This window comes from Mycobacterium sp. 852002-51961_SCH5331710 (genome assembly GCF_001665535.1).
Lineage (GTDB): Bacteria > Actinomycetota > Actinomycetes > Mycobacteriales > Mycobacteriaceae > Mycobacterium.
The window spans coordinates 1-53,561 of sequence record NZ_LZSQ01000054.1; the positions used below are offsets into that span (position 1 = coordinate 1).

Sequence of the window (53,561 nt, forward strand, 5' to 3'; positions counted from 1 at the left end):
TTACCCCGGCCGGAACCGGGCGCAACCACTCGTCGAGCACGAACAGCGCCGCGGTCGATACCGGCGCACCGATCGGCGCCGGCCCTGATCCCGGTGTCAGCGGCGCGCTCATCGACGCATACACCGTGATCTCAGTGGGGCCGTAGGCGTTGATCACCACCCGGCCCGGAGCCCACCGATCCACCACATCGCCGGGGCAGGCCTCACCGCCGAGCAGCAACGCCACCGACTCGAGCCCCTGCGGAGACAACGCCGCCACCGCCGAGGGGGTCTGGGTCAACACGCTGACCCGCTCGCGCACCAGCAGGGCGTGGAAATCCTCGGGCGAGGTGGTCACCGACTCGGGCACCACCACCAACCGCGCCCCACCCAGCAGCGCGGCCCAGATCTCCCACACCGAGAAATCGAAGGCATACGAATGGCATTGCGTCCACACCTGCTCGGCCGGCAAGTGCTCAGACGACGACTGCGCCAAGTGCGCCAGATTGCGGTGCGTGACGGCCACACCCTTCGGGGCTCCGGTGGTGCCCGAGGTGTAGATGAGATAAGCGATATCGTCGGGCGCCGGGGCGGGCAGCGCGGTGGCAGACCGCGCGCCGACCTCGAGATCATCGACATCGATCACCGCCAGGTCCAACCCGTCGAACCGGGCCACCAAATCCGCGCTGGTGACCGCGGCGACCGGCGCGGCATCACCCACCATGAACTCAATCCGCGCTCCCGGCACCGCCGGATCGATCGCCAGATACGCCGCCCCGGTCTTCAAAACCGCCACCATCGCCACGATCGCCTGCGCCGAACGCTCCAACAACAGCGCCACGCACTGCCCTGGGCCTGCACCCCGCCCGGCCAACGCGTGCGCCAACCGGTTGGCGGCCTCATCGAGTTCGCGATAGGTCAGCGACTGAGCACCCGAAGTCACCGCCACCGCCTCCGGGGCGCGAGCGACCTGCGCGGCCAACAACACCGGAACCGACGGCGCCATCTCCGGCTGGGTCAGCACCGCCCGATTACCCCACTCATCCAGACGGGCATGCTCACCAACGTCAAGCACATCCACCTGAGAGAGTCGCCGTCCCGGATCGGCGGCCATCGCCACCGCGACCGACACTCCGACCACGACCACCACCACCGAGGACGACGACACCACCACGTCGTCGACCCAGGCCGCCGACTCCGCCGCGGTGATCGGGGCCGACTGCTCCCCCGAGGGCGCCACCGCCCAGACCGCTGACGGCTCGACCGCCTACTGCTCGACGCTGCAGAGCACCGGCGCGACGATCTGGTCGCTGACCGAAGGCGACGTCCCGAGTCCGACCGTCACCACCGAGGCGACCGACCCACCGCTGCCGGTGGCCGAGGAGTCACCCGTTCGGGTGTGCATGGAGCAGACCGGGCAGACCCGCCGCGAATGTCGCAGGGACATCCGGGAAAGCAACGGCCTGCCCCCGCTGCCATGAGATTCGCCGTTGTCGCGCCCGTGGCAGCCGGCGTCACCGCAGACCCGGCCTTCATGGCCGCGTTCGCGCAGCACCTGGAGGCGTGCGGCTTCGAGTCGCTGGTGGTGGTCGAGCACACCGTGCTGATGACGCGATACACCAGCGTCTATCCGTACGACGCCTCGGGCCGCGTCGAACTGCCCGCCGACTGCGCCGTACCCGATCCACTCGACCTTCTCGCCTTCCTGGCCGGGCAGACCCGGCGGCTCGGGCTCGCCACCGGCGTGCTCGTGCTGCCCAACCACCACCCCGTCGTGCTGGCCAAGCGGGTGGCGACGGTCGACGCGCTCTCGGGCGGACGGCTGCGGCTCTGCGTGGGTGCGGGTTGGCTCAAAGAGGAAGTCGAGGCGTGCGGTGCGGACTTCGGCAGCCGCGGCAGGCGCGTCGATGAGCAGCTGGCCGTCCTGCGGCTGCTCTGGCAGCACCGTCCCGACGGGGCCGACTTCCACGGCGAGTTCTTCGACTTCGACAATGCGATGTGTTATCCGAAACCCCTGGCGCACATACCTATTCACATCGGTGGACACAGCCGGGCGGCGGCAAGGCGGGCGGGCAGGCTCGGCGACGGCTTCCAGCCCCTCGGCGTCGGCGGGGCCCAACTGGCCGAACTGGTCGCCGTGATGCGCGAGGAGGCCGAGCGGTGTGGGCGCGATCCCGACGCGCTGGAACTCTCGCTCGGACATCTCGTCACCAAGATCGACGGCGACCGGGCGGCCAAGCTCGAGGCGCTCGGCGCCGACCGGCTGATCCTGGCCATGCCCCCGACGGCCGATCTCGATGAGGCCCGCGACGCGCTGTCGGCATGCGCGCAGCGGCTGGGGCTGGCGTCGTGATGCTGAGCACCGCCGACCGGCTGGCGTTGGCCGACCTCGTGCACGTCTACGCCTCCGCGGTCGACGACCGTCGGTTCGACGACGTCGCCGAGCTGTTCACCGAAAACGCCGAACTGCGGCTACCGGAGCCTCCACGATCGCTGGAGCCCGTGCGCAGCCATCACGGGCGCGAGGGTGTCCGTGCGGCGATGGCTTCGCTGGCCGCCGTGACCAGGACCGAACACGCGATCGTCGGCGAGGTCTACGCCGCCGCCGACGAACGTGACTATGCGCTCGGCCGGATCACCTGCATCGCCCATCACTGGACGATCAGCGACGGTCAGGCCTCGGATCTCGTATGGCACCTGCGCTACGACGACGAATATCTGCGCACGCGGGTGGGTTGGCGGATCCACGGCCGCGCGCTGACGATCAATGCGATCGAGACTCGGCCAGTTCGTCGTCTGCGATTACCTCCATCAGACGGTCCACCAGGATCCGCTGACCCTTCAACAGCTTGGACCGAGCCTGTGCCGCGGAAAACCAACCGACCCGGTCGATTTCGGGAAACTCCTTGATCGTGCCGGAACCCTTCGGCCACTCCAGGGTGAACGTGTTGGAGAACGTGCCGTCGAGGTCGAGGTCGCCGCGCACCGCGAACGCGGTGATGACCTTGCCGCTGGGCTGCTTGACGGGCGCGAACTCGATGCGAGGACCGCTCGGCGGCGCCTTGCCAAGCTCCTCTTCGAATTCGCGGCACGCGACGGTCCACGGGTCATCGCCCTCGTCGTACTCGCCCTTGGGGATCGACCACGCCCCCTCGTCCTTGTGCGCCCAGAACGGCCCGCCGGGGTGGCCGATGAGAACCTCGACCACCCCACCGGTCACCCGGTAGAGCAACAGCCCCGCGCTGAGCTTCGGCACTCCCCCATCCTCTCCATCCGCGGGCGGTCGCCCGCGGAACGAGAAAACGTCAGTACTTGCGGTCACCCTCGCTGCTGTCGAAGAAGTCCCAGTCCCCGTCGTCGTTCTTGACCTCCATGCGCCACCCGAGCTCGGGCTCGGCTTTCTGGTCGACGAACCAGGCGTGGGCGTCGTCGGCGCTCTCGATGTCCTTGGAGTCGACGACCTCGCCCTTCGGATTCAACACGCGATACGTAGCCATTTCGCTACAGTTCCCCGGATCACCGGGTTTGAATCAGTCCGGTTTCGGCATCGGGATGCCTTCGCTCGCCGAGAACTGGGCGTCCTCCTGTGACGACAGGCCGAAGGAGACCACCGACCGGTCGAAGGCCAGGTCGGTCAGGTACGCCAGGGCCACCGCCCAGCGGTTGACGAAGCGCGGGATCGCGTACACGTGGTAGGCGCGGGTCACGACCTTGGCGGGGAAGCCCGACAGCTGGATGTTGAGGGGGTTCGCCACGGCGTTGCGCGGGCCGAGATCGACCACCAACCCCATGTTGCGGTGCTTGTACCGCTTCGCCTTGCCGATGCCGAGGCTCGCCGCGACGTTGCGCGCCAACACCTTTCCCTGCCGGGTGGCGTGCTGTGCGGTCGGCGGGGTGATCTTGCCAGGCTGGGTGACGTCGGGCACCGCGGCGGCGTCGCCCGCGGCGAACACGCCGGGCTGACCCGGGACCTCGAGCTCGGTGTTCACCTTCAGCCGGCCCCGCTCGGTCGGCAGCCCCAACTTCTCGATCAGCGGCGCACCCGTCACCCCGGCCACCCACGCCACGGTGTGGGTTCGGACCAGTGAATCATCGCTGAGCACAACGTGTTCGGGGTGTACCTCCTTGAGCGTGACCCCGAGCCGCACGTCGATGCCGCGGGACTTGAGCACACGCTGGGCGGCGGCACCCAGCTTCTCCCCGACCTCCGGCATCACCTGCTCGGCGAGGTCGAGCAGTAGAAATTTCACCTCGCGCGGGTCGAAGCCCATCTGCTTGGCCGCCGAATCGGCCAACGCCCGCAGCTGCACCGCCAGCTCGGTGCCCGAGTAGGACGCGCCGACCACCACGATCGTGCGCCGCGCCTGGCGCCGGCCGGGATCGTCGTCGACGTCGGCCAGCTCGAGCTGCTCGAGCAGGTGGTCGCGCAGGTACAACGCCTCGGCCGTCGACTTGAGGCCGCGGGCGTGCTCGGCGAGGCCGGGCACATCGAACAACCGGGTGACCGAGCCGGGCGTCAGCACCAGCCGGTCCCACGGCAGCGCCCGAGAGCGTTCCTCGGGGTCGGTGTAGGTGACGGTGCGCTGCGCGAAGTCGACCTCGTCGACGCGGCCGCGGATCGCCTGCACCCCGCGCAGCGCGTTGGCCAGCGGAATCGCGACGAATCGGGCATCGACCAGACCGCCCGCGACGTCCGGCAGCAGCGGGGTGTAGAGCATGTAATCGACGGGCGAGATGATCGAGATCTCAACGTCGGAGCCTTTTCTGCGGAACTTTCGGGCCAGTGTGCGCGCGCATTCGAATCCGGTGAAGCCGCTGCCGACGATTACCACGGAGGTCATGGGCCCGACTGTACGGAACCGGCCCAGACGGGAATGCTGGAGGCATGTCGCGCCCGGATCCCCTGCGCCGATTCGATCCCTTCCGGCCCATCGACATGCTGACGGCGTTGTGGTCGTCGGCGGCGGTGACGCCGGTCAGCACCGGGGCGGCCGCGGCATACCGCACGCTGTTCATGACGGTCCGCCGCCTCGTGGTCGGCAGGCGGCTCAACGTCAAGCTGGACGAGGGCGACCTGCGGTTGACGGTCACCGAGTTCGACTCACGCCTCGACGTCCGGGGCTTGTCGGTCGGCCAACTCAACGACGTGCGGCTGGCGGCCCGCGACATCCGGTGGAACGGAGCACGGTTCGACCACGCGACCGCGGTGCTGCACAACGTCCACATCCGGCCCACCGTTCCGCCGGTATTGGTCGCCGCGCCGGTCGGGCTGACGCTCGAGGTGCCGGCGCCGGTGCTCGACGACGTGTTCCGCTGGGCGGCGCCCAGACTCTCGGGCGCGGTCGGCGCCGACGGTGTCGCGCGCCTGAGGCTGGCGCGCCGTCCCGGTGCCGGCCACGTCGAGGTCGACGCCCGACTGGACGGGTCGACGCTCTGGCTCAAGCCGCGCTGCCTCACCTTCGGTCGCACGCGCTGTCCGCTGCCGGCCCGCACCCCCGCCTATCCGGTCCGCCTGCCCGAACTACCGCACGGCGTGCGACTCACCGAAATCAGTTTCGCGCCAGGGGTCGTCAGGCTGTCGGCGTCGGTTGCGGAGTGGCGAATGGACCTTCCCCTCACACGGCTCGAGGACATCCTCGGCCAGTTGAGCGCCGTGGGCCGCCCGCTGCAATTGAATCGGTTGGGCCGCTTGCTCTGACGTTCCGCTGCGAGCGAACATCGTTGTGCCGCTTAAAATCTGCCAAACAAGCGTAATTTCCTGCCAGGGAATTTAAGCGTCCGGACAATCGTTGCGCCGTATGAGCCGACGCGAATGCGACCGAAGCCGAAATGGTCTGCCGGGAACCGCATCAACCGGCTCGAAGACAGCAGAAAGAGGCACAGAATATGAGAAGGACACCTATCGCCGCCGTCGCAGGCGGATTGGCCGCCGCGTTGATCGGGCTGGCCGCACCGGTTGCCGCCGCACCGACGGGACCGTCGAACGCGCAGGACACCATCAACCAACTGAGGTCCGAGGGTTACACCGTCATCGTCACCCAGGTCGGCACCGCCCCGCTCAGCGAGGCCCAGGTGGTCGCGGTCCGCAAGGGCCCCAGCCACACCAAGATCGACGCGGGCTCGCCGGTGATCGGCAGCAGCCACAACTACACCACCTATGAGGAACGCACGGTGTACGTGGACGTGAAGTAGCCGGTCCTGGGACAGGCGCGAGAGGGGCACCCGCACCGGGTGCCCCTCTTCGCGTATGGGCACAATCCTCGCTGTGGCCGAACTCGCCCGGTATCAGGACGGGCCCACGTGCGTCGTCATCTCGTCGGAGGGCGCCGATCTGGTGTTCTCTACCGACCACCACGACGGCGGACGGTCGAACGTCACCGAATCGCGCATGCGGGTCGCGGACTTCGTCGCCCGCGGCGAAGGGCCGTGGCCCTGGTACGACCTCGGTGCGCGGCGCGACGGCGCACTGCAGGTGCTGGCCGCACTGGGCGTCGAACCACCCGCATGGACCGAGGCGTTGCGCCCGGACGTCCTGGACCTGTTCCGCCGGGCCCAGCGCGGCGACTCGGCGGTGATCGAACTACTCGCGATGGGCGCGGACCCCGATCCGGTGGACGCGTGCGGCGCGTCCCCGCTGTGGTACGCGGTGCGCTCGCCGGGGTCGGGTATCGCGGTGGCGCTGATCGACGCGGGCGCCGACGCGGGACGCCGTATCGACCTGTCGGCGCGCGGCGAGCGCTACACCACGATCCTGCACGAGATCGTGCGGGAGGGCCGCACCGTGGCGCTGAACCACGCGCTGGTCAACGGTGCCCCTCCGACGCTGACCGACTCCGACGGGGCGACACCGATGCACGTCGTCGGTGGCGACGGCGACAACGTCAACCCGGAGATCGTGCGCGCTCTCGCGCGAGCCGGCGCGGCGGTCGACGCCGCGATGCCCGACGGCTCCCAACCCGTCGACCGGGCCGCGCGCCTCTTGCTGCCACGCACCGTCGCGGCGCTCGTCGAGCTCGGCGCCGACCCCGCGCGCGGCCTGGACACCCTGCTGGCGTGGTGGGCCACGGCGGCGAGGTTCGACGCATACCGGGCCGGAGTCGTCGCCGAGGTCGCCGAGGTGTTGTGCGCCGGGGGCGCACGGGTGACCGAACGACACCGCGAACTCGCGGCGAGCGCCCGCGCCGAACAGGTGATCGCGGCCCTGCGTCATTAGAGTTCACAAGCGTGGTTCGCTACACCCGCTACGTCGCGATCGGCGACAGCCAGACCGAGGGGCTCTGGGACGTCGACGATTCCGGTGAACTCGTCGGATTCGCCGACCGCCTGGCCGCGATGCTCGACACCCACCACCCTGGCCTGGCGTACGCGAACCTCGCGGTGCGGGGACGGCGGATCCGCGACGTGCTCGACGAGCAGTTGCCGCAGGCGTTGGACATGCAGCCGGACCTCGTCACCGTGTGCATCGGGATGAACGACGTCACCCGCCCCGGGCGGCACTTTCCGCAGGCGCTCGCGGAGTTGGAGGTGCTGTACGACAGGCTCGCCGACTCGGGCGCCACCGTCGTGACGACCACCTTTCCGGACCTGGCCCGGATCCTGCCGATCGGGCGGGTGATCGCCGGGCGGGTCGAGCGGATCAACGCCGCGATCCGGGCGGCCACCGACCGGCACGGATTCCGGTTGGTCGACCTATTCGCGGCGCCGTCGATGACCGACGTGGACACCTGGAGCGACGACCGCGTGCACGGTTCGCCCAAGGGTCATGCTCTGTTCGCGGCGGCCGCGGCCGAGGCGCTGGGATTGCCCGGCAGCAACCGCGACTGGACGCTGCCGTCGGATTCTGCGCGCCGCCCGCCGCTGCGGTCGCAGGCCTACGCCCAGTTGTTGTGGACGCAGAACATGCTGCTGCCGTGGTTCTGGCGGCATCTACGGGGCCGCTCGACCGGAGACGGCCTCGGACCGAAACGCCCGCGGTTGCAGAGTGTGGCGGCCTAGATACCGAGGAACGGCAGCGGGATCGGTGACCGTCCGTCGGCGATCGAGGACACCATCGAGGGGCAGAACATCGAGATCGCGATGCCGGTGAACATGGTCGCCGGTCCCAGCGACATACCGCCCATGTCGGCGACCTTGGCAGCGACGTCGGCGGCGTTCTGGCCCGGGTCGGCCAACATCGGGCACACCTGCTGACCGACGGCGGCCGCGCTGCTCGGATCGCTCATGACGACGCCCGCTTCGGTCACCGCGTTGAGGAACGCGTCGTCGACGGGGTCTGCCTGAGCGGGTGCGGCGACGACGGCCGCCGCGGCGAGGAGTCCGGTGGTCAGCGCGAGCGCCGACACGGGTTTGCTAAGCACCCGGGAATCCTACGCTGCGGGTCCCTCAGACGCCCGTCCAGGCGGTGTCGATGGTGGACCCGACGTCGATCACCTTGGCCTTCTGAGAGGCCGGGCTGTCGATCTCCCCAGCGACGTGCGCGGCGATGAAGCGCCGGATCTCGGCGTCGATGCCGCCGAGGATGCGGACCAACTCGCCGCGCAGCGATTTCGACGTCACATGGATGGAGATGTCGGAGGCCCGCGGCTTCTCGACGTCGAGAATCAGCAGCAGCGGTTCGGCGGCCCGCGCGGTGGCGCGCAGGGCGATCTCGCCGAACACCATGAACTTCGGCTTGTCGATGCGCAGATCGACCATCATGTCGATCTCCAGCGGGATGCGGATGGCAAAGGTGATCATCGGCCCGACGTGGCGGGTCAGGCGCGGCTTCTGGATCCGGACCCTGGCGGTGACCTTCGCGATCTTGCCCGGGCCCTGAGCGATGGGCCCCATCTCGAACTCGTCACCCGCGATGTCGGCGATGGCATCACCGACGCGGTCCTCGGTCACGGCGACCTCGAAGAATCTGCGACCGAATTCCTCGTAGGTGATCTCGGTGATCTCGTCGTCGGCAGGCATGGTGCTCATACCGTCTCACGTGCCCACTGCGCGCCGCACGCGACGCGACTGCCGCGACCGAATCGAGACACCCCGTGCAAGCCTCTCGCGATGTTTCCGCGACCGTTCCGCGATCCCGTGTGCCGGCCGATCAGCGACCGTCGTTGCTGCGCGCCTCGGCCCCGCTCTCCTCCGCGTCGATCGCGTCGTCGGAGAACGTCTGGCCCACGTAGCTGCCGTCGTCGTCGCCGCCGTCCTTGCCGGCCCGGGAGGCCGCGACGTGGTCGTCGTCGGTGACGCCCTCTTCGCTGTCGTCGTCTTCACGCGGAGTCATGCGGCCGGGTTACCCGCGGCGGGTGTGGTCAAACGGGTGCTCGACGGTCGACGGCCCGGGACCAGCTTGAGCGCCAGCAGCCCGAGCAGCGCGACGACCAGGGCGGGCACCCCGTACAGCAACACCCCCATGGCCAGCGTCGACGCCGAGCCGCTCATCGCGGCGGCCACCACGAAGACCGAGAAGGCCCAGCTGACGATCATGGCGATGCCCATGACCACGACCGCGACGGCCACGCTGCGGGCCAGCCCGTAGTGCCGGTAGCCGGTGACGACCAGCACCGCGACGGTCGGTATCCCCAGGATCGCCGCGGCCGTCCATGTCCCGTCGAGTGTCGCGAGGTGGCCCATGGTGGGCAGGATCAGGCAGGACGCCAGGACCGCGGCCACCACCACACCCACGATTGCGATCTCGCGTGAATCAGTGTGTCGCATAGTTGCCGGGTTGCCCCGGCTCGTCGGGGCGAAACGTTTCGGTGGTTCAGCCCCGGGCCGCGGCGTAGTAGCGGATTCGCCTGATCGCGAACGGCTTCGCCGCCACATCGGCGATGAGCACATCGCGCGCGCCTGCGGCTTCGACGCCGCAGACCAGGCTGTGGCCGGCGGCGATCAGTTTGCGCGAACGGGCGCCGGTCAGCCGGGACAGCAGTTCGGTGCTGGCCATTGGGGCATGGTCACCTGCGGTGATCCGCGTGCCGCCACTCAACCAGCGGCGCACCCCGACCTCGTCACCGGTGTGGGCGGCGGCGAGGAACTCGTCGAAGCGTCGCTTGCCGGCCGGGCCGACCCCGCGGAAGCCGCCGAGGAAGCCGAGCGCACCGACCACCCCCTGGTTCATCAGCAGCCCCCGAGACAGTTGGAGCCCGGCGGGCACCGCGCGGACTCCACCCTTGAGAAACTGCCCGACCATCGTCGGAAGCTCCCAATAAGCCGACAGCTCAGCGATTTTCAACTCTCCCGCATCCTCCTCGAGGTGGTAGCGCAGATAGGTCGGGATCCGCAGGGTCAGCCCCGCCGCCATCTGCACTTCGAGCTCCAGGTCACGGATCACGGTGGCGCCCACGACGATGTCGATGTCACGGTGGAACGCGATGTCGCGCGGGCCGACGAACGTGTCGTAGAAGCGCGCGAGCGCGGTGGTGCCGCGGTGCGGTTGCGAACCGACCGGGTCTTCGACGACGCCGTCGAAGGTGAAGGCGCCCGCCCAGGCGTCGCGGTCGTGGACCGCGACGGCGGCCGGGGACCGCTCGACCGCGGCCAACGCGTCCGCCGGTGGAATGGCCATACAGGTTGCCTACCACCTCGCGATCGCTTCAGTCGACTACTTCCCCGCCGGCGGGCACACTGGGATTTACCGCCCCGCAGAGGTTCGCCGGGCGCCGAGGAGGAACACCATGAGCAGCAACGGCCCGTTCGGGTTCGACCCGGAGGAATTCGATCGCGTCGTGCGCGAGGCCGGTGAGGGGTTGCGCGAAGCGCTCGACGGCCTCGGCAGGTTCTTCAGCACCTCGGGTGAACGCGCCGGGTGGGCCAACCTGGTCGACGAGTTCACCCGCTCGTCGCGGCCGCGGCGCGAACCGGAGACCACGGGCGAGACCGGTGACGGGGTGTGGGCGATCTACACGGTGGACGCCGACGGCGGTGCCCACATCGAGCAGGTCTATCCGACCGAACTGGACGCGCTGCGCGCGAACAAGAACAACACCGACCCGTCCCGCAAGGTGCGGTTCCTGCCGTACGGCATCGCGGTCAGCGTGCTCGACGCCAACCACACGGATCCGGCTCCGGACTCCCCTGCGTCCGACGAGGGTTAGCTCTCGAACCGGCGCCGGATGCCCGCGAGCATCTCGCGATGCGCGCTCGTCGCCTCGCGGACGGTGAACGCCGCCAACGGGCGAGGGGCGTCGATCGTGATGTGTTCGGTCACTCGAGTGCCCGTGTCGATCGGAACGAACTCGACTCTCGTGTGCAGGCGCACGCCGGGGAATTGTCGCGCCTCCGCCGTCACGTCACCGGCAGCGGGAACGCTCAACCGCGCCCGGTACGCCGTGCGCATCGTGAACGGCCCCATCCGGATTCGGTCGACGATCCGGTAATCCTGTTGATAGCCATGCCTGTTCGGCGCGCGCCCTGTTGACCGCACCGACACGACGAGCGGGTGTAGCGCGGAGAGGTTGTCGAAGTCGACGTAGAAGGCGCGGACGTCGGCGGCCGGTGCGGATATGTCCTCGTGCAGGGTCCGGTGCGTGGAGGACATCAGCCAGGTGCGCCGATCACGCTGCACCGCTTCATCGTTCGTTGGCAGGCTGGGCCTCCAGAACGCGCTGGACATCGGGTTTCATCTGTAGTAGCTGCTGGCCCGCGTAACCCCAGCTGTGGATGCCTTCGGGGAAGTTGAAGACACCGTTGTTTCCGCCGGCGGCGATGTAGGCGTCGACGAAGGCCCGGTTGGAGTCGATCGCGAAACCCTCGAGGAAGCCCAGCCCGGCGATGGGTGCGTCGGGGCTGGCGAGCGCGGGGTCGGTGAGTGTGCCGTTGCCGCAGTAGATCCAGACGCGGGTGCCGTTGGCGGCGAGCCGGCCCGCCTGCACGGTGGGGTCGTTGCGGGCCCACGCAGGATCGCCGGTCGGTCCCCACATCGCGGTGGGGTCGAAGCCGCCGTTCCACATCTGGGCCACCCTGACCTGGCCCGGTCCGTTCGGTGCCGACAGGTTCAAAAAGCCCGACAACGATCCGGCGTAGCTGAACAGCTGCGGGTGATAGGCAGCCAGTATCAGCGCCGCCGACCCGCCCATCGAGAAGCCCACCACCGCGTTTCGCGTCGGCCGTACCCCCTTGTTGGCGGCCAGCCACGCGGGCAGCTCCTGGCTCAGGAAGGTCTCCCACTTGTAGGTGTAGGTCCCACCGTTGCCGACCGCCGGTGCATACCAGTCGGAGTAGAAGCTCGACTTACCGCCGACGGGCATCACCACGGAGATGCCCGAGCCGTTGTACCAGTCGAAGGCCTGGGTGTTGATGTCCCACCCGTTGTGGTCGTCGCCGGCCTCCATGCTGTCGAGCAGATAGAGCGCGGGTGAATCGGTACCGGCGGAGAGGAATTCGACGCGCACGGTGCGGTTCATCGCCGCCGACGGCACCTCCAGTTGTTCGATAGGCAGGTTGGGGCTCGAAAAGGCTTGTGCGACAGGGCTTGGACCTCCGGCGACCAGCGCGGGTAGCAGCGCGGCGGCCGCGGTGGCGGCGCTCCATCGGATCACCCGTCGCAACGACGGCCACTTGACACGCGACATCGGCGACCTCCCTCGTCCCTGACCGGACGATACGCCCCGAAACCGGCTCACCAGCGGTTTTCGCAACAATGAACCCAGCGGAGGTCAACGGGCGGCGGTTCTGCGGGCCGTGTCGAGGCTGCGGGCGTTCGATCACGCGCCCATTTCCGATGTCTTCTTTGTTATGTTTGCACTAATAGCGACCTTAGCGGGCACGCGGTGTCGCCATGACGTGGCTCGCGGGCCGATGCCGTTCGTCGACGAGGAGGCGCCGTCATGAGATCGCTGACGTACGAACGGCTTTTCATCGGTGGCCACTGGGAGTCGCCGGCCACCGAAGAACGTATCGCGGTCATCTCGCCGCATACCGAAGAGCAGATCGGCGAAACCCCCGGGGCCGCACCCGAGGACGTCGACCGCGCCGTTGCCGCCGCGCGAAAGGCATTCGACGAGGGCCCTTGGCCGCGGATGAGCGTCGAAGAGCGCATGGACAAGGTCGACAAGCTCGCGGCGGTCTACGCCGCCGAGACCGACGAGATGGCCGATCTCATCACCGCCGAAATGGGCTCGCCGCGCAGCTTCAGCAGGTTGGGGCAGGCGACCGGTGCGCTCGCCCAGATGCATCTGATCTCGGCCACCGCGCGCGACTTCCCTTGGATCGAGCGGCGGCCCGGCCTGTTCGGTGACGTCCAGATCCGGCGTGCCCCGGTCGGTGTCGTCGGCGCGATCGTGCCGTGGAACGTCCCCCAGTTCCTGATCATGCCGAAGATGATTCCCGCGCTCATCGCGGGCTGCACCGTCGTGGTCAAGCCGGCGCCCGAGACACCCATCGACGCGATGTGGCTGGCGGAGATGATCGAAGAGGTCGATCTGCCCGACGGCGTCGTTTCCGTCCTGCCCGGCGGCCGCGACACCGGTGAGCGACTGGTACGCCACCCGGGTGTGGACAAGATCTCCTTCACCGGCTCGTCGGCCACCGGACGGCACATCGCCGCCGTGTGCGGGGAGCAGCTCAAACGCGTCAGCCTCGAGTTGGGCGGTAAGTCGGCGGCGATCATCCTCGACGACGCCGACATCGAGCGCACCGTCGGGCATTTGAAGACCGCCAGCCTGATGAACAACGGACAGGCGTGCGTCGCGCAGACGCGGATCCTGGTGAGCGACCGCCGCCACGACGAGGTGGTGGACGCTCTGGCCGCGATGATGTCGGGCCTTCAGGTCGGCGATCCGGCCGACGACGCCACCGACATCGGCCCGCTGGTGGCGCAGCGCCAGCAACAGCGGGTGCAGGGCTACATCGAGGCCGGACTGGCCGACGGGGCGCGAAAGGTGCTGGGCGGCACGGACAAACCGTTCGACCGAGGATGGTATGTCCAGCCGACGCTGTTCACCGACGCGACCAACGAGATGCGCATCGCCCGCGAGGAGATCTTCGGGCCGGTGTTGACCGTGCTCAAATACTCCGACGAACGCGACGCGATCCGCATCGCCAACGACAGCGAGTACGGATTGGCGGGCTCGGTCTGGACGGCCGACGTGGCGCACGGTCTGGAGGTGGCCGCCGAGATCCGCACCGGCACCTACGGAATCAACATGTACACCCTCGACACGACGATGCCGTTCGGCGGGTTCAAGCAGTCCGGAATCGGTCGCGAGTTCGGTGCCGAGGGACTCTCCGAGTACGTCGAGTTGCAGACCACCGTCAGCGCGGACAAGCTGCCGGACCTAACCTGACAGGTCGAGCGTGACCTCGGCGGGGCAGCACAGCTCGCCGCGCTGATTCGACACCGTGACCGTCAGATCCACCAGGCGGCCGTCGCGCTTGGCCACGACACGGCCGCGGCCCACCATCGAATCGCCGGCGTAGATCGATCCGAGCAGGGTGATCTTGCGTCGCACCACGCGTGCGCACGGGCCGGCCCAGTCCGTGGCGACGCGGTCGACGAATCCGGCCACGTGCATGGTGTTGACGAAGATCGTCGGATGCCCGTGGTCGCGGGCGTAGCGCGGATCGTAGTGTGCCGGAAAGTAATCCCATGTGGCGCCGGCGTTCATCACGACGCGCTCGTAGTCGATGTCGTCCACCACCTCGGGCAGGTCCGTCAGCACCGCGATCTGCTCCCAATGCAGGCGCGGGCCCGCCCTCACCCTTGCTCCCCGGGAGTGAACCGGAACAGGGTGTTGCGGTTGACCGCGACCAGGGTTCCGTCGTCGCGGCGGAACTCGTCGCACGTCTCGACGAAGTGTCCGACCCCGAGGCGGGTGCGTTTCTGCGGGGAGACCGACACGACCTCCTCGACGGCGTTCAATCGGTCACCTTCGACGATGGCGCAGGGGAATTCGGCCTCATTGGCGGCGTTGACGAACGTGGTTCCGGGCAGCGGCACGCGCAACGCGATCGCTGCGACGGGCGGTTGACCGTTCGGCTGCCACGGCGGCGGGATCAGCCAACCCATCAGCAGTCCCGGAGGCGCTAGCAGTCCGCCCCACTGGCGTCGGGCGAAGTCCTCGTCCCAGTAGGACGGGTTCGCGTCGCGGACCATGGCGGCGAAGTGCCGGATGCGGGAAGCGCTCACCGCGGTGCCGGCGTATCTCGGCTCCGTGCGCATGCCCACCATCTGCAGCGCGTCGTCGTATGTGCCGTACGCGAGCTCGAAGCGGATGGGTACGGTCACCCCGGTAACGCGTTCTCACGAGGAACCGCATCCCAGGCCAGCCGGCGGGATGCGAAGTACCAACCCCCGCGCTCGTAGACGAGACGGTCCGTGTAGTTGCCCGTGGCCTCGAGTTGATTGTCGCGCAACAGGAGAGCGACGCAGTGCTGCGTCGCTTCGACGCCGTCGACGGCGATGTCGTGATCGACGGTGACCAATCGGCGCCCGTCGCCGCCGTGAAAAGCGTCGGCGAGATTGCTGAACGAGGTCTCGCCCTCGGTGTACGTCGCTCCGGAATGCCGGAACGTGGCCAGCCAACCGGCCAGGTCACCACTCGTGAACAGCCGGTTGTGCCTGGCGTCGAGGTTGAGGATCGCTGCCCGCCCGGCCAGCCCGTCGAGCACGTACTGCTCTTGGTAGCTCAAAGGCATCGTGACTCCTTCACCGACTCAGCAGGTAGCCGTTGGCTTCTCGATCCCACGCCGCAGGGCTCAGGCCCCGCGTGCGCAGGAGGTCTTTGCGAATCCGCCCGATGACGGTCTTCGGGATCTCGTCGAGCACCTCGAGATAGCGCGGCACACAGAAGTACGGCATGCGTGCGGCGCAGAAGTCGAGCAGCTCGCAGAAGTCGATCGTCGCACCGGGCCGCAGCGTCACCACGACGAGGATGTCGTCCTCACCCAACTCGCTGGGCATCGCGACCGCGGCGGCCTCGGCGACCGCCGGGTGTTGCGCGACGGTCTGCTCGACCTCCACCGAGGACACGTTCTCTCCGCGCCTGCGCAGCGAGTCCTTGGCGCGGTCGACGAAGGTCAGGTTCTGGTCGCCGTCGAGGAAACCCAGGTCTCCGGTCCGGAACCACTCGGGGTGGGGGTCGATCGGCAGCCCGCGGTGCCCGGGCGCGGACGACACATACCCCTCGCTCATAACATGCGCAGTCCGCGGCCGGCACGCGATCTCACCTGTCACACCAGCGGCCACGGGACGCCCGTCCCCGTCGACGATGCGCACCTCGAAGGCCGGGTTGACTTGTCCTGACGTACCCGGCACGCCGTCGTCCGAAACCGCCTTGTAGGCGATGGGGAACGCCTCGGTCAGTCCGTACATCGTCACCACGCGGCAGCGGTACCGCTCCTCGATCGCGCGGTACAGCTCGGCCGGGATGGGTGCGGCGGAGACGAACCGGATGCCGAGCTGCGCGTCGCTCGGGGTCGGAGGCAGGTTCCACAGCATCGACACCATCGCGCCGGCGCCGACGAACCCCGCTGCGCCGCAGGCACGTAACTCGTTCCACGCGTCGGCGGGGTGGAAAGCGCTCGCCAGCACGCTGGTGCCGCCGACGAGCATCGGCGCCAGCACCGTCGGCGCCGCGCTGAGGTGGAACAACGGCATCGCCGTCCAGATCACGTCGCCTTGGCCGTACTCCCACGCCGACGCGACGGTGGCCGCCGCGACGAACAAGTAGTGCCACGTCGTCGCCACCGCCTTCGACGGACCGGTGGTGCCGGAGGTGAAGAACAGCGCGCCGGCCTCGCCGGCGTCGGTATTCACCGACGGGACGGTGCGGGGATGCGCCGCGCTCAGCTCCGCGGCCACCGAATCATCGAGCAGGAGGGTCGGCGTCGGAGCGTCGAGCCGCTCGGTGACCTCGGCCAGCCGCTCGCGCCTCGCCTCGTCGGTCACCACGAGCTTGGCCCGCGACACGTTGAGCGCGCCGGCCAGGAAGTCGCCCTTGTTCGCCGCGTTGACCGCCGCGCTCACCGCGCCGAGGCGGGCTGCGCCGAGCCAGAAATACACCCACTGGGCGCACGTGCCCGCGAACAACGCCACCGTGTCGCCGCGGCCGATGCCGCGGTCGGCGAGCATCGCCGCGGCGGCGCAGGACCGGTCGCGCATCTGACCGAAGGTGATCGGCGTGCCGTCGATCGACAGCATCGTGCGGTCACCGAACTGTTCGGCACGTCGATCGAGAACCGACGCGACCGTGAAGCGCTCGACGCCGAATGTGGCCGGCTCGACGCGCCACGGTCGATCCTGCGGCATCAAGCGTCCGCGGCGGAGGGATCGGGCTCGCCGGCGGCGGTGTAGCCGAAGTCGGTCGGCGTCGGTTCGGCGCTCGGATAGAAGCGGTGTGCCCAGCGGCGCAGCGCGGCGTAGTCGCGGGCCTCCTCCGGCGCGAGGTTGGGCTTCTCCAGGTACTTCATGTTCTCCCAGGTGAAGAAGTCCTGCTTGATGACCTCCTGCTGTAACTGCAAGAACTTCGCTGCCCGGCCGGTCGGCTTGTCACCGCGGTCGCCGGGTTCGCGGCTCGACGCCTGGGTGTAGAAGTAGTCGGTGTAGTCCTCGTCGACCGGCGTCTGACCAGTCACCTGAACGGTGGCGACCAACTCCGAGGGGAAGCGCACCACGCCGAGGCCCAGCGAGTAGTTGTCGTAGATGATCTTTGCGTCGACGGGCCCGTTGGGGGTGAGCCACGTCTTCGCCCGTCCCCCACCGAAATTCGCGTTCACCGTCGCATGCAGGTGATAACCCGACACTTCGAACGACGCGGTGTTGGCCGGATTCGCGGCCTTGTGCACATACTGCACGTGGTACGGGTCCGCCGCGTTCTCGATGATCATCTGCGCGTGCACCTTGACCCGGTTGACCATCCGGGTGTGCGGGTGCAACGGGTAGTACTCGTCGGTCTCGAGTTCGGGTAGCACCGGCGGCTGCCAGTATGGAGCGCGCCCATGGCGTTCGTGCCAGACCAGGATGAAGCCGTACCACTCGGTGCTGGGATACCGCTTAATCCGGACATTCTGTTTGCAGCCGATCTTGCTGTACGGGATCAGCGCGTTGGTGCCGTCGCCGGTCCACTGCCAGCCGTGCCACGGGCAGACGATGTGCTCACCCTCGACGGTGCCCCCGACCCCCATGTTGGCGCCCAGGTGCTGACAGTAGGCGTCGAGCACGTTGACCCGTCCCGATGCGGTCCGGAAGATCACCAGCTCCTCGCCGAAGTAGTGGGCGCGTTTGACCTGACCGGCGCCCAGTTCGGAGGAGAACCCGACGATGAACCACCCGGTCGGGAAGCGGTACTTCGACAGGCTGATGCCGCTGGGCCCGAACTCGCGCTCCGACGGGTCGAGGGTTGATTCGTCGACCGTGTCCGTCATCGCAACTCCGTTCGCGCACGCACCAGCCGAGGTCAGCGGCGCTGTCCGTTGCCTATTTTTACTATTTTAGGCATTCTGGGTCAAGAACGGCGAAAGGAAGCAACATGCCGACGACGACTCCGGTCGACCTCTCGGATCCGGCGTTGTGGCAGAACGGCTTTCCCGACGAACTGTTCGCGCAGCTGCGCCGGGAGCGTCCGATCTTCCGGCACGGGCTCACCGACCGTGTGGCTGAGACGCTCAAGCACGACTTCTGGATCACCACCAAGGTGCATCACGCACACCGGATCCACCGCGACACCGAATCGTTCACCGCGGCGGAGGGACCGCTGATCCAAGGCGTGGGCGCGGTGGGCTCGTTCCCGACGGTCATCAACATGGACCCACCGGTTCTGCTCAAGCGGCGCCGAGTGCTGTCGCACGCGTTCACGCCGAAAGCGATCGCGAAACTCGAGCACGACATCCGCCGCCGGGCGGCCGGTATGGTCGACCACCTCCTGGAATCCGGCGGCGGCGACTGGATCGAAGACGTCGCCGACGCGCTCCCCATGTCGGTGATCGGCGACATCGTCGGAATTCCGGAGGACGACCGAGCGGAGATCTTCGACACTTTCGACTTGGTCCTGCAGGCGAATTCGGCGGCATCGGGTGAGGAGGCCGAGCAGCAGCACCTCGAGCTGTTCGGCAAGATCTTCACGTACGCGGCGGAGTTGACCGCCGAGAAGCGCCGCAATCCCACCGACGACATCTGGAGCACACTGGCCACCGCGGTCGTGACCGACGAGTACGGTGAGCAACTGTCGATCCCCGCGGCCGAGCTCGACATCTTCTTTTTCGTCATCGCGTTCGCTGGGAGCGACACCACGAAGAACGCTCTGGCGTACGGACTTCGGGCGTTCATCGACAACCCGGCGCAGATCGAGCGCTACCGCACCGACCCGTCCGTACGCCAGACCGCGGTCGAAGAGGTGCTGCGGTGGTCGTCGCCGATCGCGTTCTGGAGCCGGGTCACCAAGACCGACGTGGAGATCGACGGCGTCACGATTCCGAGCGGTGAGCGCGTGGTGTCGATGTTGCGATCGGCCAACCGCGACGAGGACGTGTTCAGCGATCCCTTCACGTTCGACATCGGGCGGGCCGACAATCCGCACGTGGCGTTCGGCGGCGGAGGTCCACACCACTGTCTCGGGGCGATGCTGGCGCGTGCGGAGATCCGCGCCGTGCTCGACGAGCTGTTGTGCCGCGCCGAGGACATCGAGCTCGGTCCGGTCGCCGTCACCTACCCGAACCTGACCAACAACATGACGATCTTTCACGCGATGCCGATCTCGTTGCGCAGCCGCTGAACTCACAGCCCCTTCGGTCGCGAACCGATGACGCCCTCTTTCTCGAGCCGGTGCAGATCGCTCTCATTCAGCCCGCACAACGAGGTGAGGATCTCCGGATTGTGTTCACCCAGCGTGGGGGGTGGCATCCTGAGCCATCGCCGGCTGCCCGGCAGTCGCGCGAACGGCGGACACGGGTAGAGATTCTCCCCGGTGGAGCGATGCTCGAGGCGTTCGAAGAACCCGCGGTGTCGTAGTTGCGGGTTGTCGGTGACCAGCGAGGGCGAGACCACCACCGCGGCCGGCACACCGGCTCGCGTCAACTCATCGGCGGCGGACTGAGCGTCGCGGGTGGTGAGCCAGGCTTCGATGGAGGCACCGGCGGTGACATCGGTCAGTGCCGTACGCTCGGCTTCGGTGTGCGCGGCGACCGCAACCCAATCGTCCTCCCCTGCACAGCGATAGACGTCCTGCACAACGTCCCCGCGCCCCCGGTTCCCCCGGCGCTCCATCACCCGCCCGAACACTTCGTATTCGATGGTCTGCACGGCGGTGACGTTCAGCACCGCCTCGATCATCGGGACCTCGACGAGTTGTCCTCGACCCGTGCGTTCGGTGAACTCGAGCGCCGCGAGCGTGGCGAACGCGGCGTGCGCGCCGGCGAGTGGATCGCATGCCCCGCGCGGGGCGATCGGCGGGCCGTCGGGTAACCCGGTCACCCAGGCCAGTCCGGCGATCTGCTCCATGGTCGGAGCGAAACCGACGCGGTCGCGCCAGGGGCCGGTCAATCCGAAGGCCGGCATCCGGACCACGACCAGGCGAGGGTTGAGGTCGAGCAAGGCCTCCGCGCCGAGGCCGAACTGCTCCATCACCCGCGGGGAGAAGTTCTCCACCACGACATCGGCCTGGCCGATCAGCTTGCGCACCAGCCGACGTCCCTCGTCCGACTGCAGGTCGAGGGTCACCGACCGCTTGTTGGTGTTCATCGCGTGGAACACCCAGCCGTACTCCCACCAGTCGTCGACGTCTTTACGCATTCCGCCCGAATAGCGGATACCGTCGGGGCGCTGGATCGACTCGACCTTGACCACATCGGCGCCGAACGCGGCCAGCGAGTGCGTCGCGGCCGGGCCGGCCCAGAACGCGGTGAAGTCGACGATGCGGACACCGGCGAGCGGCATATCCCCGGTGGGATCCGGGTTCGCCGTGAATGACCGTGGCTCCCAGAGACACTCGGCGTCGGCCTCGCCAACGGCGGGCGCGGTGCGGATCGGCGCCGGCCGCGCCTGCGACATCAACCACGGAGGCCGCGGCTGACGGAATCCGGCCGGATTGTCGACGTAGACGCCGCGCTCACGGAGATGGTCCATCGACGGGATCGTCGCGCCGTTGCCCAGCGGCGCCAACGGCAGCCGGAACAGTTGTCCGAGTTCGACGATCTCGCCGACCGTCCGTTCCCTCATCCACGGGTCGATGCGTTCGCGGATCCAGTCGCGGTAGTCCCACCGGCCGATCTGGAACTGCAACTGCGGAATCTCGGTCAACTCCGGGCAGTCGACCATCGCGGCGAAGTCCAGCCACTGCTGCCCCGTCACCATGCTGATACCGACGTAGCCGTCCTTGGCCGGTTCGATCGATGGCACCTCCACCGATCGCCGCACAGCCGGGACTTGTAGCAGCGCCGAATGCAGCCACTCCCCGCTCTGCATCAGCGTGATCGCCTCGAGCATCGACATGTCGAGGTGGCCGCCCGCACCGCCGTTGAGCACGCGCCGCCGCAGGGCCAGTGCGCCGTAGGCGGCCCACACCCCGCCCATGTACTCCCCCAACCCCCCGCCTATGGAGATGGGCGGGCCCGCGGGCTCGCCGCGGAAACCGGTGAGCCCGGAGGCGGCCTGCAGCGTGAATTCCGTCGCGGGCCGCTGCGACCACGGCCCGGTCCAGCCGAAGTTCGAAATCGATACGACGATGCACCCGGGCGCGCTCGCCAGCAGGCCGGGAATGTCGACGCCGTACCGGCGTGCGGCGGGTTCGTCGGCCGTCACCACCACGATGTCGGCAGCTCGCAGCAGGTCATCGGAAAGAGTTGTGATGCTACGCTTTCCGGCGTTGAGGTAGCTGAACAAGGGCGCGTCGGCACCCTCGTCGAGTTCGCCCCCGGTGGCCGTGGACCCGCGCATGGCGTCACCGTCGGGGGGTTCCACCTTGACCACTTGGGCGCCCGCGTCGGTCAGCAGCTTGCCGCAGTAGGCTCCGGCGATACGGTCGCTGATCTCGACGACTCGCACATCGTGCAGTGGGGTGGGTATCGAACCACTCGCACCGTCGCCCACGCACACCTCCCGCTTTCGCTGCCATCTTAGTAATTATTGGCAGAAACGAGGCCGCTGGGTGGCGGGGCTATCACTGTTAATATTGCTAAGACATGACAACACTGGGAATCGGCCCCGAGGCACGTCGCCGGCTGGGGGCGCGCCGCACGGCCGAGATCGTGGCCGACGAACTGCGTCGCCAGATCATCGAGGGTGAACTCAACGACGGTGACCTGCTGCCCCGCCAGGAAGTGCTCGTCGAGCAGTTCAACGTCAGCCTGGTGTCGTTACGAGAAGCGTTGCGAATCCTCGAGACTGAGGGGTTGGTCTCAGTGCGGCGGGGTAACCGCGGCGGCGCCGTCGTCCATGCACCCGCGAAGGCAAACGCCGCCTACATGCTCGGTCTGTTGCTGCAGAGCGACTATGTCCCGCTGGCCGACCTGGGAACCGCGCTGCAGGAACTCGATCCGATGTGTGCGGCACTGGCGGCGCGCCGACCGGACCGTGCGAAGACGCTCGTTCCCAAGCTGCGGGAGTTCAACGCCGCGATGGAGGAACACATCGAGGACGGCGCGCGGTTCACCGAGATCGGCGGGCAGTTCCACGACGAGATCGTCCGCGGCTGCGGCAACCACACGATGGTCGCGGTGGTGGGCAGCCTGGAAACGCTGTGGACCGGCCACCTGAACTGGTGGGCCAACGAAACCGCCGCCAAAGGCGAGTACCCGTCGACCAAGCGGCGGCGAATCGCGCTGAGCGTGCACACCAAGATCACCGACGCCATCGAGGCCGGGGACACCGAACGCGCTCGCAAGCTGGCCGCCCGCCACGTCGCCGACACCCAGACCTATTTGTTGGCCGGCGAGCCCGAACAGCGGATCGTCGCCCTGTCGCCACAGGCGCTGGCGCAGCGCAAGCGTTGAGAGGCGCCTCGTGCGAACGGCTTTGATCACCGGCGGCAGCGGCGGCATCGGCAAGGCGTGCGGCAGCAAGCTCGCCGGGCTCGGCTACGACGTGGTGTTGACGGCACGTCGGGAGGCGCCGCTTCGGGCCGCCGCCGAAGAGATGGGTGCGCGCTACGTCGTCGCCGACGCGAGCGTCCCCTCGGGCTTCGAACCCGCCGTCGAGGCCGCGGGCAGCATCGACCTGCTCGTGCACGCCTCGGGCATCCTCGGTGGAACCTACGCCCGCAAGCAGACTTTCGAGCAGTGGCGCGCGACCATGTCGGCGAATCTGGACTCGTGCTTCGTGGTGACATCGGCGGCCCTGCCGCGGATGCGGGCCGGTTCCCGGTTCGTGTTCATCTCCTCGTCGGCTGCTCACGAGCCGATGCGGGCCCGCACCGCCTATTCGGCGGCGAAAGCCGGGATGAACGCGTTCGCCGGTGCCCTGGCGCAGGAGGTCGACCGCGACGGGATCAACGTGCACGTCGTCACACCCGGGCCGGTCGAGACCGAGATGCTGCAAGACGTTCCGTTCGAGATGTACGCGATCCGCTCCGCCGATGTCGCCGACGCGGTGGCGTGGCTCGACACCGTCGATCCCTCCGTCGACCTGCCCGAGATCCGGTTGCACGCGGTCACCAGGGGTCCGTCCGCCCGTCCGCCGATCGTGCCTCTCGAAGCCCAGCGTCGCGCGAAATCGCCTAGAGCGCTTTGACCGTCGACGGCAGGCCGTACAGAGCGGTGGCGTTGCCCCGCATGATCCGCTCGCGCTGGGCCGCGGGGAACCGGCGGATCGCCCACTGCGGCGAGTCGTAACTCCAGTGTGGGTAGTCGGTCGAGAACATCAGGTTGTCGCTGAGGTCCATCATCTCGAGGTACTCGCGGTACACGCCGACATGCACCTCCTCCACCGGCTGCGTGGTGAAGCGTACGTGCTCGCGCACGTAGTCCGAGGGTCGGCGCTTCACGTGCGGCAGGTCGGACTTGCGTTGTTCCCACATGCGGTCCATTCGCCACATCACCGGCATCGCCCACGTGAAGCCGCCTTCCACGAACACCACGCGAAGGTCCGGGTGGCGGTGGAACGCTCCGTCGAAGACCAGGCTCATCAGATGCGCTACGTAGAGCAACGGCCACGACGCGAAGAAGTCGTGCCAGTGTGCGGGGTTGCCGACCGGATAGATCGGGATCAGCTCGAACGGCGTCTGCCCCATCAGATGCGTGGCGACCGGCAGGCCGTGGCGCGCCGCCGCCTCATAGAGCGGATCGAAATGCGGGCTGCCGAACGGAATTCCGCGGGTCTGGGGCGTCATCAGCACCTCGGCCATGTACGGATGCCCGGCCCAGCGTTCCACTTCGGTAGCGGCCGCCTTCGGGTCCTGCGCGGTGACGCTGATGGCCCCACGCCAACGGCCGTGCCAGTTGGCCTGTCCCAGCCATACGTCAGCCAGCCAGTCGTTGTAGGTCGCCTTCAGGATGTGTTCGGCCTGCGGCAGCTGCGCATCGCACATCGGTTCCAGCACAGCGATGCTCACGCCGGCGTCCACCAACAGCTGCTTGGCGGCGAACTCGGGGTCACTGCCGGGCATCCCTCCGCCGGGTGGTTTGGCGTCGACGCGTAGCGAGTTGGTCTTGTACGAGTCGGGGGTGTCGTAGAAGTGCGGCACCGGTGACACGGCGTTGCCCGTCGGCCAGACTGTGTCCCTCCAGTCCGCGGGGGCATAGCTCTTGAGCTCGTCGGCCGAGACGGGCATCGGGTGCACGTCGGTGTCGACGATCGTGACCGCGATGTCCGCGGCGGAGTCCTGCCGTGCCGACTCGACGGTTGTCACGGCGTGCTCACCTCCATCGGAACATCCAGTGCGTACAGCTCGCCGGCGTTGCGCCACAACACCTTCTCGCGTTGTCGCTCGTTCAGCCCGCGCGCCGCGTCCGCCGGCGTCGTCGTCGACCAGTGCGGATAGCCCGACCCGTACATCACCAGATCCGCCTTGTCGGTGAAGTCCATCCACCGCTCGGCGTGGCCCGCGTCGGTCGGGCCGTCGAGTGCCGACGTGCAGAACCGCACATGGTCGCGCAGATACTCGCTGGGATAGCGGTCCACCCACGGCGTCTGGTCGCGCATCGACATCCAGAACGTGTCGAGCCGCCACATCAGCGGCGTGAGGATGTCGTAACCACCGTCGGCGAACACGAACCTCAGCCCGGCGTGCCTGCCGAACGTGCCCTCGATGATCAGCGTGGCCAGATGCACGAAACCGTTGAGCGGCATGAACGATGCGTAACCGGGATAGGTGTGGGCGTGCCCCGCGAACGTCGGCGCATGGTCGACGCCGTTGCCGCCGTTGACGTGTACCGCGACCGGAAGTCCGTGCGCTGCGGCGGTCTCCCAGATCGGCTCGAACATCGGCTTGCCGTACGGCTCGCGCGACTGCAACGGCACACCGATCTGAACCATCTTGGGATGGTTCGCCAACCGTTCGATCTCGGCCACCGCGCCCCTGACGTCCTCGGGGTTGACCCGGATGGTGCCGCGGAACCGGCCGGTGCTGTCGGGTTCGAGCCAGCGGTCGAGCAGCCAGTCGTTGACCGCCGCGCAGATACGGCTATTGAGCAGGTAGTCGGCGATGTTGCCTCTGGTCAACGGATTGAGGACGGCGTAATCCGCCCCGCCCTCGTCGAACAGGTGACGCGCCACGACGTCGGGGTCGGACCCCGGGTAACCGTCGCCGTACAGGTCCGCCCGATAGTCGCCTCCCGGCGCCTGGTACCACTGCTGCTCGACGTCGGGTATGGCGCGGAGCTTGTGCGGGTCGGCCAGGTAGCGCCGGATCTCGGCGTTGTACCGGAAGTGGGGCTGTACGGATGCGTCGATGACGGTCATGCGGTCAGGTACACCTGTCCATCGGCGATCTCGACCTCGTAGGTGCGCACCCGCTTGCTGGGATCGGCGAGGTTGACGCCGGTCGGGATGTCGAATTCCCATTGATGCCAAGGGCATCGGACGATGCGGCCGGTGCGCGCATGGCGAACCCGGTCCGGGAGTTCGGGTGCGTACTCGGTGGTGCCCCGGACGTAGCCCGCGCACAGCGGCGCGCCCTCGTGGGCGCAGTAGTTGGCGATCGCGTACACCGAACCGTCGATGTTGTATACGCCCACACCGAACTTGCCTGCCTGCACCAACTTCATGCTGCCCGGCGGCAGGTCATCGATGGCACACACCGGTCGACGCCGCATCACGTCCCCTCGGTTCCCTTGACCCAGATTACCTAAAATAGTAAAGATAGGCGGGTAGAGCGCCAACCCCGCTGCCGGGAGGCAAGGTGACGATCAGCACCGGTCCGAAGAACCAGACTGCCCCTGACGTTTCGAGCGATCCGTACGGCTTCTTCGCCTACATGCGCAGCACCGACCCCGTGTGGCGCGGCACCATCATGGACACCTCGCAGATGCCGCCGGAGTTGCTTCCGCCGGAGGAATGGACGCTGTTCGACTACGAGAGCGTGTTCGCCGCTTTCCGGGACTGCGACGTCTACGGCTCGCAGGTCTACCACCGCACGATCGAGATAGTGTTCGGGCCGACGATCCTCGGCATGCACGGCAAGCAGCACCACGACCACCGCGGCCTGATCTCCAACGCGTTCCGCCAGAGCGCATTGGCGCAGTGGGAACCAGAGGTGATCGTGCCGATCTGCGATCGGCTGGTCGAGGAGTTCCTCGACGACGGTGAGGTCGATCTGGTCAAGGCCATGACGTTCGAGTTCCCCACCCGCGTCACGGCGGCGCTGCTGGGGCTCCCCCAGGAGGATCTCGACCTGTTCCGCCGCTTGTCGTTCGAGCTGATATCCATCACCGACGACATCGAGGCGGGCCTGACCGCATCGGTGGAACTCGGCGAGTACTTCCAGGCTCAGATCGACCAGCGGCGCCGCCGGATGACCGACGACATCATCGGCGATCTGGTCGGCGCCGAGATCGACGGTGAGAAGCTCACCGACGAGGCGATCATCTCGTTTCTGCGACTGTTGCTTCCGGCCGGGCTGGAGACCACGTACCGGTCGTCGGGCAACCTGCTGTACCTGCTGTTGACCCATCCCGAGCAGCTCGCCGCGGTCGAGCGCGACCGCGAACTCATACCCGCCGCGATCGAGGAGGGACTGCGGTTCGAAACACCGTTGGTGACGGTCCCGCGGTGCACGACCCGCGACGTCGAGGTGCATGGCATCGGAATCCCGGAGGGCGCGCAGGTGAACCTCTGCATCGGTTCGGCTAACCGCGACGAAAAGCGGTGGGAGAACGCCGATGTCTTCGATATTCATCGGCCGCGGCGTGCGCACACCTCGTTCGCGGGCGGGCTTCACAGTTGCCTGGGCATGCACCTGGCCCGCGTGGAGACCCGGGTGATGTTGACCAGTTTGTTCGACCGCGCAACCGATTTCGAGCTGCAGATCGACGGCGACACCCGGCTCGCCGGTCTGCCGTTCCGCTCCCCCATCCATCTGCCGGTCACCTTCCGTCCGACGCGATGAGGAGTCGCGCGGCAATCCTGCACGACGTCGGCGGTCCCTGGTCGGTCGAGGAGTTCGAGCTCGATCCGCCGCGCGCCGGCGAGGTGCTCGTCGAGATGGCCGCTGCCGGGCTGTGCCATTCCGACGATCACATCCTCAAGGGCGACATGTCCATCTCCAACGACGTTGCCCACGAGTACGGTCTGACGCCGATGTTCCCCACGATCGGTGGGCATGAGGGTTCCGGCACCGTTGTCGAGATCGGCGACGGGGTGGACGACTTCGCGGTCGGCGATCACGTCGTGCTGTCGTTCGTGGCGGTGTGCGGACGGTGCCGGTGGTGTGCCTCAGGCGTGGAGTACCTGTGCGACGAGGGGGCCGGGACAATGGTGCCCGGGATGCCGACCGACGGCACGTTCCGCCACCACACGCTCGACGGTCGTCCGCTCGGTCATCTGTCGAAGGTGGGCGCCTTCGCCCGGCACACCGTGGTGTCGGCGCATTCGCTGGTCAAGATCGACCCACATCTGCCGCTGGTCCCCAGCGCGCTGCTGTCGTGCGCCGTCCCGACCGGCTACGGGTCGGCGGCGAACCGCGCCAACGTGCGCGGTGGGGACACCGTCGTGGTGGTCGGGGCGGGCGGTATCGGGACGGCGGCGATCCAGGGCGCGCGGATCAACGGTGCGGCGCAGATCGTGGCCGTCGACCCGGTCGAGTTCAAACAGAAGGCGGCGCTGCGCTTCGGTGCCACACACAGCGTTTCGACGCTCGTTGAAGCGCTGGACCTCGTCCGGGACCTCACCGCAGGCGTGATGGCGGACAGCGTGGTTGCGGCGCCGTCGCTGATCGCGGGTGAGGACGTCAACGCCTACCTGAAGCTGACACGCAAGGGCGGCACCTGCGTGCTGACCGGGATGACGGCTCAGACAACGCGATCGGTGAAGATCGCGCTGCAGGACTTCATCCTCTGGAACAAGAACCTCGTCGGAACCGTGTTCGGTTCGTGCAACCCGCGTGCCGACATCGACCGGCTGGCAAGCCTCTACACGTCCGGACGGCTCCAGCTCGACGAGATGATCACCCGCCGATACCGTCTCGACGACATCAACGCCGCCTACGAGGACCTGCTGAACGGCGAGATCATCCGGGGCGTCATCGATTACGCGCTCGCCTGACGGCCGCCTCCACCGAGCGCGCGGCGCTTAGTACTGACCGAGCGGTCGGCACACGTTGGTGATCGGATTCCAGTACTCGCCCGGCGCGCACGCCAACGGCGTGGTCGCCACTGGCCCCCGGCACACGTTGTCGACCGGATCCCACCATTGTCCGTTCGGACAGTTGATGGGTTGGGCGGCACCGGATGCCGCAGCGGCGATCGAGAACGCGGCTAGCGGGGCGGCGGTCGCGGCGACGATCATGGCACGCGAAATGATCTTGCTCATGGGTCGAGCTTGCCCCGAATGGAGCCGTCGCAAACAGGTTTTTCTTCGCTTGACGGGTTGATTCCCCGTACCGGGTACGTGCGATCGACCCGTCAACGCATCGGCAGGCTAGGACACCACCACGTCGAGGCGCTCCCAGCCGCGGACCGTCGACGTCGGAGCCAGCCGCGCGGTCTCGGCGTCGATGTCCCACTCCGGCCAGCGGTTCAGCAGCTCGTCGAGCGCGACGCGTCCCTCCAGCCGGGCGAGGTTGGCGCCCAAGCAGTAGTGCACGCCTTTGCCGAAGGTGATGTGGCTGATGTTGTCCCGGCGGATGTCGAACACGTCGGGATTGTCATAGCGCCGCGGATCGCGGTTGGCCGCACCGAACATCAGCAACATCGCGCTACCGGCTGGCACGGTGCGACCGTGGGCCTCGAATTCGCGTGTGACCAAACGCGCCACGTTGTGACCGGTCGGCTCGTACCGCAGCGTCTCGTCGACGACGCGCTGCAACAGCGACCGGTCTTCGACGACCTCGCGGCGCTGATCCGGGTGCGCGGCGAGCACCATGGCCAGCCAGCCGATGAGCCGGCCCGTCGTCTCGTTACCGGCGCCGGCGACCACCTGCGTGTAGTGCAGGATCTCCTTGCGCGTCAGCTTGCGGGTCACCCCGTTCTCGTCCTCGAACTCGACGTTGAGAAGGGCGGTCATCAGGTCGTCGGAGGGATTCTTAGCCCGCCAGTCAACGTATTCGGCGTAGATGCTGCCGTCGGCGATCTTGTCCGCGCGCACGACCTTCATCGGTGAGCCGGGCTTGGTGCGCAGGCTCGCGTCGTTGGCGTCGCGCACCGACACCTGCTCGGATTCCGGTATGCCCAGCAGCATTCCGATGACGCGCATCGGCATCATCGACGCGAGCTCGGCGATGATGTCGAAGCGGTCGGCGCCCACCAGTGGATCGAGGCAGTTCACGCAGTACTGACGGATCTGGTCCTCGAGCGCGGCCATCCGGCGGGGCGTGAACACCCGCGACATGAGGCCGCGCAACATCGTGTGAACCGGCGGGTCCTCCATCATCATCACGCCCTTGGGCATGTCGAACTCCGACTGGATGAGCTCGAGGATGTCGCCGCGGCTGTTGGAGAAGGTCTGCCAGTCGAGCAGGGCCCGCTCGACGTCCTCATGTCGTGACAACGCCCAGAAGTCGTAGGCCTCGTTGTAGTAGAGCGGCGCCTCTTCCCGCAACCGGGCGTACGTGGGATACGGGTCCGCGACGATGTCCACCCGGTACGGGTCGTAGTAGACGGCGCTGCCGTGCGCCTTCTGATCAACTGCGGTCATCGGATCTCCCCTGCTTCAGGAGGCTGCGGGCTGCGCCATCGTCGCAGCTCCCCTTGCTTGTTGGGCGATCGCCCAACATCTAAGCTGGCGCCATGTCTAGCAGCCCCGTCGGCGACCGGTCAAGGGGTGGCCGCGAGTCGGCCGCGCGCTCGGCCCTGATCGAGGCCACCGCGCAGGTCATGCTGGAAGAGGGCTACGCCGCGGCTACGTCGCGGCGGGTCGCGGCGCGGGCCGGCGTGAAGCCCGCACTCGTGCACTACTACTTCCCGAGCATGGACGATCTGTTCCTGGCCGTGCTGCGCGAAGGCGCCGAGGCCAACCTCGCTCGCCAGAGGGAAGCGGCGGAGGCCGAGGAACCCCTGCATGCGCTGTGGCGACTCAACAGCACTCACGGTGCCCGGCTGTTCATGGAGTTCATGGCGTTGGCGAACCACCGCAAAGCCATTCGCAGTGAGATCGCGGCCTACGCCGAGAGGTTCGGCGGCGTCGAAGAATCCGTGGTGGCCGAGGCGATGAAGGCCCACGGCGCGGACGTGGAGGCGTTCCCGCCCGTCGTGATGTCTATGATCGTGACGAGCTTGGCCCGCATCGTCCTGCTCGAACGGGGACTCGGCATAACCCGAGGTCATGCCGAGGCGGAGGCGTTCATCGAACGCTATCTGGACCGCTTCGAAATCAAGCCATCGTGACCTGGATCACATCGTATCGACACGGGTGACCAGCAGCACTCTGACTTGAGTTAACCTGGGGCTCAATGAGAACTTATATGGGCTAAGTTACGCACGAAGACATGCACAGCGACGAATACGACTTGAGGGCGGATATGGGTTGCATCGGGCGGGGACGGTAATGCTCCGACGCGCAAGGAAGATCTGGCTGCCCATCGTGATCATCGTCGTGGTGACGATTGCGGGCTTCACGGTCAGCCGCATCCGGACCTTCTTCGGGGCCGAGGGCATCATCGTCACTCCCCGAGTGTTCGCGGAGGACCCCGAGCCCTTCGATCCCAAGGTCGTCAAGTACGAGATCTTCGGCACCGGCACGTATGCGGACATCAACTATCTCGACCTCGACGCGAGGCCCCAACGGATCGACGGCGCATCGTTGCCGTGGACGCTGACGCTGCAGACCACAGCGCCGTCGGCCGCGCCCAACATCGTGGCGCAAGGCGACGGCCAGAGCATCACCTGCCGGATCACGGTCGATGACGAGATCAAGGACGAAAGAACCTCCACCGGCGTGAATGCCCAAACCTTCTGCTTCGTGAAATCCGCATGACCTCACCGACGAACGAGGCTCGAACGGACGCCTTCCCTCCCGTTCGGCACGCCAAGCGGCCCTTCATCCCCCGCGCGATCCGCGCTTTCGCGGTGCCGATCATCCTGGGCTGGATTGCGATCATCGCGGTCGTCAATGTGGCTGTGCCGCAACTGGAAACGGTCGGACAGATGCGTGCGGTCTCGATGAGCCCGGACTTCGCGCCGTCGATGATCGCGATGAAGCGCGTCGGGCACGTCTTCGAGGAGTACGACTCCGACAGCTCGGCGATGATCGTCATCGAGGGTGAAGAACCTCTCGGTGAGGACACCCGCGCCTTCTACGGCGAGATGGTCTCCAAGCTGGAGGCCGACAAGAAGCACGTCCAAAGCGTCCAGGACTTCTGGAGCGATCCGCTGACGGCCTCCGGCGCCCAGAGCAGCGACGGTAAAGCCGCCTACGTGCAGGTCTACCTGTCCGGTAACCAGGGCGAGGCGCTGGCCAACGAGTCGGTCGAAGCGGTTCAGAAACTCGTCGCCGACATGCAGCCACCGCCCGGCGTCAAGGTCTACGTGACCGGCCCGGCGGCCCTCGCGGCCGATCAGCACATCGCCGGTGACCGCAGCATGCGGATGATCGAGGCGCTCACGTTCACCGTGATCATCACGATGCTGCTGCTGGTGTACCGCTCGATCATCACGGTGTTGCTGACGCTGGTGATGGTCGTCTTGCAGCTGTCCGCCGCCCGTGGGGTCGTCGCATTCCTCGGCTACCACGAGATCATCGGCCTCTCCACGTTCGCGACGAACCTGTTGGTGACGTTGGCGATCGCCGCGGGAACCGACTACGCGATCTTCTTGACCGGCCGCTATCAGGAGGCGCGCGGACTCGGCGAAGACCGGGAAACCGCGTACTACACGATGTTCCACGGCACGGCGCACGTCGTGCTGGGCTCGGGCCTGACGATCGCCGGCGCGCTGTTCTGCCTGAGCTTCACCCGACTGCCCTACTTCCAGACCATGGGTGTGCCGCTGGCCATCGGCATGGTCACATCGGTCTTCGCCGCCCTGACGCTGGGACCGGCGATCATCAGCTTCGCGAGCCGGTTCGGCAAGATCCTCGAACCGAAGCGGGCGATGCGGGTGCGCGGCTGGCGCAAGCTCGGCGCTGCGGTGGTGCGCTGGCCCGGTCCGATCCTGGTCGCGACGGTGGCCCTGTCGCTGGTGGGCCTGCTGGCCCTGCCCGGTTACCGCACCAACTACAACGACCGGAACTACCTGCCCGCCGACCTGCCTGCCAACCAGGGTTACGCGGCCGCCGACCGACACTTCTCACAAGCCCGCATGAACCCCGAACTGCTGATGGTCGAAAGCGATCACGACCTGCGCAACTCCGCGGACTTCCTGGTCATCGACAAGATCGCCAAGCAGGTCTTCCGGGTGCCCGGCATCTCGCGCGTGCAGGCGATCACCCGGCCCGACGGCAAGCCCATCGAGCACACCTCGATTCCGTTCCAGATCAGCATGCAGGGCACCACCCAGCAGATGAACCAGAAGTACCTGCAGGACCGGATGGCCGACATGCTGGTTCAGGCCGACGAGATGGCCAAGACCATCGCGAACATGGAGCGGATGTCCAAGCTCACCGAGGAGATGGCCGCGACCACGCACAGCATGGTCACGAAGATGAAGGACATGACCGTCGACGTGGCCGAGCTGCGCGACAACATCGCGAACTTCGACGACTTCTTCCGGCCTATTCGCAATTACTTCTACTGGGAACCGCACTGCTTCAACATCCCGATCTGCTGGGCGTTCCGATCGGTGTTCGACACCCTCGACGGCATCGACACGATGACCGACGACATCCAGAACCTGCTGCCCGACATGGAGCGGCTGGACAAGCTGATGCCGCAGATGGTCACGCTCATGCCGCCGATGATTGAAACGATGAAGACGATGCGGACGATGATGCTGACGATGTACTCGTCGCAAAAGGGCATGCAGGACCAGATGGCAGCCATGCAGGAGAACTCCACTGCCATGGGTGATGCCTTCGACGCGTCGATGAACGACGACTCGTTCTACCTCCCGCCGGAAGTCTTCGACAACGAAGAGTTCAAGAAGGGCATGGAGAACTTCATCTCGCCGGACGGCAAATCGGTGCGGTTCATCGTCGCCCATGACGGCGACCCGATGACTCCCGAAGGCATCGCGCGGATCGACTCGATCAAGCAGGCCGCCAAGGAGGCCATCAAGGGCACTCCACTGGAGGGCTCCAAGATCTACCTCGCCGGCACCGCGGCGGTCTACAAGGACATGTCCGACGGCAACAGCTACGACCTGATGATCGCGGCGATCCTCGCGCTCGCGCTGATCTTCACCATCATGCTGCTGCTGACCCGCGCCGTGGTGGCCGCTGCGGTAATCGTTGGCACGGTGGTGATCTCGCTCGGCGCGTCGTTCGGCCTGTCGATCCTGATCTGGCAGCACATCATCGGCGTCGAGTTGCACTGGATGGTCATGGCGATGGCCATCATCATCCTGTTGGCCGTCGGCGCCGACTACAACTTGCTGCTCGTGTCGCGGCTCAAGGAAGAGCTGCATGCGGGCATCAGGACCGGCATCATCAGGGCGATGGGCGGCAGCGGTTCCGTTGTCACCTCAGCCGGCCTGGTCTTTGCGTTTACGATGATGTCGATGGCTGTCAGCGAATTGACAGTCATCGGACAAGTCGGAACAACCATCGGACTTGGCCTGCTGTTCGATACTCTTGTGATCCGGGCATTCATGACGCCGTCCATCGCGGCGCTCATGGGTAAGTGGTTCTGGTGGCCACAGCGGGTGCGAGAACGTCCAGTGCCTGTACCGTGGCCGAAACCGAGGGAACTGACGCCGTCAGGGGGGGAAGGAGCACAGTCATGAAACGACTGATTGTTGGAGTAGCCACCGCGGCGGCCGCGCTCGTGGTGGCGGCGCCCGCCCAGGCGCAGGACATCGACACCGACTTCACCAACGAGTTGCACACCTACGGGATCTACGGGCAGAAGGACTACAACGCCTGGATCGGCAAGATCACGTGCAAGCGGATACGCAAGGGTGTCGACCGTGACGCCTTCGCCTCGGCGCAGTTCGTTCAGAAACAGCTGGCGAAAGGCCAGGACAGCACCGACCAGGCGTGGAAGTTCCTGGCGGGCGCGCTGCGCTTCTACTGCCCCGACCGTCTGCCGATTCTCGACCAAGCCCGTGACCACAGCGAGAGCTAGGAGCCCGAAAAGTGTTTCGTAAAGCGACAATTGCGCTGGCCTCGCTGGGCTGCGCGGCGATGCTGTTCCCGGCCACCGCTGGCGCGGACGCCACGGACGACTATCCGATCCCCAACCGGATCATGCGGACCCCGTGCACGGTCGACCAGTACATGGCCGCCGCGCGTGATGAGGATCCGTTCTACTTCGAGCGCTACATGATCGATTACCACAACCGGCCCGCCGATGTGCAGAAGGGCGCCCGCGACCGGATCTACTGGTTCTTCTCGTTGGACTACGCCGGCCGTCGCCAGTATTCAGAGAACACCGCAACCAACGTCTACTACGAGCAGATGGCCACCCGCTGGGGCAACTGGGCCAAGCTGTTCTTCAACAACAAGGGTGTCGTCGCACACGCCACCGAGGTGTGCATGAACTACCCGCCGAGCCAGCCCGAGATCTGGAACTGGACCGCCACGCCGTAGATCGGCTCTAGGGCAGCCCACCGAACAGCGGGCTCAAGGCCAGCTGGACCGGGTCCGGCGGTGGCGCATACGTCGGCGGAGCTGTGAGCTGCGGAGACGGCGGAGCCGCCTGCACGACGGCGACGGCTTCTGGCGGCTGACTCACCTCGGCCGCCGGTACCACTGATTCCGTGGCCGGTGCTGTGGTGAGAACCGGCGCGGCGGCGGGCTCCACCGTGACGTCGTCTGTTTCGGCCGGCCGCGCGGTCGGCAGAATCGGCGCTGTCACCGCTTTGGCGATCACTTGCTTCACCACGATCGGGACGACGGGCGCCGACGGAACGGCGTGGACGCTGATCGACGGGTTCGAGTCCGACACCACGGCGGCGGGTTCGATCGGTGTCTCGGCCGACGGACCGACCCTGGTTTGCGGCGCGTCCCACCGGGCCAGCTCCGGACCGAACGCGAACAAGGCGACGACACCCACCGCGAGGACCATCGCCGCCCGGCCGTGTGAACTCAGCCGGCGCCGAGAGCGCAGCTCGGTCGATTTCGCCGCGGGCTCGGCCGCCGCGGCGGCCTCGACCACGGGTCCGGACAGCGCGGCGCCCCGGGCCAGTGCGAGTTGGACCTCCTCCGACGAGACGACGGGGATGCCGAGCGCCGTCTCGAGCGGGCCGGAGATCAGCTCGAGGTCCCCGCGGGCGCCGATCAGGTACAGCCGCTGCGGCTGCATCTCCTCCTCGGCGAAGAAACTGGTGAGCCACTTGGCGAGGCCGTCCGCGCTCTCGCGCATGTGCGTCATCGCGGTGCGGACGATGTCGCCGAGCACCGACACCACGGTCACGGCCGAGGACTCCACGACGCACACCGCGCACCCGCCGAATTCGCCGCCGGGTCCCAGCGCCCGCGCCCACGATCGAGCGGCATCGGCCATCCGCACCGGTGCTATTTTTCTGAAACCATTGGTGGACAACGATTTCCGGAGCAGTTCGGCCTTGGCTGCGACATCGGCGCTCCAGGTCAGGCCGATCGTGTCCACCCGGTGACCGCTGGCCGAGGCGATCGCCCGTGCGCCCCGCACCGCGGCCTCGTGTGTGGAGATGTCGCCGTCCGTGGCGTTGGCGACCACGGAGAAGTGGTCGTGGTCCAACGTCTTCGGATTACCGTCGCCGTTCTCGACCAGGACCCACGCGATACCTGTCGACGTCATCGACAGCCCGAGCACCGTCTTCAACGCTGCCTCCCTCTCCCGCCTGGATCGGCGAAGCGAGCATAATTTGCTTCCGGGCTCCCGGCATCTCGAAGAGGAGGCGCCGACCAGGCGACTCACGGTCGAGCTCCGTTTGCCGCCGCGCGCTCCGTGAACGGGGTGTCACGTCCGGACGCCTCGGCGCGACATAGGTGTATGAGTGCATTCGCCAGGTTCGCGGTGCTTCTGGCCGCGACAACCATGCTGTCCGCGCCGACCGTCATTCCCAGCGCCGGGGCGGCGCCCTGCCCGGACGTCGAAGTCGTCTTCGCCCGTGGAACCACCGAACCCCCCGGAGTGGGCGGTATCGGACAGGCCTTCGTCGACTCGGTGCGCTCCCGCCTCGGCGACCGATCCGTCGGCGTGTACGCCGTCAACTACCCCGCCAGCCGGGACTTTGCGGTGAGCACCCGCGCGGGCGCCGAGGACACCCGCGCCCACGTGCAGGCGGTGGCCGCCGGCTGCCCCGCCACGCAGATGGTGCTCGGGGGCTACTCCCAGGGCGCGGCGGTGATGGATGTCGCCACCGCCGCGATGCCGCCGACGGTCGCTCCGCACGTCGCCGCGGTCGCGCTGTTCGGCGGTCCGCGCAGCAGCTTTGCCGATCGGCTGTCGCCCGGACCGCTGCCATCGGTGGGTACTGACTACGCGGGCAAGACCATCGACCTGTGCGTCCCGAACGATCCGATCTGCTTCGAGGGTGGGCGCGACATGGGTGCCCACGGCGCGTATGTTCAGGCGGGATTGGTTAACCAGGCTGCGGAGTTCGCTGCGGGCCGGATCTGACTACCGGTCAGGGCGCCGCATCTGGTAGTAACTAAGGCGGTCCTAACACCGTAGGGAGGAGCTCCGCCGAGGTGAATTCCTGGTGAGCGCTTCCACCGCGCATTCAACCGATCAGGCCGCGCCACCCGCGCGGTCTCTGCTCGCCAAGTGGATCCGGCGGCTGTCCGTTCCCATCGTCATCGCCTGGATCGCGCTCATCGCGCTGCTGAATGTGACGGTGCCGCAGCTCGAGGTCGTCGGCCAGATGCGGTCGGTGTCGATGAGCCCGAAGGACGCTCCGTCGGTGATCGCGATGCAGCGCGTCGGCACGGTCTTCGAGGAGTTCAAGTCCGACAGCTCGGCGATGATCGTCCTAGAGGGTGAGCAACCACTCGGCGACGATGCCCGCCAGTATTACGGCGAACTCATCGACAGGCTGAGGGCCGACCGCAGCCACGTCGAGCACATCCAGGACTTCTGGGGCGACCCGCTGACGGAGGCCGCGGCCGTGAGCGCCGACGGCAAGGCCGTCTACGTCCAGGTGTATCTGGCCGGCAACATGGGCGAGGCGCTGTCGAACGAGTCCGCCGAGGCGGTCAAGAAGATCGTCGAGGATCTGCCTCCACCGCCGGGGGTGAAGGTTTATGTGACCGGCGGGTCGGCCATGTACGCCGATCAGCAGATCGCCAGCGACCGCAGCATCCGGATCATCGAATTCGCCACGTTCGCCGTCATCATCACGATGTTGTTGCTGGTCTACCGGTCGGTGGTGACCATGCTCATCCAGCTGGTGATGGTCTTCATGGCGCTGTCGGCCACGCGCGGAGTGGTCGCGTTCCTGGGCTATCACGAGCTGATAGGCCTCTCGACGTTCGCGACGAACCTCCTTGTCACGCTCGCGATCGCCGCGTCCACCGACTACGCGATCTTCCTCATCGGGCGGTACCAGGAGGCGCGCACACTGGGCGAGGACCGGGAGGCGGCGTTCTACACCATGTTCCGCGGCACCGCTCATGTGGTGTTGGGGTCTGGGATGACGATCGCCGGCGCTACCTTCTGCCTGACGTTCACCCGGCTGCCGTACTTCCAGTCACTGGGCATCCCGTTGGCGGTCGGGATGACCACGGCGGTGTTGGTCGCGCTGACGCTCGGCCCGGCAGTCATCACCATCGGAAGCCGGTTCGGGTTGTTGGAACCCAAGCGCGCCATGCGCATTCGTGGTTGGCGAAAGATCGGCGCCGTCATCGTCCGCTGGCCGGGGCCGGTGCTGATCGCGACCGTCGCGTTGTCGCTGGTCGGGTTGTTGACCCTGCCCGGCTATCAGCCGAACTACAACGACCGCCTGTACCTGCCGGCCGACCTTCCGGCAAACCAGGGCTTCGCCGCGGCGGAACGGCACTTCTCCCCCGCCACCATGAACCCCGAGTTGCTGCTCATCGAAAGCGATCAGGATCTGCGCAACTCGGCGGACTTCCTGGTGATCGACAAGATCGCGAAGGCGGTCTTCCGGGTGCCGGGCATCTCGCGGGTGCAGACCATCACCCGCCCCAACGGCAAGCCGATCGAGTTCAGCACGATTCCCGCGCAGATGAGCCTCGGCGGAGTGAACCAGGATCTGAACCGCAAGTACATGCAGGACCGCATGGCCGACATGCTGGTTCAGGCCGACGAGATGCAGAAAACCATCGACACCATGACCCGCATGATGGCGTTGATGGGCGAGATGAACGCCACCACGCACAGCATGGTCGAGAAGACCAAGACCATGGCCGTCGACACCGCCGAACTACGGGATCACATCGCCGATCTCGACGACTTCCTGCGTCCCTTGCGGAACTACTTCTATTGGGAACCGCATTGTTTCAACATTCCGGTCTGCTGGTCGCTGCGGTCGATCTTCGACGTCATCGACGGCACCAACAAGCTGACCGACAAGGTTCAGGATCTGGTCCCGGACCTGGAGCGGCTCGATGCACTGATGCCACAACTCTTGGCGCTGATGCCCGAGCAGATCGAGTCGATGCGCACCATGCGCACCATGATGCTGACCATGCACGCCTCCCAGGGAGGACTGCAGGATCAGCAAGCCGCCATGAGCGAGAACCAGTCGGCGATGGGCGACGCCTTCAACGACTCGTGGAACGACGACACGTTCTATCTGCCGCCAGAGATCTTCGACAACGAGGAATTCAAGCGCGGTATGGAGAATTTCATCTCGCCCAACGGCCACGCCGTGCGGATGATCGTCCAGCACGAGGGTGACCCGCTCAACGCTGACGGCATCAAACGCATCGACGCGATCAAGAAGGCTGCCAAGGAAGCCATCAAGGGCACCCCGTTGGAGGGATCGACGATCTACGTCGGCGGAACGGCCGCGGCGTTCAAGGACATGCAGGACGGCAACAACTACGACCTGATGATCGCCGGCATCCTGGCCCTGGCACTGATCTTCACGATCATGCTCATCATCACCCGCAGCGTCATCGCCGCAGCCGTCATCGTGGGCACCGTAGTGCTGTCCCTGGGCGCTTCCTTCGGTCTGTCGATTCTGGTTTGGCAGCACATTCTCGGCATCGAGCTGCAGTTCATGGTCATGGCCATGGCGGTGATCATCCTGTTGGCCGTGGGCGCCGACTACAACCTGCTACTGGTCGCCCGGTTGAAGGAGGAACTGCCGGCCGGCATCAACACCGGGATCATCCGGGCGATGGGCGGCAGCGGATCCGTGGTGACGTCGGCGGGTTTGGTGTTCGCGTTCACGATGATCTCGATGGTGGTCAGCGAACTGACCGTGGTGGCACAGATGGGCACGACGATCGGTATGGGCCTGCTGTTCGACACCTTGGTGATCCGCGCGTTCATGACGCCGTCGATCGCCGCCCTGCTCGGCCGCTGGTTCTGGTGGCCCCAGATGGTCCGGACCAGGCCTAAGCCCGTGCCATGGCCCGCGCCGAAGCAGCCGACGCCGTAAAGCACCCCAGCATCGTCCAACCCATCGCCCCGGTCAGCCCGTTCTTGGCCAGCAGCACCAAGGCGACACCGGCCAGCACGATCAGCACACCTGCGGCGAGCGACCGCCCGCCGGTGGCCTCGACGGATACGTCCCACCACGCAAGGCGGCGGTGCTCGAGCGGTGACAGCAGTTTGAACAAGGCGAACATGACCACGGCGAACACCGCCGCCCGCAGCGCCAGCAGCACCCAGAAGTGCGGTGCGTCAACGTCATACGCGTCGAGACCCAACGCGTGCAACGAGAACGCTGCGATGGCGATCGCCACGATGTGCCACAGGTACAGCGTCATCGCTCCCCCGTTGCCGACCGCGACCACGTACCAGACCCGCGGTCGCTGAGCCCACCGCTGGATCGCTCCGGCGCACGCGACGAACGCCGCCGACATCCACGTGCAGTGCAGCGCGAGCAGCAGCGTGGGAGGCGAGACGTTCGACAGGTGCTCGGTACCGGTGACGACCAACGAGATCTCGTACGGCCCGACCACCGCCGCCACGATCTGTGCGGCGAGCGCCGCCGCGGCCGTCACGAGCGCCGCGCGACGGCTGATCAACCGTCGCGCATAGCCCACACCGAACACCACCGGGATCAGCCAGACGACGACGAAGTTCGCGACGCCGGCCATCGGGGTGCCCGCGGAGATCCGGATGGCATCGACCGCTGCCGACGCGGCCAGCAGCCCGACCACCATGACGGCGACGCCGCGACCCGTCGACAGTCGGGTCAGGGCGGGAACGAACGCGAGCACCACCAGGTAGACGCCGAGGAACCACAGCAGCGCGACGGATTCGCGGCCGAGATCCGCGGCGGAGTCGGCGCCGAGGGTCAGCCGCACCGCGAGCAGCCCGACCGTCCACGCCGCGAGATACCAGAACACCGGCCGGCACAGCCGCTGCGCGCGGGCGACCAGCCACGTCCCCCACGACTTGCCCGCATGCCAGCCGTACGCACCGGCGGCCCCGCCGGCGAGGAAGAACAACGGCATGACCTGCACGACCCATGTCACCGGGGCCAGAGCGGGAATCTCGCCGAGGATGTTGCCGATCCGCACACCGCCGGCGTCGATGGTGGCCAGCAGCAGCGCGCAATGACCGAACATGACCACGAGGAGCGCGCCGAGGCGGCCGACGTCGACGGCGCGGTCGCGCGTCGGCGGGGTGTCTGCGGCCAGTTCGTCGGCGCCGGCCAGGGGTTTGGTGAGCGACATGCGTTCAGGATGCCTTGATGGTCACCCGCGGGCTTGAGTAGTACTACGCGATGCGGCCGGACTCGGTCCCCAGCAGCGCGAGGTACGCATTCTCACGCTCGGTGAACTCAGGTGAGGTGATCGCACCGAAGGCGGCGGCATCGCGGGCGAAGCGCGCCGGTGCCGCGTCCAGTGTGTCGGGACCTTCGAGGCGAAAGCAGCTTGGCGCGAGAGGCCCGAACAGCAGGGCGCGGGCAAGCTTCGGCCAGTTGTCGATCCCCGGTTCGACGCCCGCGGCGCGAGCGAACGTCAACGCCACGAGATTCATCCGGGTCTTCTGCGGCAGCCCCCGGCGCGAGCGGTACGCCGTGATCGCACGGCGTTGGTCGTCATCGCTCGGAGCGCGGATCGTGCCGCCCCACGTGTAGGCGATCCAGCGCGCCTGCAACTCGAGCGGCACGAAGTAGCCACCGGACTGGTCCCACATCCCGACGAACGCCAAGCCGGGAAGGTCGGGATGGAAGGTGTGGCGGTCGGCGTCGAAGTGCACGGCGTCCATGTCGAGGGTTGACCGAATCTCGTTGTCCAGGAACGGCATCGACAACTCGAATCCGGTGCCGAAGAGAATGCCGTCGAACTGCTCGGCGTGGCCGTCGGCGAACGCCACGTTCGTACCGTCGACCGACGTCATCCACGGGCGGACCCGGATGCGACCCTCGGCAACCAGGGGCAGGTAGTGCTGGCTCAACGTGATGCCGGCGGCGAACAGTGACGGATCGGGCGCGGGGGCGCCGTATTGCTGCGGGGTTCCGCCGGCGTCGACGACGATTTCCTTGAGCTGACGGTCGATCTCGGCCACCGGCAGCGCTTCGTCGGCCAATGCCCCGTACCGGGTGAAGATGCGGTGGTCGGACGGGACACCCGCGGCGAACTTCGGCAGGACGTAACGCTGGCGGCGCTGAGTGACCACGACTTCGACGCCGTGCTGGGCCAATTCGGAGGCGATCTCCAAAGCGCTGACGGCGCAGCCCGCGACGAGCACACGCTTACCGCAGTAGTCGGTGGGACCGCGATAGTGGAAGGTCGGTCGTGCTCCAGCGGAGCCGGTGAAGGTAGACAGGCCGTCGACGGCCGGGATTGCGGGCGACTGAAAGCGTCCGGTGGCGACGATTACCCGCTCGTATCGCTGCTCGGCGCCGGGGGTGCTCACGAGCCAGCCGCCGTCGCCGCGGCGAACGCTCGTCACCGGGGTGAGGAACCGGATTCGCCGGGTGAGGTCGAACATCTCGGCGTAGCGATGCAGGTAGTGAAGAATCTCGTGGCCGGGGAGGAAAGACGGCACCGTCGTCGGGCTCGAGGTCGCTGAACGCGGTCAGGATGCGGCTGGTGTTGGTGTGCATGGCGGGCCAGACCCCGCTGCAGCCCGGTTCGCCTGTCCACTGCCCGCCCAGTTGGGCGGTTCGCTCGTAGATGGTGGGCTCGAATCCCTGGGCGGTCAGCCAGCGCGCCGCGACGAGCCCGCCGGGGCCCGCGCCGATGACCGCGACGTCACCGGGCATTGCGCGACGCCCCCGCCGGCACCGAGTCGGCATGCGGGGAATGTACTGCGGATGGGGGCCTCGACCGCATTGAATTGGCCCGCCACCGTTTGGTGGCGGGCCGATCGTTGGGAGGGGTTCAGGGCAGCCGGGCGAGCACCGGCAGCTTGGTGACGGGCAACGAGGGGCGGATGTTAGCTCCGCCGCGTGCCGGCGCGGTGGTGATGGTGATCTTGCCGCCGCGGCAGGAGACGATCTTGCCGTCGACGAAGACGTCCTGGCCGTCGTCGATCGGAATGGGATAGCCGTCGGAGTCGGTGTACGTGCAGCCACCGCCGCCGGGGGTGGGCTCGTTGTCGACGGCGTAGGCCGTCGCCGGTGCGAAGACGAAGACGGCGAGGGCGCCGATGAGGGTGGCGGCGTACTGGATGCGGGTCGTACGGCGGGTGGTGGTCATGTCGGGTGTTCCTCTCGGGGGCGGTGCGGGGGTGTTGAGAGAAATGATTGCGATTCGACCAGGGGCTGCGTAATCGCCGCGAGGTCAGATTCCGCGCATGTGCGGAGAGGTTTTCCTATCTCCGCGGTAAGGGTCCGTGCCTGGTGGTCGGAGATTCCGAAGCTTGACGGCCGACCGGCGTGGGTATTACCGCCAAAAGGCTCACAGGGGAGGCGACAACGATGTCCGAGCAGCAAGAGCACGAGTCCGGCCAGTGGAACGTCGCGGCGAAGGATAACCTGGTCTACGTCGAGCGAGCGAACGACAGCGGGGAGCTGCTGTTCGGCGACTCGCTCGAACCTCACGAAGCGCGCCAACTCGCGCGGGCGCTGACCAAGTTCGCGGACAAGCTCGACGAAAGCTCGCAGGCCAAGGATGGGAAGGAGTCGTCCGACTCTGAGTCAGATGATGACGATGAGTCCAAAGATTCCGACGACCGCGAGTCCAAGGATTCCGACTCTTCCGAGGACGATGATGACGACGACGACGATGACTCGGAAGACTCCGACGACTCGTCATCCTGATGCCGTGCGGGCTCAATCCTGTTGGTGGACAACGGTTGCAGACCGTCTCCGAGGTCTGACTCAGTTGGTGGGTGCGCCCTGCGGTCACGGTGCGGGACCGGGGGCGACCATGAATCGTTACCAGATGCAGCGTCCATCGTTATCAGAAACACCGGATGGCCTCTTCCGGTCGGTGGCCACTCTGCTGCACGATTACTTCACGCGCAGCGATGCCGGGGACATCGCCCCGCGAGTGATCGGTTGGACACGGCTGCCATGGGGAGGATTACATGCGCCAACCAGCGACGGCACTCGGTGCCGTGATGGTCTGTCTACTGGTCGCCGGGTGCGCCAGCTCGGTCGGCAACGCGGTCACGCCCACGCCCACCCAAACCCTCATACCGCGACCCCTTGTGGAGCGCGAGCTGGATGAGTTGCTCTTGAACCCCGGCGAGCTGAACGCCGCGATGGGATCACAGACGCTGGAGGTCACCAGCGCTGCGAGCGCGATGTCGGACAACAGCGCGACGATGGAGCCGCGCGAATGCCTCGGCATCGACGGGGCGGCGGAGGCGCCGGTGTATGCCGAGAGCGGGTTCCAGGCGGAACGGGACCAGAGCCTGAACGACGGCGACAAGTTCGCCCACTACGTGAAACAGGCGGTCGTGCTGTATCCGCTCGTGAAGAAGGCGCGCGCCTTCTTCGACGCTTCCGTCGAGCAGTGGCCGGCCTGCCACGAGTACACCCACCTGCAGAGCGGGACCAAGTGGACCGTCGGGCCCATCAGCAATGCCGACGACGTGCTGAGCACCGTCGCGACGCTGCAGGAGGCCGCCGCACCGGGGTGGGCGTGCGGACACGCGATCGCGCTGGAGAACAACGTCATCATCGACGTCAACACCTGCAGTCCCAACCCGGGCGACTCGGCGGTACGCATCGCCAAACAGATCGCGGAGAAGGTGACCGCGCGCTGGTGAAGTCGCCGCCGCTTCGCAGCGGCGATGCGTGCGAGAGGGGATCGTTTCGTGCTGCCGCCGACGGCTAAGGTATCGTTCCTCGCGTCCATCGGGATGTCTCGGCGGACGAGCGGGCTGTGGCGCAGCTTGGTAGCGCACTACACTGGGGGTGTAGGGGTCGCAGGTTCAAATCCTGTCAGCCCGACCGCGTTTTGATGACGCATAACGGTGCGCAACTAGTAGGTTTGGCGCATGCGGCGGTATACGGACCCGCAGCTGACAGCCGCGATTCGCACATCCGAACCTGGCGCGGTGTTCTACGGGAACTCGGACTTTCGGCGACACCCTCTGCGGCCACGGACCTAACTATGTGTGAGTCCTGATCCCATCACCGAGCAGCGCTCGGCAGCACCTCGGCCTCGTCGGCCGCCGGCACCGACTCCACCGGCCGGCGGTACCGCCACGCCACGTAAAGCGCTGCCGCCCAAGCGATCACGATCAGCGTGTACACCCCGGTCGACCACGGCCACTGGATACCGAAGTAGTGCACCAGCTTCTGGCTGTTGGTCAGCACGATCACGCCCCCGACGGCGGTCCCCAGCAGTGCGGGCCGGATTCGGCTGACGAGCCAGGCTGCGAACGGGGCGGCGATCACCCCACCCACGGCCAGACCGAGCACCACCGGCAGGTTCTGCACGAACTCCTCGCGCAGCCCCACCCCGAAACCGACCGACGCCGACGCCGCCACCAGGAACTCCGACGCACTGACCGAGCCGATCACGGTGCGCGGTGCGGTCTTACCGCGAGACAGCAGCGTGCTCGTCGTCACCGGGCCCCAACCGCCGCCACCGGACGCGTCGATGAACCCGCCGAACAGCCCGAGCGGGCTGAGGAACTTCGCGGTGTGCGGCGTCTCGCCGTGCCGCATCACCGGAGGGTTGCGCAGCGAAAACCGCAGCAGCACGTAGGCCCCGATCGCGACCAGGATCGCCGCCATCAGCGGGGCGGCGTGCTCGGTCGACAGCGACGACAGCACGGTCGCACCGGCGAAGGCCCCGATCGCACCGGGCAGGCCCAGCTTCAGCACGATCGACCAGTCGATGTTCTTGAAGCGCCAGTGCGACAGACCGGACGCCAGCGTCGTGCCGACCTCAGCCAGGTGCACGGCAGCACTCGCCTGGGCAGCGCCGAGTCCGCTGAGCACCAGCAGCGTGGAGGCCGTCACGCCGAACGCCATGCCCAGGGCACCGTCCACCAACTGCGCTCCGACACCGACGAGCGTGAATATCAGAAGCGAACGCATACGTTCGACTGCTTTCGGAAGGGTCAGCGCGATGAGCGCGACGGATGGACAGGTGGGCGCGGAATCAGATGCGCGCGCGACACCACTCGTCGAAGGCGATGACCCGCCGTGACGGCCAGAACGGCTCGAGGGCGCAGAGGGCCGACGGCGCGGTGTGGAATCGGCGTTCGGCCACCGGCGCTCCCCTCTCCTGGTCAGACGGCTTCGTACAACCGTACCGAAGTGCTCTAGACAGTCAGCAATCGGTACAGACCGATGATTCCCACGACCACGATGACCGCACGCAACGCGTTGGGTGAGAGTCGACGGCCGTAGCGGGCTCCGAGGAAGCCACCGACCAGGGAACCGAGCGCGATCAACCCCGCCGCCGCCCAGCTGATCCGGTCGAACGCCACCAGCGTGTACGCCACGGCGGCCACCACGTTGACCACCAGCGAGAGCAGGTTCTTGGCGGCGTTCATCCGCTGCATGTTCTCGGGCAGCAGTGCGCCCATCGCAGCGATCAGCAGAATCCCCTGGGCCGCGGTGAAGTAGCCGCCGTAGATCCCGACCGCGAACGTCGCGAAGACGACGGCGGCCATCCGGCGCCGCGACACGTGCTCGGCGGATTGCCCGGCGGCCTCGGCCCGTGTCCGTGCATACGACTGGATCCGCGGGCCGATGACCACCAGCAGGAGCGCCGCGACCAGCAGCACGGGCACAACCTGCTCGAACACCGTCTCCGGCAGGTGTAGCAGCAGCCACGCGCCCAGCACCGCTCCGGCGAACGACGCCGGGATCTGCCAGCGCAGCCGGTGCCACTGCCCCCGCAGTTCGCGGCGGTATCCCCAGGTGCCCGACACCCCGCCGGCCACCAAACCGATGGCGTTCGACATCGTCGCCGTCACCGGCGGATAGCCCAGCGTCACCAGCGTCGGAAAGGTGATCAGAGTGCCGGAGCCGACAAGCGTGTTGATCGCGCCGGCCCCCAAGCCCGCCAATGCGATGAGGACCATGTCGACGACGGGCACTGGCGCAACTCTACTGAGCGGTTTCGGTGCGGTACTGGTCGCGCAGCGATTGATTGCGCACCGAAATCCCCATCACCGCGCGCGCGATCCCCGCTTCTCGCGCATCCGCACGTTGATCCGGATCGGGCTGCCCTCGAAGCCGAACGTCTCACGCAGTCGTCGCTCCAGGAACCGCCGATAACCCGCTTCCAAGAAACCGGTGGTGAACAGCACGAACGTCGGCGGCCGGGCGGTCGCCTGGGTCGCGAACAGGATCCGGGGCTGCTTACCCCCGCGCACCGGCGGCGGATGCGCCGCGATCACTTCCTTGAAGAACGTGTTCAGCCGGCCCGTCGGCACGCGGGTGTCCCATGACTCCAGCGACTTCTCCAACGCGGGCACCAGCTTCTGCACCGCGCGACCGGTCTTGGCCGAGATGTTCACCCGCGGCGCCCACTGCAGCTGGACGAGTTCGCGGTCGATCTCGCGGTCCAGCAGGTAGCGCCGGTCCTCGTCGACCAGGTCCCACTTGTTGAACGCGAGCACCAGTGCCCGGCCGGCCTCGATCACCATCGACAGCACGCGCTGGTCCTGCTCGGTCAGCGGCTGCGAGGCGTCGATCAACACGATCGCCACCTCGGCGGCATCGATGGCGCCGTGCGTGCGCACCGACGCGTAGAACTCGTGTCCGCTCGCCTGGCCGACCTTGCGCCGCAGACCCGCGGTGTCGACGAACCGCCACACCTTCCCGTCCATCTCGATCAGCGAGTCGACCGGATCGACCGTCGTGCCCGCGACATCGTGGACCACCGAGCGCTGATCCCCCGCCAGCCGATTCAACAGTGAGCTCTTGCCCACATTCGGCTTGCCCACCAATGCAACCCGGCGCGGTCCTCCCCCGCCGCTCGACAGCTCCGACACCGTAGGCAGCGCGTCGATCACGTTGTCGAGCAAGTCGGCGACCCCGCGGCCGTGCATGGCGCTGATCGGGTGCGGCTCACCGAGACCCAGCGACCACAGCATCGCGGCGTCGGCCTCGCCGCGCTCGCTGTCGACCTTGTTGGCCGCCAAGAACACCGGCTTACCGGAGCGCTGAAGCAGTTTCGCGGCCGCCTCGTCAGCGGAGGTCGCGCCGACCACCGAGTCGACGACGAAGATGATCGCGTCGGCGGTGCGCATGGCGACCGACGCCTGCTCGGCCACCAGCTGCTGCAGGCCCTTCGCGTCGGGCTCCCAACCACCCGTGTCCTGGAGCACGAACCGACGGCCCAGCCACAGCGCGTCATAGGACACCCGGTCACGCGTCACCCCGGGCACGTCCTGCACGACGGCTTCGCGCCGGCCCAGGATGCGGTTCACCAGCGTGGACTTACCGACGTTCGGGCGCCCGACGACGGCGACGACCGGCGGCGCTGCGGCCGCCTCCTCGATGGCTTCCGCGACATCTTCGGCGATCTCCCAATCGCTTTCGTCGACCCAGGTGCCGTCCTCGCTCATCGCTGCGCTCCTGCCCGCTCTCGCACGAAATGGGTCAGATGCTCGATCACCTCGGGTTGCGTCATCGCGCTGGTGTCGACGACGACGGCGTCGTCGGCGGGCCGCAACGGGGACACCGCTCGCGTGGAGTCGAGGTGATCGCGTCGCCTGACATCGGCCAGCACCGCCTCGTAGTCGTCGGCCAGCCCGGCCGCCTTGTTCTGGTCATTGCGGCGCCGGGCACGCTCCTCGGCCGACGCGGTCAAGAAGATCTTCACGTCGGCGTCGGGTAGCACGACCGTGCCGATGTCGCGGCCCTCCACGACGACGCTTCCCTGTGCGGTGGCCAGCTGCCGTTGGATGTCGACGAGCCGCGTGCGCACCGCCGGCACCGCCGAGACCGCCGACACCGCTTTGGTCACCGCGTCACCACGGATCTCGGTCGAAACGTCTTCTCCGTCAAGGTAAGAGCGGTCTTTGTCGGGGTCGTGACCCACGGCGAGGTCGGCGGCGGCGGCTGCCGCGGCGACGGCTTCGGTGTCGGCGAGATCGACTCCGGCGCGCAGCACCGCCAGCGTCACGATCCGGTACATCGCTCCGGTATCGAGATAGTGTGCGTTCAGTTCACGCGCCAAACCCCTTGACACCGAGGACTTCCCAGTTCCAGCAGGACCGTCGACGGCGATCACCAGTGATGTCACAGGCCGACCGCCTTGTACAACTCCCCGAGCTCCTTCTGCGTCAGCACCCGGATGCTGCCGGGACGCTGCTCACCCAGTGCGACCGTGCCGATGTGGGTCCGCACCAGTTCCTGCACGGGATAGCCGACGGCGGCGAGCATCCGGCGCACGATCCGCTTACGGCCCTCGTGCAACGTCACTCGTACCAGGGTCTTGCCGGGCGCCTTGTCGACGACGGCGAAGTCGTCGACCCGCGCCGGCCCGTCGTCGAGCTCGACACCGTTGCGCAGTTCGCGGCCGAGCCCGCGCGGGACCGCGCCCAGGACGGTAGCCAGGTAGGTTTTGGGCACCTCGAACGACGGGTGCATCAGCCGGTGCGCCAGCTCGCCGTCGTTGGTCAGCAGCATCAGCCCCTCGGTGTCGGCGTCGAGCCGACCGACGTGAAACAGCTTCTTGTTCCCCCGGACCCGATGCTCGACGAGGTCGCCGATGCACGGGCGGCCCCGGTCGTCGGACATCGTCGAGTGCATGCCCTTGGGTTTGTTGATCGCCAGGTGCACCAGGGTGTCGTCGACCGTGACCCGGGCGCCGTCGACCCGGATCACCGAGACCTCGGGGTCGACGCGGGTGCCCAGCTCGGTGACGATGCGGTCGTCGACCTCGACGCGGCCGTCCCTGATCATCTTCTCGGCCACACGGCGCGACGCAATTCCGGCCTGCGACAACACTTTCTGCAGTCGCACGCCCTCGGACTCAGCCATTCGCATCGGTGTCCACATCGAACGACAGCGGCTGTTCGGGTGCCGGCGCGCCGCTGAGCTTCATGAATCGCGGGTCCTCGTCGAGGGTTTCGCTGAGGTCGTCGATCACGTCGACGTCGGGCAGCAGCGGCGCGATGTCGGGAAGATCGGCCAGCGACGTCAGCCCCAGCCGTTCGAGGAACAGTTCCGTGGTGGCGAAAGTCACCGCGCCCGAGTCGGGATCGGTGCCCGCCTCGGTGATCAGGCCGCGTGCGACCAGCGTGCGTATGACCGCGTCGACGTTGACGCCGCGCACCGCGCTCACCCGGGCCCGGGTCACCGGCTGCCGGTAGGCGACCACGGCGAGCGTCTCCAGCGCCGCGCGGGTCAGCTTCGAGCGGGCGCCATCGAGCAGCAACCGCTCCACGTAGGGGGCGTAGCGCGAGCGGGTGTACATCCGCCAGCCACCACCGGCTTCACGCAGGTCGATGCCGCTGTCGCGGTCGCTGTACTCCTGCGCCATGGTTTGCAGTTTCGCCGCGACACGGTAGGGCGGCTGCTCGATCGCCAGTGACAGCTGCTCGACGGTCGCCGGTGTGTCGACCACCAGGAGCAGCGCCTCGAGCACCGCGCCGAGTTCACCGTCCTCCATTTCGGGCGGTTCGGCGACGTCGATCCCCAGATCGGCACCGTCGGCCGCGACGCCCTCGTGGTCGAGGTCCGTCGCGACCTCGTCGAGGTTGTCGTGGTCTTCGCTATCCATACTGATCTTCTTCCACCGCCAGCTGTTGGTGTGTCGGCCGCTCACCGGTCCACGAAATCTGCAGCACACCAAGCGCTTCAGGTTGTTCGAATGCTACCGCCCTGGCGCGGTAGAGCTCGAGGAGCGCCAGGAACCGTCCGACGATCTCGATCGGGGCGTCGCAGTCGGCGACCAGATCCCGGAAGGACGCCCACTGGCCGATCCCGCGGCTCTCCAGCAACGCCATCAGGTTACCGATCTGCTCGGGCACCGATACCGCCGCATGGTGCAGATGTTCGGTGCTCACGGTCGGCACCGGCCGCGGCGTGAACGCCGCCGCGGCGATCTGCGCGAAGTCCTGGGCGTCGACACCGATCATCACTTCGGGCAGCAGCTGCGAGAAGCGTTCCTCCAGTGCGACGGCGCGCGGGTAGCTGCGCAGCGCCGCGGCCTCCAGTTCGGCGAACATCTCGGCGACGTGCTTGAAAGCGCGGTACTGCAGCAGCCGAGCGAACAGCAGGTCGCGCACCTCGAGCAGGGCGAGGTCCTCTTCGTCGTGCACCTCGCCGGCGGGCAACAGCCGAGCGGCCTTCAGATCGAGCAGGGTCGCGGCAATCACCAGGAACGCGGTGGTCTCGTCGAGCTCGAGCTGACGGCCGATCGCCTTGGTGTAGGCGATGAAATCGTCGGTGACCTGGTGCAGCGCCACCTCGGTGACGTCGAGGCGGTGCGCGAAGATCAGCTGCAGGAGCAGGTCGAACGGGCCCTCGAAATTGCTCAGCCGAACCTGGAAGCCCGACTGCGGAGACTCCTCCGAATCCGGGGTTGCCGCGGCTTCGGTCTCCGTCACCGGGTCATTCACGCGCCGAACCGGTAGATGACCTCGCGAGCCAGCGATCGATATGATTGCGCCCCACCGGATTTCGGTGCCCATGTGGTGATCGGTTCACCGGCGACGCTGGTCTCGGGGAAACGCACCGTACGGGTGATGACGGTGTCGAACACGAGGTCGCCGAAGCGCTCCACTACACGGGCCATGACTTCCCGAGAGTTTACGGTGCGCGGGTCGTAGCGGGTGATCAGGATGCCGCTGATCGACAGCTTCGGGTTCAGCCGGTCGTGCACCTTGTCGACGGTGTCGGTCAGCAGTGCCAGGCCGCGCAGCGAGAAGAACTCGCACTCGGTCGGGATGATCACCCCGTCGCTGCAGGCCAAGCCGTTCACGGTGAGCAACCCGAGCGAGGGCTGGCAGTCGATCAGGACGTAGTCGTAGCGGTCCAGCACCGGGTACAGCGCACGGGCCAGCGACTGCTCGCGACCCACCTCGTTGACCAGCTGGATCTCCGCGGCCGACAGGTCGATGTTGCTGGGCACCAGGTCGAGGTTCTTGACCCGGGTGTGGATCAGCACGTCGTCGATCGACACCCGGGGTTCGACCAGCAGGTTGTGCACGGTGTGTTCGAGTTCGTAATGCGGCACCCCCAGCCCCGCCGAGAGCGCGCCCTGCGGGTCGAGATCGACGAGCAACACGCGGCGGCCGTACTCGGCGAGGCTGGCGCCGAGATTGATCGTCGACGTGGTCTTACCGACCCCACCCTTCTGGTTGCACATCGCGATGACCCTGGCCGGACCGTGCGTCGTCCTCGGCTCCGGTTCGGGAATGCTCCGTGGTGGACGGCCCGTCAGGCCAAGAGGTTCCGGCGTTCCGCCGCCCCCTGCGTCGTCGCTCATACCAGACCGTCGCTGGTCAGGCAGTTCACGGACATGGCGGACATCCGGGCAAGTTTAACGGCAGGAACGGCGCAGGTCAGCCAGACCCGCGGGCAACTTGAAAGCCGAATGCGCCGCATCGCGCCTTAGGCTGGCGCCATGGGCTTGAAGCAACGGATTCCGCTGCTGAGATGGTCGTTCCTACGGATGGCCGTCGGCGCGCGCAACATCTTCACGACCGGTCAGATCGGCGACGGCCGCGAGGCGGCGGCCCGCGACTACGTGCTGGCCAACGCACGGAAGGGTGACATCGACGACGTCATCGCCACGATCGACCGGTTCGCCTATGAGAAGTCCTTCCTGATCAATGTCGGCGACGAGAAGGGTGCGATTCTCGACGCCGCGGTGCGCGGCGCGGACCCGCAATTGGTGCTCGAGCTCGGCACCTACTGCGGATACGGCGCGCTGCGACTGGCCAGGGCGGCACCGTCGGCGCGGATCTATTCGGTCGAACTCGCCGAGGCCAACGCCGAGATCGCCCGCAGCATCTGGGCGCACGCCGGTGTGGCCGACCGCGTCACCTGCGTCGTCGGCACGATCGGCGACGGCGGTCGCACGCTCGACACTCTCGCCGAACAGCACGGGTTCGGTCCCGGACTGCTCGACGTGCTGTTCCTCGACCACGATAAGGACGCGTACCTGACCGACCTGCAGAGCATCCTGGATCGCGGCTGGCTGCACCCCGGGTCAGTCGTCGTCGCGGACAACGTCAAGGTGCCGGGCGCTCCGAAGTATCGCGAGTACATGCGCCGGCACCAGGGCAAACTGTTCGACACCGTCGAGCACAAGACCCATGCGGAGTATCAGACGATGCTCGCCGACCTGGTGCTCGAGTCGCGCTACCGGGGCTGACCTCTTTCGCGAGCAGACGTAAAACTGCCCTAAATCGCGGATTTTCCGGCAGTTTTGCGTCTGCTCGCGCTGGTTTTGGTGCCCCTCAGCGCGCCCGCGGATGGGCGCCGGCCCAGACCTCGCGCAGCGCGTTGACGGCTGTCTCTTATACACATCT

Annotated in this window: 56 protein-coding genes, 1 tRNA gene and 3 pseudogenes; 25 read left to right on the forward strand and 35 right to left on the reverse strand. The window is 67.3% G+C overall.

The genetic code is table 11. From position 1 onward, the window contains the following. Window positions 1-1,105 (reverse strand): annotated as a pseudogene (locus A5752_RS09180) (AMP-binding protein); the annotation flags it as partial. Window positions 1,106-1,184: 79 nt separating this feature from the next. Between A5752_RS09180 and A5752_RS09185 the strand changes: the two are divergent. The 3 genes and pseudogenes from A5752_RS09185 to A5752_RS27950 form a co-directional block, all read left to right on the forward strand. Next, a complete protein-coding gene (locus A5752_RS09185; RefSeq protein WP_067084506.1) occupies window positions 1,185-1,460 on the forward strand; it encodes a hypothetical protein in 276 nt (91 codons plus the stop codon). Then, a complete protein-coding gene (locus A5752_RS09190; RefSeq protein WP_067084508.1) occupies window positions 1,457-2,332 on the forward strand; it encodes an LLM class F420-dependent oxidoreductase in 876 nt (291 codons plus the stop codon). Before A5752_RS09185 ends, A5752_RS09190 begins: the two co-directional genes overlap by 4 nt. Continuing rightward, window positions 2,332-2,673, forward strand: a pseudogene (locus tag A5752_RS27950) (nuclear transport factor 2 family protein); the annotation flags it as partial. The gene A5752_RS09190 and the pseudogene A5752_RS27950, both read left to right, overlap by 1 nt. 70 nt (window positions 2,674-2,743) lie before the next feature. Here A5752_RS27950 and A5752_RS09200 read toward each other — a convergent pair. Genes A5752_RS09200 through A5752_RS09210 form a run of 3 tightly spaced genes read right to left on the reverse strand, consistent with a single transcriptional unit; the run spans window position 2,744 to window position 4,820 of the window. Then, the gene (locus tag A5752_RS09200) at window positions 2,744-3,235 is read right to left on the reverse strand and encodes an NUDIX hydrolase (protein WP_067084512.1); all 492 of its coding nucleotides are present in this window, start codon (window positions 3,233-3,235) and stop codon (window positions 2,744-2,746) included. Between the two features lie 49 nt (window positions 3,236-3,284). Then, window positions 3,285-3,476, reverse strand: a complete 192-nt coding sequence (locus A5752_RS09205; RefSeq protein ID WP_067084514.1) for a hypothetical protein — start codon at window positions 3,474-3,476, stop codon at window positions 3,285-3,287. Window positions 3,477-3,509: 33 nt separating this feature from the next. Beyond that, window positions 3,510-4,820, reverse strand: coding sequence for an NAD(P)/FAD-dependent oxidoreductase (locus tag A5752_RS09210; RefSeq protein WP_067084516.1), 1,311 nt, complete (start codon window positions 4,818-4,820; stop codon window positions 3,510-3,512). 44 nt (window positions 4,821-4,864) lie between these two features. Between A5752_RS09210 and A5752_RS09215 the strand changes: the two genes are divergently transcribed. The 4 genes from A5752_RS09215 to A5752_RS09230 all read left to right on the forward strand — a co-directional run bounded on the left by A5752_RS09215 (window position 4,865) and on the right by A5752_RS09230 (window position 7,974). Further along, a complete protein-coding gene (locus A5752_RS09215; protein WP_067084518.1) occupies window positions 4,865-5,677 on the forward strand; it encodes a hypothetical protein in 813 nt (270 codons plus the stop codon). Between the two features lie 188 nt (window positions 5,678-5,865). Then, window positions 5,866-6,171, forward strand: coding sequence for a hypothetical protein (locus tag A5752_RS09220; RefSeq protein ID WP_067084520.1), 306 nt, complete (start codon window positions 5,866-5,868; stop codon window positions 6,169-6,171). A 73-nt stretch (window positions 6,172-6,244) separates the two neighbouring features. Further along, complete coding sequence (locus tag A5752_RS09225; RefSeq protein WP_067084521.1) at window positions 6,245-7,192, forward strand: ankyrin repeat domain-containing protein; 948 nt, start codon at window positions 6,245-6,247, stop codon at window positions 7,190-7,192. A gap of 11 nt (window positions 7,193-7,203) precedes the next feature. Then, window positions 7,204-7,974, forward strand: a complete 771-nt coding sequence (locus tag A5752_RS09230) for an SGNH/GDSL hydrolase family protein (RefSeq protein ID WP_067084523.1) — start codon at window positions 7,204-7,206, stop codon at window positions 7,972-7,974. On the opposite strand, the gene A5752_RS09235 is transcribed toward A5752_RS09230, so the two are convergent. From A5752_RS09235 to A5752_RS09255, 5 genes are all read right to left on the reverse strand, one after another. Beyond that, window positions 7,971-8,336 (reverse strand): DUF732 domain-containing protein, encoded by a 366-nt coding sequence (locus A5752_RS09235; RefSeq protein WP_067084524.1) that lies wholly within the window; start codon window positions 8,334-8,336, stop codon window positions 7,971-7,973. The genes A5752_RS09230 and A5752_RS09235 overlap by 4 nt on opposite strands. A gap of 25 nt (window positions 8,337-8,361) precedes the next feature. Next, window positions 8,362-8,943 carry a hypothetical protein gene (locus A5752_RS09240; RefSeq protein WP_197500586.1) on the reverse strand — a complete coding sequence of 194 codons (582 nt, stop codon included), beginning with the start codon at window positions 8,941-8,943 and terminating at the stop codon, window positions 8,362-8,364. A gap of 121 nt (window positions 8,944-9,064) precedes the next feature. Next, window positions 9,065-9,247: a hypothetical protein gene (locus A5752_RS09245; protein ID WP_067084526.1), complete on the reverse strand. Its 183-nt coding sequence runs from the start codon at window positions 9,245-9,247 to the stop codon at window positions 9,065-9,067. After that, window positions 9,244-9,681: a hypothetical protein gene (locus A5752_RS09250; protein ID WP_067084527.1), complete on the reverse strand. Its 438-nt coding sequence runs from the start codon at window positions 9,679-9,681 to the stop codon at window positions 9,244-9,246. The genes A5752_RS09245 and A5752_RS09250 overlap by 4 nt, the downstream gene beginning before the upstream one ends. A gap of 46 nt (window positions 9,682-9,727) precedes the next feature. Next, window positions 9,728-10,531 carry a nuclear transport factor 2 family protein gene (locus A5752_RS09255; RefSeq protein WP_067084529.1) on the reverse strand — a complete coding sequence of 268 codons (804 nt, stop codon included), beginning with the start codon at window positions 10,529-10,531 and terminating at the stop codon, window positions 9,728-9,730. Between the two features lie 109 nt (window positions 10,532-10,640). Here A5752_RS09255 and A5752_RS09260 point away from each other — a divergent pair, with 109 nt between their 5' ends. Continuing rightward, a complete protein-coding gene (locus tag A5752_RS09260) occupies window positions 10,641-11,060 on the forward strand; it encodes an Rv0313 family protein (protein WP_067084598.1) in 420 nt (139 codons plus the stop codon). Here A5752_RS09260 and A5752_RS09265 read toward each other — a convergent pair. After that, entirely contained in the window at window positions 11,057-11,503 is a 447-nt protein-coding gene (locus A5752_RS09265; protein WP_067084600.1) for an SRPBCC family protein, read from the reverse strand. The two genes, A5752_RS09260 and A5752_RS09265, sit on opposite strands and share 4 nt — an antisense overlap. Window positions 11,504-11,534: 31 nt before the next feature. Beyond that, entirely contained in the window at window positions 11,535-12,536 is a 1,002-nt protein-coding gene (locus A5752_RS09270; RefSeq protein WP_067084531.1) for an esterase family protein, read from the reverse strand. 255 nt (window positions 12,537-12,791) lie between these two features. Between A5752_RS09270 and A5752_RS09275 the strand changes: the two genes are divergently transcribed. Beyond that, window positions 12,792-14,249: an aldehyde dehydrogenase gene (locus A5752_RS09275; protein ID WP_067084533.1), complete on the forward strand. Its 1,458-nt coding sequence runs from the start codon at window positions 12,792-12,794 to the stop codon at window positions 14,247-14,249. Here A5752_RS09275 and A5752_RS09280 read toward each other — a convergent pair. Genes A5752_RS09280 through A5752_RS09300 form a run of 5 tightly spaced genes read right to left on the reverse strand, consistent with a single transcriptional unit; the run spans window position 14,241 to window position 18,327 of the window. Then, window positions 14,241-14,663, reverse strand: coding sequence for a MaoC/PaaZ C-terminal domain-containing protein (locus A5752_RS09280; protein WP_067084535.1), 423 nt, complete (start codon window positions 14,661-14,663; stop codon window positions 14,241-14,243). The genes A5752_RS09275 and A5752_RS09280 overlap by 9 nt on opposite strands. After that, window positions 14,660-15,133, reverse strand: a complete 474-nt coding sequence (locus A5752_RS09285) for an FAS1-like dehydratase domain-containing protein (protein ID WP_067084602.1) — start codon at window positions 15,131-15,133, stop codon at window positions 14,660-14,662. Before A5752_RS09285 ends, A5752_RS09280 begins: the two co-directional genes overlap by 4 nt. Before the next feature lie 53 nt (window positions 15,134-15,186). Next, a complete protein-coding gene (locus A5752_RS09290) occupies window positions 15,187-15,600 on the reverse strand; it encodes a nuclear transport factor 2 family protein (RefSeq protein ID WP_067084536.1) in 414 nt (137 codons plus the stop codon). Between the two features lie 10 nt (window positions 15,601-15,610). Next, window positions 15,611-17,212, reverse strand: a complete 1,602-nt coding sequence (locus A5752_RS09295; RefSeq protein ID WP_067084538.1) for an AMP-binding protein — start codon at window positions 17,210-17,212, stop codon at window positions 15,611-15,613. Continuing rightward, entirely contained in the window at window positions 17,212-18,327 is a 1,116-nt protein-coding gene (locus tag A5752_RS09300) for an aromatic ring-hydroxylating oxygenase subunit alpha (protein ID WP_067084540.1), read from the reverse strand. The genes A5752_RS09295 and A5752_RS09300 overlap by 1 nt, the downstream gene beginning before the upstream one ends. Window positions 18,328-18,431: 104 nt before the next feature. On the opposite strand from A5752_RS09300, the gene A5752_RS09305 reads away from it, so the two are divergent. Continuing rightward, window positions 18,432-19,673 (forward strand): cytochrome P450, encoded by a 1,242-nt coding sequence (locus A5752_RS09305; RefSeq protein ID WP_067084542.1) that lies wholly within the window; start codon window positions 18,432-18,434, stop codon window positions 19,671-19,673. Between the two features lie 2 nt (window positions 19,674-19,675). Here A5752_RS09305 and A5752_RS09310 read toward each other — a convergent pair whose 3' ends face one another. Continuing rightward, complete coding sequence (locus A5752_RS09310; protein WP_067084544.1) at window positions 19,676-21,985, reverse strand: CaiB/BaiF CoA-transferase family protein; 2,310 nt, start codon at window positions 21,983-21,985, stop codon at window positions 19,676-19,678. 92 nt (window positions 21,986-22,077) lie between these two features. On the opposite strand from A5752_RS09310, the gene A5752_RS09315 reads away from it, so the two are divergent. Continuing rightward, window positions 22,078-22,887 carry a FadR/GntR family transcriptional regulator gene (locus A5752_RS09315; protein WP_067084546.1) on the forward strand — a complete coding sequence of 270 codons (810 nt, stop codon included), beginning with the start codon at window positions 22,078-22,080 and terminating at the stop codon, window positions 22,885-22,887. A gap of 10 nt (window positions 22,888-22,897) precedes the next feature. Beyond that, window positions 22,898-23,623, forward strand: a complete 726-nt coding sequence (locus tag A5752_RS09320; protein ID WP_067084547.1) for an SDR family oxidoreductase — start codon at window positions 22,898-22,900, stop codon at window positions 23,621-23,623. Here the strand turns inward: A5752_RS09320 and A5752_RS09325 are convergent. From A5752_RS09325 to A5752_RS09335, 3 genes are read right to left on the reverse strand one after another with little or no spacing between them, the layout of a single operon-like run. Next, window positions 23,610-24,740, reverse strand: a complete 1,131-nt coding sequence (locus tag A5752_RS09325; protein WP_067084549.1) for an amidohydrolase family protein — start codon at window positions 24,738-24,740, stop codon at window positions 23,610-23,612. The two genes, A5752_RS09320 and A5752_RS09325, sit on opposite strands and share 14 nt — an antisense overlap. Beyond that, window positions 24,737-25,792: an amidohydrolase family protein gene (locus A5752_RS09330; protein ID WP_067084551.1), complete on the reverse strand. Its 1,056-nt coding sequence runs from the start codon at window positions 25,790-25,792 to the stop codon at window positions 24,737-24,739. Before A5752_RS09330 ends, A5752_RS09325 begins: the two co-directional genes overlap by 4 nt. Next, the gene (locus tag A5752_RS09335) at window positions 25,789-26,145 is read right to left on the reverse strand and encodes a Rieske (2Fe-2S) protein (protein WP_067084553.1); all 357 of its coding nucleotides are present in this window, start codon (window positions 26,143-26,145) and stop codon (window positions 25,789-25,791) included. The genes A5752_RS09330 and A5752_RS09335 overlap by 4 nt, the downstream gene beginning before the upstream one ends. 86 nt (window positions 26,146-26,231) lie before the next feature. Between A5752_RS09335 and A5752_RS09340 the strand changes: the two genes are divergently transcribed. Then, complete coding sequence (locus A5752_RS09340; protein ID WP_067084555.1) at window positions 26,232-27,437, forward strand: cytochrome P450; 1,206 nt, start codon at window positions 26,232-26,234, stop codon at window positions 27,435-27,437. Further along, window positions 27,434-28,591 carry a Zn-dependent alcohol dehydrogenase gene (locus A5752_RS09345; RefSeq protein ID WP_067084557.1) on the forward strand — a complete coding sequence of 386 codons (1,158 nt, stop codon included), beginning with the start codon at window positions 27,434-27,436 and terminating at the stop codon, window positions 28,589-28,591. The genes A5752_RS09340 and A5752_RS09345 overlap by 4 nt, the downstream gene beginning before the upstream one ends. A 27-nt stretch (window positions 28,592-28,618) precedes the next feature. Here A5752_RS09345 and A5752_RS09350 read toward each other — a convergent pair whose 3' ends face one another. Then, window positions 28,619-28,858, reverse strand: a complete 240-nt coding sequence (locus A5752_RS09350; protein WP_067084559.1) for a hypothetical protein — start codon at window positions 28,856-28,858, stop codon at window positions 28,619-28,621. Window positions 28,859-28,966: 108 nt separating this feature from the next. Beyond that, a complete protein-coding gene (locus A5752_RS09355) occupies window positions 28,967-30,181 on the reverse strand; it encodes a cytochrome P450 (RefSeq protein WP_067084561.1) in 1,215 nt (404 codons plus the stop codon). A gap of 92 nt (window positions 30,182-30,273) precedes the next feature. Between A5752_RS09355 and A5752_RS09360 the strand changes: the two genes are divergently transcribed. The 5 genes from A5752_RS09360 to A5752_RS09380 all read left to right on the forward strand — a co-directional run bounded on the left by A5752_RS09360 (window position 30,274) and on the right by A5752_RS09380 (window position 35,167). After that, entirely contained in the window at window positions 30,274-30,870 is a 597-nt protein-coding gene (locus tag A5752_RS09360; protein WP_082963814.1) for a TetR/AcrR family transcriptional regulator, read from the forward strand. 160 nt (window positions 30,871-31,030) lie between these two features. Then, window positions 31,031-31,459, forward strand: coding sequence for an MmpS family transport accessory protein (locus tag A5752_RS09365; RefSeq protein ID WP_067084563.1), 429 nt, complete (start codon window positions 31,031-31,033; stop codon window positions 31,457-31,459). Continuing rightward, a complete protein-coding gene (locus A5752_RS09370; RefSeq protein WP_067084564.1) occupies window positions 31,456-34,362 on the forward strand; it encodes an MMPL/RND family transporter in 2,907 nt (968 codons plus the stop codon). Before A5752_RS09365 ends, A5752_RS09370 begins: the two co-directional genes overlap by 4 nt. After that, a complete protein-coding gene (locus A5752_RS09375) occupies window positions 34,359-34,703 on the forward strand; it encodes a DUF732 domain-containing protein (protein WP_067084565.1) in 345 nt (114 codons plus the stop codon). The genes A5752_RS09370 and A5752_RS09375 overlap by 4 nt, the downstream gene beginning before the upstream one ends. Window positions 34,704-34,762: 59 nt before the next feature. Then, window positions 34,763-35,167, forward strand: a complete 405-nt coding sequence (locus A5752_RS09380) for a DUF5078 domain-containing protein (RefSeq protein ID WP_082963815.1) — start codon at window positions 34,763-34,765, stop codon at window positions 35,165-35,167. A gap of 7 nt (window positions 35,168-35,174) precedes the next feature. Here A5752_RS09380 and A5752_RS09385 read toward each other — a convergent pair whose 3' ends face one another. After that, window positions 35,175-36,374: a DUF7159 family protein gene (locus tag A5752_RS09385; RefSeq protein WP_067084568.1), complete on the reverse strand. Its 1,200-nt coding sequence runs from the start codon at window positions 36,372-36,374 to the stop codon at window positions 35,175-35,177. 180 nt (window positions 36,375-36,554) lie between these two features. On the opposite strand from A5752_RS09385, the gene A5752_RS09390 reads away from it, so the two are divergent. After that, window positions 36,555-37,184, forward strand: a complete 630-nt coding sequence (locus tag A5752_RS09390; RefSeq protein ID WP_067084570.1) for a cutinase family protein — start codon at window positions 36,555-36,557, stop codon at window positions 37,182-37,184. A 136-nt stretch (window positions 37,185-37,320) separates the two neighbouring features. Next, window positions 37,321-40,134, forward strand: a complete 2,814-nt coding sequence (locus tag A5752_RS09395; protein ID WP_502686706.1) for an MMPL/RND family transporter — start codon at window positions 37,321-37,323, stop codon at window positions 40,132-40,134. Here A5752_RS09395 and A5752_RS09400 read toward each other — a convergent pair. From A5752_RS09400 to A5752_RS09410, 4 genes and pseudogenes are all read right to left on the reverse strand, one after another. Continuing rightward, complete coding sequence (locus A5752_RS09400; protein ID WP_067084574.1) at window positions 40,091-41,380, reverse strand: acyltransferase family protein; 1,290 nt, start codon at window positions 41,378-41,380, stop codon at window positions 40,091-40,093. The genes A5752_RS09395 and A5752_RS09400 overlap by 44 nt on opposite strands. Before the next feature lie 43 nt (window positions 41,381-41,423). Continuing rightward, on the reverse strand, window positions 41,424-42,701 hold the full coding sequence (locus A5752_RS09405) for a flavin-containing monooxygenase (RefSeq protein WP_286159386.1): 1,278 nt from the start codon (window positions 42,699-42,701) through the stop codon (window positions 41,424-41,426). Between the two features lie 70 nt (window positions 42,702-42,771). Beyond that, window positions 42,772-42,951: pseudogene (locus tag A5752_RS28160) on the reverse strand (NAD(P)-binding protein); the annotation flags it as partial. 85 nt (window positions 42,952-43,036) lie between these two features. After that, on the reverse strand, window positions 43,037-43,354 hold the full coding sequence (locus A5752_RS09410) for a hypothetical protein (protein ID WP_067084576.1): 318 nt from the start codon (window positions 43,352-43,354) through the stop codon (window positions 43,037-43,039). Window positions 43,355-43,533: 179 nt separating this feature from the next. Between A5752_RS09410 and A5752_RS09415 the strand changes: the two genes are divergently transcribed. The 3 genes from A5752_RS09415 to A5752_RS09425 all read left to right on the forward strand — a co-directional run bounded on the left by A5752_RS09415 (window position 43,534) and on the right by A5752_RS09425 (window position 45,057). Further along, window positions 43,534-43,917, forward strand: coding sequence for a hypothetical protein (locus A5752_RS09415; RefSeq protein ID WP_156613732.1), 384 nt, complete (start codon window positions 43,534-43,536; stop codon window positions 43,915-43,917). A 269-nt stretch (window positions 43,918-44,186) separates the two neighbouring features. Then, on the forward strand, window positions 44,187-44,873 hold the full coding sequence (locus A5752_RS09420) for a sensor domain-containing protein (RefSeq protein WP_067084579.1): 687 nt from the start codon (window positions 44,187-44,189) through the stop codon (window positions 44,871-44,873). A gap of 110 nt (window positions 44,874-44,983) precedes the next feature. Next, window positions 44,984-45,057, forward strand: a tRNA-Pro gene (locus A5752_RS09425). Between the two features lie 183 nt (window positions 45,058-45,240). Here the strand turns inward: A5752_RS09425 and A5752_RS09430 are convergent. From A5752_RS09430 to A5752_RS09465, 8 genes are all read right to left on the reverse strand, one after another. Next, a complete protein-coding gene (locus tag A5752_RS09430) occupies window positions 45,241-46,155 on the reverse strand; it encodes a sulfite exporter TauE/SafE family protein (RefSeq protein ID WP_067084581.1) in 915 nt (304 codons plus the stop codon). Between the two features lie 227 nt (window positions 46,156-46,382). Then, on the reverse strand, window positions 46,383-47,150 hold the full coding sequence (locus tag A5752_RS09435) for a sulfite exporter TauE/SafE family protein (RefSeq protein ID WP_082963818.1): 768 nt from the start codon (window positions 47,148-47,150) through the stop codon (window positions 46,383-46,385). An 87-nt stretch (window positions 47,151-47,237) separates the two neighbouring features. After that, on the reverse strand, window positions 47,238-48,641 hold the full coding sequence (der, locus tag A5752_RS09440; protein ID WP_067084585.1) for a ribosome biogenesis GTPase Der: 1,404 nt from the start codon (window positions 48,639-48,641) through the stop codon (window positions 47,238-47,240). Further along, the gene (gene cmk / locus A5752_RS09445; protein WP_067084587.1) at window positions 48,638-49,321 is read right to left on the reverse strand and encodes a (d)CMP kinase; all 684 of its coding nucleotides are present in this window, start codon (window positions 49,319-49,321) and stop codon (window positions 48,638-48,640) included. The genes der and cmk overlap by 4 nt, the downstream gene beginning before the upstream one ends. Further along, window positions 49,318-50,061, reverse strand: a complete 744-nt coding sequence (locus A5752_RS09450) for a pseudouridine synthase (RefSeq protein ID WP_067084589.1) — start codon at window positions 50,059-50,061, stop codon at window positions 49,318-49,320. Before A5752_RS09450 ends, cmk begins: the two co-directional genes overlap by 4 nt. After that, window positions 50,054-50,692 carry an SMC-Scp complex subunit ScpB gene (scpB, locus tag A5752_RS09455; RefSeq protein ID WP_067084605.1) on the reverse strand — a complete coding sequence of 213 codons (639 nt, stop codon included), beginning with the start codon at window positions 50,690-50,692 and terminating at the stop codon, window positions 50,054-50,056. Before scpB ends, A5752_RS09450 begins: the two co-directional genes overlap by 8 nt. Before the next feature lie 103 nt (window positions 50,693-50,795). Continuing rightward, the gene (locus A5752_RS09460; protein WP_156613736.1) at window positions 50,796-51,632 is read right to left on the reverse strand and encodes a segregation/condensation protein A; all 837 of its coding nucleotides are present in this window, start codon (window positions 51,630-51,632) and stop codon (window positions 50,796-50,798) included. 8 nt (window positions 51,633-51,640) lie between these two features. Next, window positions 51,641-52,513: a ParA family protein gene (locus A5752_RS09465; RefSeq protein ID WP_067084594.1), complete on the reverse strand. Its 873-nt coding sequence runs from the start codon at window positions 52,511-52,513 to the stop codon at window positions 51,641-51,643. 138 nt (window positions 52,514-52,651) lie between these two features. Between A5752_RS09465 and A5752_RS09470 the strand changes: the two genes are divergently transcribed. Further along, window positions 52,652-53,404 carry an O-methyltransferase gene (locus A5752_RS09470; protein WP_067084596.1) on the forward strand — a complete coding sequence of 251 codons (753 nt, stop codon included), beginning with the start codon at window positions 52,652-52,654 and terminating at the stop codon, window positions 53,402-53,404. The last annotated feature ends 157 nt before the right edge of the window (window positions 53,405-53,561 follow it).

Bases quoted from the DNA above. Each gene is read 5' to 3' on its own strand.
- A5752_RS09275 (WP_067084533.1), top strand. From the start codon at position 12,792: ATGAGATCGCTGACGTACGAACGGCTTTTCATCGGTGGCCACTGGGAG.
- A5752_RS09360 (WP_082963814.1), top strand. From the start codon at position 30,274: ATGTCTAGCAGCCCCGTCGGCGACCGGTCAAGGGGTGGCCGCGAGTCG.
- A5752_RS09210 (WP_067084516.1), bottom strand. From the start codon at position 4,820: ATGACCTCCGTGGTAATCGTCGGCAGCGGCTTCACCGGATTCGAATGC.
- A5752_RS09410 (WP_067084576.1), bottom strand. From the start codon at position 43,354: ATGACCACCACCCGCCGTACGACCCGCATCCAGTACGCCGCCACCCTC.
- A5752_RS09270 (WP_067084531.1), bottom strand. From the start codon at position 12,536: ATGTCGCGTGTCAAGTGGCCGTCGTTGCGACGGGTGATCCGATGGAGC.
- A5752_RS09365 (WP_067084563.1), top strand. From the start codon at position 31,031: ATGCTCCGACGCGCAAGGAAGATCTGGCTGCCCATCGTGATCATCGTC.
- A5752_RS09430 (WP_067084581.1), bottom strand. From the start codon at position 46,155: ATGCGTTCGCTTCTGATATTCACGCTCGTCGGTGTCGGAGCGCAGTTG.
- A5752_RS09290 (WP_067084536.1), bottom strand. From the start codon at position 15,600: ATGCCTTTGAGCTACCAAGAGCAGTACGTGCTCGACGGGCTGGCCGGG.
- A5752_RS09355 (WP_067084561.1), bottom strand. From the start codon at position 30,181: ATGACCGCAGTTGATCAGAAGGCGCACGGCAGCGCCGTCTACTACGAC.
- A5752_RS09215 (WP_067084518.1), top strand. From the start codon at position 4,865: ATGTCGCGCCCGGATCCCCTGCGCCGATTCGATCCCTTCCGGCCCATC.
- A5752_RS09300 (WP_067084540.1), bottom strand. From the start codon at position 18,327: ATGACGGACACGGTCGACGAATCAACCCTCGACCCGTCGGAGCGCGAG.
- A5752_RS09285 (WP_067084602.1), bottom strand. From the start codon at position 15,133: ATGGTGGGCATGCGCACGGAGCCGAGATACGCCGGCACCGCGGTGAGC.
- A5752_RS09335 (WP_067084553.1), bottom strand. From the start codon at position 26,145: ATGCGGCGTCGACCGGTGTGTGCCATCGATGACCTGCCGCCGGGCAGC.
- A5752_RS09345 (WP_067084557.1), top strand. From the start codon at position 27,434: ATGAGGAGTCGCGCGGCAATCCTGCACGACGTCGGCGGTCCCTGGTCG.
- A5752_RS09190 (WP_067084508.1), top strand. From the start codon at position 1,457: ATGAGATTCGCCGTTGTCGCGCCCGTGGCAGCCGGCGTCACCGCAGAC.
- A5752_RS09255 (WP_067084529.1), bottom strand. From the start codon at position 10,531: ATGGCCATTCCACCGGCGGACGCGTTGGCCGCGGTCGAGCGGTCCCCG.
- A5752_RS09260 (WP_067084598.1), top strand. From the start codon at position 10,641: ATGAGCAGCAACGGCCCGTTCGGGTTCGACCCGGAGGAATTCGATCGC.
- scpB (WP_067084605.1), bottom strand. From the start codon at position 50,692: ATGGAGGACGGTGAACTCGGCGCGGTGCTCGAGGCGCTGCTCCTGGTG.
- A5752_RS09380 (WP_082963815.1), top strand. From the start codon at position 34,763: ATGCTGTTCCCGGCCACCGCTGGCGCGGACGCCACGGACGACTATCCG.
- A5752_RS09205 (WP_067084514.1), bottom strand. From the start codon at position 3,476: ATGGCTACGTATCGCGTGTTGAATCCGAAGGGCGAGGTCGTCGACTCC.
- A5752_RS09250 (WP_067084527.1), bottom strand. From the start codon at position 9,681: ATGCGACACACTGATTCACGCGAGATCGCAATCGTGGGTGTGGTGGTG.
- A5752_RS09315 (WP_067084546.1), top strand. From the start codon at position 22,078: ATGACAACACTGGGAATCGGCCCCGAGGCACGTCGCCGGCTGGGGGCG.
- A5752_RS09330 (WP_067084551.1), bottom strand. From the start codon at position 25,792: ATGACCGTCATCGACGCATCCGTACAGCCCCACTTCCGGTACAACGCC.
- A5752_RS09295 (WP_067084538.1), bottom strand. From the start codon at position 17,212: ATGCCGCAGGATCGACCGTGGCGCGTCGAGCCGGCCACATTCGGCGTC.
- A5752_RS09370 (WP_067084564.1), top strand. From the start codon at position 31,456: ATGACCTCACCGACGAACGAGGCTCGAACGGACGCCTTCCCTCCCGTT.
- A5752_RS09240 (WP_197500586.1), bottom strand. From the start codon at position 8,943: ATGAGCACCATGCCTGCCGACGACGAGATCACCGAGATCACCTACGAG.
- A5752_RS09470 (WP_067084596.1), top strand. From the start codon at position 52,652: ATGGGCTTGAAGCAACGGATTCCGCTGCTGAGATGGTCGTTCCTACGG.
- A5752_RS09390 (WP_067084570.1), top strand. From the start codon at position 36,555: ATGAGTGCATTCGCCAGGTTCGCGGTGCTTCTGGCCGCGACAACCATG.
- A5752_RS09265 (WP_067084600.1), bottom strand. From the start codon at position 11,503: ATGTCCTCCACGCACCGGACCCTGCACGAGGACATATCCGCACCGGCC.
- A5752_RS09245 (WP_067084526.1), bottom strand. From the start codon at position 9,247: ATGACTCCGCGTGAAGACGACGACAGCGAAGAGGGCGTCACCGACGAC.
- der (WP_067084585.1), bottom strand. From the start codon at position 48,641: ATGAGCGAGGACGGCACCTGGGTCGACGAAAGCGATTGGGAGATCGCC.
- A5752_RS09420 (WP_067084579.1), top strand. From the start codon at position 44,187: ATGCGCCAACCAGCGACGGCACTCGGTGCCGTGATGGTCTGTCTACTG.
- A5752_RS09465 (WP_067084594.1), bottom strand. From the start codon at position 52,513: ATGAGCGACGACGCAGGGGGCGGCGGAACGCCGGAACCTCTTGGCCTG.
- A5752_RS09400 (WP_067084574.1), bottom strand. From the start codon at position 41,380: ATGTCGCTCACCAAACCCCTGGCCGGCGCCGACGAACTGGCCGCAGAC.
- A5752_RS09435 (WP_082963818.1), bottom strand. From the start codon at position 47,150: ATGGTCCTCATCGCATTGGCGGGCTTGGGGGCCGGCGCGATCAACACG.
- A5752_RS09350 (WP_067084559.1), bottom strand. From the start codon at position 28,858: ATGAGCAAGATCATTTCGCGTGCCATGATCGTCGCCGCGACCGCCGCC.
- A5752_RS09450 (WP_067084589.1), bottom strand. From the start codon at position 50,061: ATGGCTGAGTCCGAGGGCGTGCGACTGCAGAAAGTGTTGTCGCAGGCC.
- A5752_RS09220 (WP_067084520.1), top strand. From the start codon at position 5,866: ATGAGAAGGACACCTATCGCCGCCGTCGCAGGCGGATTGGCCGCCGCG.
- A5752_RS09375 (WP_067084565.1), top strand. From the start codon at position 34,359: ATGAAACGACTGATTGTTGGAGTAGCCACCGCGGCGGCCGCGCTCGTG.
- A5752_RS09305 (WP_067084542.1), top strand. From the start codon at position 18,432: ATGCCGACGACGACTCCGGTCGACCTCTCGGATCCGGCGTTGTGGCAG.